43 protein-coding genes (1 of these 43 running past the window's edge) are annotated in these 57,671 nt (G+C 55.9%); 35 read left to right on the top strand and 8 right to left on the bottom strand.

Features of this window, described 5'->3' with window-relative positions:
- The 6 genes from BN3795_RS01650 to BN3795_RS01625 form a co-directional block, all read left to right on the top strand.
- Positions 1–152, top strand: partial view of a copper amine oxidase N-terminal domain-containing protein gene (locus BN3795_RS01650; protein ID WP_232729825.1) — the final stretch only. 2,977 nt of this gene lie to the left of the window's left edge; the window shows 152 of its 3,129 coding nt (coding positions 2,978–3,129); its start codon lies off the left edge, out of view; it ends in the stop codon at positions 150–152.
- Between the two features lie 161 nt (positions 153–313).
- Positions 314–1,285, top strand: a complete 972-nt coding sequence (locus tag BN3795_RS01645) for a phosphotransferase family protein (RefSeq protein ID WP_068783017.1) — start codon at positions 314–316, stop codon at positions 1,283–1,285.
- 118 nt (positions 1,286–1,403) lie between these two features.
- Positions 1,404–2,402, top strand: coding sequence for a glycosyltransferase (locus BN3795_RS01640; protein WP_068783016.1), 999 nt, complete (start codon positions 1,404–1,406; stop codon positions 2,400–2,402).
- Positions 2,399–3,169 carry a GNAT family N-acetyltransferase gene (locus BN3795_RS01635; protein WP_068783015.1) on the top strand — a complete coding sequence of 257 codons (771 nt, stop codon included), beginning with the start codon at positions 2,399–2,401 and terminating at the stop codon, positions 3,167–3,169. The genes BN3795_RS01640 and BN3795_RS01635 overlap by 4 nt, the downstream gene beginning before the upstream one ends.
- A gap of 156 nt (positions 3,170–3,325) precedes the next feature.
- Complete coding sequence (locus BN3795_RS01630) at positions 3,326–3,799, top strand: RDD family protein (protein WP_068783014.1); 474 nt, start codon at positions 3,326–3,328, stop codon at positions 3,797–3,799.
- A gap of 27 nt (positions 3,800–3,826) precedes the next feature.
- Positions 3,827–4,738, top strand: coding sequence for a polysaccharide deacetylase family protein (locus BN3795_RS01625; RefSeq protein ID WP_068783013.1), 912 nt, complete (start codon positions 3,827–3,829; stop codon positions 4,736–4,738).
- A gap of 74 nt (positions 4,739–4,812) precedes the next feature.
- On the opposite strand, the gene BN3795_RS01620 is transcribed toward BN3795_RS01625, so the two are convergent.
- Together BN3795_RS01620 and BN3795_RS01615 are read right to left on the bottom strand one after the other, a co-directional pair.
- Entirely contained in the window at positions 4,813–6,540 is a 1,728-nt protein-coding gene (locus BN3795_RS01620) for a putative bifunctional diguanylate cyclase/phosphodiesterase (RefSeq protein WP_068783012.1), read from the bottom strand.
- A gap of 273 nt (positions 6,541–6,813) precedes the next feature.
- Positions 6,814–7,806: a LuxR C-terminal-related transcriptional regulator gene (locus tag BN3795_RS01615; protein WP_068783011.1), complete on the bottom strand. Its 993-nt coding sequence runs from the start codon at positions 7,804–7,806 to the stop codon at positions 6,814–6,816.
- 356 nt (positions 7,807–8,162) lie between these two features.
- On the opposite strand from BN3795_RS01615, the gene BN3795_RS01610 reads away from it, so the two are divergent.
- Positions 8,163–9,314: an HD-GYP domain-containing protein gene (locus BN3795_RS01610; protein WP_068783010.1), complete on the top strand. Its 1,152-nt coding sequence runs from the start codon at positions 8,163–8,165 to the stop codon at positions 9,312–9,314.
- A gap of 109 nt (positions 9,315–9,423) precedes the next feature.
- Here the strand turns inward: BN3795_RS01610 and BN3795_RS25410 are convergent, their stop codons facing one another.
- Positions 9,424–9,582 carry a hypothetical protein gene (locus BN3795_RS25410; protein WP_198524617.1) on the bottom strand — a complete coding sequence of 53 codons (159 nt, stop codon included), beginning with the start codon at positions 9,580–9,582 and terminating at the stop codon, positions 9,424–9,426.
- Positions 9,583–9,828: 246 nt separating this feature from the next.
- Here BN3795_RS25410 and BN3795_RS01605 point away from each other — a divergent pair, with 246 nt between their 5' ends.
- Positions 9,829–10,635 carry a formate/nitrite transporter family protein gene (locus BN3795_RS01605; RefSeq protein ID WP_068783009.1) on the top strand — a complete coding sequence of 269 codons (807 nt, stop codon included), beginning with the start codon at positions 9,829–9,831 and terminating at the stop codon, positions 10,633–10,635.
- Between the two features lie 174 nt (positions 10,636–10,809).
- Positions 10,810–13,233 (top strand): sensor domain-containing protein, encoded by a 2,424-nt coding sequence (locus BN3795_RS01600; protein WP_110944939.1) that lies wholly within the window; start codon positions 10,810–10,812, stop codon positions 13,231–13,233.
- 87 nt (positions 13,234–13,320) lie between these two features.
- Here BN3795_RS01600 and BN3795_RS01595 read toward each other — a convergent pair whose 3' ends face one another.
- Positions 13,321–14,520 (bottom strand): ROK family protein, encoded by a 1,200-nt coding sequence (locus tag BN3795_RS01595; RefSeq protein ID WP_068783007.1) that lies wholly within the window; start codon positions 14,518–14,520, stop codon positions 13,321–13,323.
- 235 nt (positions 14,521–14,755) lie between these two features.
- On the opposite strand from BN3795_RS01595, the gene xylA reads away from it, so the two are divergent.
- The 20 genes from xylA (at position 14,756) to BN3795_RS01495 (ending at position 46,901) form a co-directional block, all read left to right on the top strand.
- On the top strand, positions 14,756–16,072 hold the full coding sequence (gene xylA / locus BN3795_RS01590; RefSeq protein WP_068783006.1) for a xylose isomerase: 1,317 nt from the start codon (positions 14,756–14,758) through the stop codon (positions 16,070–16,072).
- Positions 16,073–16,174: 102 nt separating this feature from the next.
- On the top strand, positions 16,175–17,671 hold the full coding sequence (xylB, locus tag BN3795_RS01585; RefSeq protein WP_068783005.1) for a xylulokinase: 1,497 nt from the start codon (positions 16,175–16,177) through the stop codon (positions 17,669–17,671).
- Between the two features lie 178 nt (positions 17,672–17,849).
- Positions 17,850–19,481 (top strand): response regulator, encoded by a 1,632-nt coding sequence (locus tag BN3795_RS01580; RefSeq protein WP_068783004.1) that lies wholly within the window; start codon positions 17,850–17,852, stop codon positions 19,479–19,481.
- 5 nt (positions 19,482–19,486) lie between these two features.
- On the top strand, positions 19,487–20,113 hold the full coding sequence (locus tag BN3795_RS01575) for an SGNH/GDSL hydrolase family protein (protein ID WP_068783003.1): 627 nt from the start codon (positions 19,487–19,489) through the stop codon (positions 20,111–20,113).
- A 27-nt stretch (positions 20,114–20,140) separates the two neighbouring features.
- The gene (locus tag BN3795_RS01570; protein WP_068783002.1) at positions 20,141–21,970 is read left to right on the top strand and encodes a cache domain-containing sensor histidine kinase; all 1,830 of its coding nucleotides are present in this window, start codon (positions 20,141–20,143) and stop codon (positions 21,968–21,970) included.
- A gap of 171 nt (positions 21,971–22,141) precedes the next feature.
- Complete coding sequence (locus BN3795_RS01565; RefSeq protein ID WP_068783001.1) at positions 22,142–23,056, top strand: ABC transporter permease; 915 nt, start codon at positions 22,142–22,144, stop codon at positions 23,054–23,056.
- A gap of 20 nt (positions 23,057–23,076) precedes the next feature.
- The gene (locus BN3795_RS01560; RefSeq protein WP_068783000.1) at positions 23,077–23,961 is read left to right on the top strand and encodes a carbohydrate ABC transporter permease; all 885 of its coding nucleotides are present in this window, start codon (positions 23,077–23,079) and stop codon (positions 23,959–23,961) included.
- Between the two features lie 103 nt (positions 23,962–24,064).
- A complete protein-coding gene (locus tag BN3795_RS01555; RefSeq protein WP_068782999.1) occupies positions 24,065–25,573 on the top strand; it encodes an extracellular solute-binding protein in 1,509 nt (502 codons plus the stop codon).
- A gap of 69 nt (positions 25,574–25,642) precedes the next feature.
- The gene (locus tag BN3795_RS01550; protein WP_068783083.1) at positions 25,643–26,686 is read left to right on the top strand and encodes a glycoside hydrolase family 130 protein; all 1,044 of its coding nucleotides are present in this window, start codon (positions 25,643–25,645) and stop codon (positions 26,684–26,686) included.
- Positions 26,683–28,167: an FAD-dependent oxidoreductase gene (locus BN3795_RS01545; protein WP_068782998.1), complete on the top strand. Its 1,485-nt coding sequence runs from the start codon at positions 26,683–26,685 to the stop codon at positions 28,165–28,167. Before BN3795_RS01550 ends, BN3795_RS01545 begins: the two co-directional genes overlap by 4 nt.
- 931 nt (positions 28,168–29,098) lie before the next feature.
- Positions 29,099–30,922 carry a sensor histidine kinase gene (locus tag BN3795_RS01540; RefSeq protein ID WP_068782997.1) on the top strand — a complete coding sequence of 608 codons (1,824 nt, stop codon included), beginning with the start codon at positions 29,099–29,101 and terminating at the stop codon, positions 30,920–30,922.
- A complete protein-coding gene (locus BN3795_RS01535) occupies positions 30,915–32,447 on the top strand; it encodes a response regulator transcription factor (RefSeq protein ID WP_068782996.1) in 1,533 nt (510 codons plus the stop codon). The genes BN3795_RS01540 and BN3795_RS01535 overlap by 8 nt, the downstream gene beginning before the upstream one ends.
- A gap of 199 nt (positions 32,448–32,646) precedes the next feature.
- A complete protein-coding gene (locus BN3795_RS01530; RefSeq protein ID WP_068782995.1) occupies positions 32,647–34,131 on the top strand; it encodes an ABC transporter substrate-binding protein in 1,485 nt (494 codons plus the stop codon).
- An 83-nt stretch (positions 34,132–34,214) separates the two neighbouring features.
- Complete coding sequence (locus BN3795_RS01525) at positions 34,215–35,144, top strand: ABC transporter permease (RefSeq protein ID WP_068782994.1); 930 nt, start codon at positions 34,215–34,217, stop codon at positions 35,142–35,144.
- 24 nt (positions 35,145–35,168) lie between these two features.
- A complete protein-coding gene (locus tag BN3795_RS01520; RefSeq protein WP_068782993.1) occupies positions 35,169–36,086 on the top strand; it encodes a carbohydrate ABC transporter permease in 918 nt (305 codons plus the stop codon).
- Positions 36,087–36,275: 189 nt separating this feature from the next.
- Positions 36,276–38,513 carry a glycoside hydrolase family 3 N-terminal domain-containing protein gene (locus BN3795_RS01515; protein ID WP_232729829.1) on the top strand — a complete coding sequence of 746 codons (2,238 nt, stop codon included), beginning with the start codon at positions 36,276–36,278 and terminating at the stop codon, positions 38,511–38,513.
- A 5-nt stretch (positions 38,514–38,518) separates the two neighbouring features.
- Positions 38,519–41,656, top strand: coding sequence for an alpha-mannosidase (locus tag BN3795_RS01510; RefSeq protein ID WP_068782991.1), 3,138 nt, complete (start codon positions 38,519–38,521; stop codon positions 41,654–41,656).
- Between the two features lie 52 nt (positions 41,657–41,708).
- A complete protein-coding gene (locus tag BN3795_RS01505; RefSeq protein ID WP_068782990.1) occupies positions 41,709–43,028 on the top strand; it encodes a glycoside hydrolase family 125 protein in 1,320 nt (439 codons plus the stop codon).
- An 89-nt stretch (positions 43,029–43,117) separates the two neighbouring features.
- Entirely contained in the window at positions 43,118–44,116 is a 999-nt protein-coding gene (locus BN3795_RS01500) for a glycoside hydrolase family 130 protein (protein ID WP_068782989.1), read from the top strand.
- 49 nt (positions 44,117–44,165) lie between these two features.
- On the top strand, positions 44,166–46,901 hold the full coding sequence (locus BN3795_RS01495; RefSeq protein ID WP_068782988.1) for an alpha-mannosidase: 2,736 nt from the start codon (positions 44,166–44,168) through the stop codon (positions 46,899–46,901).
- Between the two features lie 513 nt (positions 46,902–47,414).
- Here the strand turns inward: BN3795_RS01495 and BN3795_RS01490 are convergent.
- The 3 genes from BN3795_RS01490 to BN3795_RS01480 form a co-directional block, all read right to left on the bottom strand.
- Positions 47,415–48,272 carry a sugar phosphate isomerase/epimerase family protein gene (locus tag BN3795_RS01490; RefSeq protein WP_068782987.1) on the bottom strand — a complete coding sequence of 286 codons (858 nt, stop codon included), beginning with the start codon at positions 48,270–48,272 and terminating at the stop codon, positions 47,415–47,417.
- A gap of 422 nt (positions 48,273–48,694) precedes the next feature.
- On the bottom strand, positions 48,695–49,573 hold the full coding sequence (locus BN3795_RS01485; RefSeq protein ID WP_068782986.1) for a sugar phosphate isomerase/epimerase family protein: 879 nt from the start codon (positions 49,571–49,573) through the stop codon (positions 48,695–48,697).
- A gap of 28 nt (positions 49,574–49,601) precedes the next feature.
- Positions 49,602–50,660, bottom strand: coding sequence for a Gfo/Idh/MocA family protein (locus BN3795_RS01480; protein ID WP_068782985.1), 1,059 nt, complete (start codon positions 50,658–50,660; stop codon positions 49,602–49,604).
- Between the two features lie 142 nt (positions 50,661–50,802).
- Here BN3795_RS01480 and BN3795_RS01475 point away from each other — a divergent pair, with 142 nt between their 5' ends.
- Positions 50,803–51,663, top strand: coding sequence for a helix-turn-helix domain-containing protein (locus BN3795_RS01475; protein ID WP_068782984.1), 861 nt, complete (start codon positions 50,803–50,805; stop codon positions 51,661–51,663).
- Positions 51,664–51,706: 43 nt separating this feature from the next.
- Complete coding sequence (locus BN3795_RS01470; protein ID WP_068782983.1) at positions 51,707–53,632, top strand: beta-N-acetylhexosaminidase; 1,926 nt, start codon at positions 51,707–51,709, stop codon at positions 53,630–53,632.
- A 4-nt stretch (positions 53,633–53,636) separates the two neighbouring features.
- Here BN3795_RS01470 and BN3795_RS01465 read toward each other — a convergent pair whose 3' ends face one another.
- Complete coding sequence (locus tag BN3795_RS01465) at positions 53,637–54,593, bottom strand: helix-turn-helix transcriptional regulator (protein WP_068782982.1); 957 nt, start codon at positions 54,591–54,593, stop codon at positions 53,637–53,639.
- Positions 54,594–54,796: 203 nt separating this feature from the next.
- Here BN3795_RS01465 and BN3795_RS01460 point away from each other — a divergent pair, with 203 nt between their 5' ends.
- From BN3795_RS01460 to BN3795_RS01445, 4 genes are all read left to right on the top strand, one after another.
- Positions 54,797–55,219, top strand: coding sequence for a VOC family protein (locus tag BN3795_RS01460; RefSeq protein ID WP_068782981.1), 423 nt, complete (start codon positions 54,797–54,799; stop codon positions 55,217–55,219).
- Between the two features lie 94 nt (positions 55,220–55,313).
- Positions 55,314–55,652 (top strand): thioredoxin family protein, encoded by a 339-nt coding sequence (locus BN3795_RS01455; protein ID WP_068782980.1) that lies wholly within the window; start codon positions 55,314–55,316, stop codon positions 55,650–55,652.
- A gap of 72 nt (positions 55,653–55,724) precedes the next feature.
- Positions 55,725–56,702 carry an AAA family ATPase gene (locus BN3795_RS01450; protein WP_068782979.1) on the top strand — a complete coding sequence of 326 codons (978 nt, stop codon included), beginning with the start codon at positions 55,725–55,727 and terminating at the stop codon, positions 56,700–56,702.
- A 3-nt stretch (positions 56,703–56,705) separates the two neighbouring features.
- Positions 56,706–57,671 (top strand): DUF58 domain-containing protein (locus BN3795_RS01445; protein ID WP_232729824.1); only part of this gene is annotated, 966 nt, incomplete at its 3' end.

The raw sequence follows: 57,671 nt of genomic DNA, 5'->3' as shown, positions 1-57,671 counted from the left end.
CTTCTCAGGGCTACAGAGTTTATATTCTGTCGGAACCGGATATGGTGAATGCCAAGGGATATGCGCTTTCCAACCCCGTTCTGGTCACTGTAGTTCCACCTGCAGCGCCAACGGGTACGGACGCACCTCCAGCCACAGTACCTACGCCGTAACCCGGATTTCATCAACCCAATACTGTCCCAAAGAGCGGTGCGCCTTATGGCGCCGCTCTTTTTTTCGCCCGTTGCCGGCTGCATCTCAGACGGCAGATTGACAATCTTTTCAAAATTTATGTACGATTAAGGTCAAACAAGGGAGCGGGAAGGAAGCTAAGATGCGGAGTTTGGGCGAAGCGGTAACTGCGGACGGTACGCTGGACGAGAACCGAATATGGCGACGAGAACCGATGTACCAAGGCATGAATGGGCGATGGGTGGAGCGGTTTTATACCGATCCCGGGCACAGCTATATCTTTAAGCCGCTGACGAACGGCGAATCGGTGGACCGAGAAGCATGGGTGAACGGAAACGTGCTGGCACAGCTTCCTGAGATCGCGGTACCGCAACTGCTGGCGGCCTCGCCGGAAGGGCGAGGAACCGAAGGCTGGACGATCTTCGAGGATCTGGGGCCGCTGCGCCACACCTACCGGCTGGAGTACGCCGAGGCGGCGGCCCGCCAGTTGGCCCGCTTGCATGCCGCTCCGGCGGAACGATGGCCCGGCTTGACGGCGCAAGGCCCCAAGCCGGGCATCGAGACCATCGCCGCGGATTTACTGCGGCGGCGGGACGAGGCGCGGGTGCTTCTGGCCGCGCACGGATTGCCGGTACAATGGCTCGACTCTGACAAGATGGCAGCGATACAGAAGGGGGGCGGCTTCAGCGACAAGCGCCGGGTGTTGTCACATGGCGACCTGCATCTGGGCAACTACGCCGTGACGAAGGCAGGCCGCGTGGTTCTGCTTGATTGGGAGCACGCGCATCGGAATCTCCCTTATTGGGATTTGTACCATCTGATCGATATGTCGCATCCGCGTTTTCCGAAGGCGATGCCGTCGGAAGATCGGATGAAGCTGTTAGACACTTATCTGGAGGAGGCGGACAAGCAAGGCACGACCTGGGTAAGGGAGGGACTGGCCCGGGAGTACGCCTGGTTTGCGGCGGTCTTTTCCTTATGGATGCTGCTGCTGATCGAGGGGGATTTGCGGCGAGGCGGCGGCGTTTGGACGATAGAGGGGTTGCTGCGGCAGCAGGAGGAGACGGCGGATGGCTTGGCCGGATGCTTAGAATTGTTGGAGGCTTATCTCTAGCAACGAACCGGAGTGACCTTATCCGCTCCTTTCCCGGCTCTGGCCCCCGTTAGCGGCGGACGTAACAAGAACGACGAAGCAGGACATTCACTACAATATCAACTAGAGGCGGGATCCAATGAAGAAAGTCGGTTTAGTCATGCGAAAAATCCAGTTTGCGGAGGCCCAAGGCCCGCGCGTGTTTGCGGAGCGGCTGCGAGACATCGGCCGAGAGCTTGGCGTAGAGATCGTATTTATCGCTCCGGAGCGCCATGTCAGCGGACATGACTGGCTTCCCGGCTACGAGCACGAGAAGGGAGATCTGGTCAATTACGACATCGTGCTGGATCAAATCCATGCACAGAAGATCGAGCATGTGATTTATACGGTATCCGGGTTTACTTTTCTAAAAATGTTCCTCCCCAAGAGCGTATTGTTCCCGCATAGCTTCCCTGATCCGGCCTTGACCGGGTATGAAATGATGAAGCCGTTCTACGGGATCGTGGACAAGGCGATCGTACAGACGGAGTTCTTGCGGCGGCAATTGAACGACGTGTTTGGTGTGACGGATGTAGACGTGATCCCGATCGGATTTAACGAAACGTTGGCGGAGCGGCATTATGACCCCGCCTCGATCGTCGATAATCGGGTGTTGTGGATCGGACGCGACGAGGAGAACCGGCGGCCGGATCTGGTGCTGGAGTATGCCAGACAGAATCCCGACAAGGATGTCGTGATGGTGTTCGGCGGGGAGCGTTACAAGGAAAGTATGAAAAAATACGACATCCCGCTTAATGTCACCTTACAGTTCGCATTAAGCCAGGACGAGGTGTTTGTATTGATGAACTCAGCGAAGGTATATTGGAGCTGCTCCAAGTTCGACACCTTTGCCATGCCGCTGACCGAGGCGCTGGCCATGGGCAAAATCGTCGTCAAGCCGGAGCATCCCTGCTACGGGCATATCAGCTCCCGCCATGCCTTTGCCGGCAATGAGAAGAACTGGTTCGAGCTCGTCAACATGGCGGCGGCCTCGCCGCAGAAGTATTCCGCGGACAATCGGGAATACGCTTTTGCGAATTTCTCGGCGACGGTGATGAAGCGGGGATATGAGCGCTTCTTCGGGGAGTGGTTGAAATGAGCGGGCAGCGGGTTCGGTCGGAAGGGGCCGGGAAGATCGAGCAATTGGCCGCGAGCGGTTGGCCTCCAAGCGAGGTGAAATCGCTGGGGGCGTGGAAGCTGCGGGTTAACAGCGGCGTCACGACCCGAGCGAACAGTGTGCTGGCGGCGGGGCCGTTTCCGGAGGGCGATTGGCTGGACGAAATCGAGCATTTCTACCGGGAACGCGGACTGCCGCCGTGCTTTCACATTAGTGAATCTTCGCCGCCAGAACTGGACGGGCGATTAGCGGCTTCGGGTTACGAAGTCTCGATGAATTGTCTGCTCCTGGCGGCCGACATCCGAGAGGTGCTTCAGGCATCCGCTGATTACGGAATCGGCGAAGCCAAAGTACGCTTGGCCGCCCAGCCGGAGGGGCATTGGATGGAGGAATTCCTGCGGATGGAAGGATTTCCGGAGGAACGGCGGGCCGGGTATTTGGCGATCTTCATGGCGATGCCGGCCCCTAAGGCGTTTGCCGTTATCGATGAGGCGGGAGAGCCAATGGGGGTGGCCACCGTGGTCATCGAGGAGGGCTGGGCCGGAATCAGCAACGTCGTGGTTGACCCGCGTCACCGCCGGAAGGGCGTCGCCGGCCGTCTGCTGCATGCCCTGGCGTTATGGGCCGCCGAGAACGGGGCGGAAGGCATGTATCTGCAAGTGCTGGCAGCGAATGCGCCCGCGCTGGAGCTTTACGACAAACTGGGTTTTGCGGCCATCTCGAGCTACCATTACAGGGTTCGCAAATAGCAGGAATTGCTGGGGCGGTCAGACAAGGGTCGCCTTTTTTTGCGTAGGAAGGAATAATCTGGGGAGAAGGCGAAAATTACATACGAGGGAACTAGAGTCCGGGTTTCTTACATAAACATGGAGTAGATCCATCGGTTGAGGAAGGATTTGGAATGCATGGCACAAACGCTGTTGTATCAGTACGGGCCTTACAATGAGGAGCCGCCTGCGCCGGAATGGGAAGAACGGAGGGGAATGATCTATCGCGATCCCAACCCGGTGTATGTCGGATTCTGGAGAAGGGTGCTCGCTTATCTCATGGATGCCTTGATTTTGACGGTGGTGGATTGGATCCTTCCTCTCCCCGAATTCACCCAAAGGCTGCTCGATTTGCTGTACTTCGTGATCCTGCCGGCCACTTCCTGGCAAGGGACGATCGGGAAGCTGGCGGTAGGGGCAAAGATCGTGGACGGGGAAGGGGAGCGGATCTCCATTTTGCGGTCGCTGGGGCGGTATTTTGCCCAAGTTCTATCCGGTTTGCTCTTATTTATTGGATTTATCATGATTGCTTTCAGCGCAGAGAAGCGCGGGCTACATGACTGGATTTGCAATACGTTTGTCCTGAATCGGGAATCGGAGCTGTATCCTTAATATGTGCGGAAACGGAGGAGAATCCAGATGACATTGGCAGAGCGATTAGGGTATGGGCGGGACGCCAAATTGTTAATCGTCAATGCGGACGATTTTGGGATGTGCCATGCGGAGAACGCCGCGATTATCCAGTTGCTGCAAGAAGGGGCGATCTCCTCGGCCACCGTGATGGTCCCTTGCGCCTGGGCCAAGGAGGCTGCGGCCTGGAGCGTCGCGAATCCCGAATATGACGTAGGGGTGCATTTGACGTTCACCAGCGAATGGAGCGGTTATAAATGGGGGCCGGTTACGCGCGACGGAGATGTGCGGACGCTGGTTACGGAGGAAGGTTACTTCCCCGGAGACGTGACTCGCTTCGAATTGCAGGCCAGCCGTCCGCAGGTGCGTCTGGAGATGATCAACCAGGTAGAGACCGCCTTGGCATTAGGTCTGGCGCCTACGCATCTTGACAACCACATGGGCAGCTTGTACGGCTTGGTCACTGGCAACCATTTCCTCGACGTGGCGTTTGAGATCTGTGCGGACTACGGCTTGCCGTTCCGCTTGCCGCGTTCGCTGCCGCAGGTAGGCAAGCTGCCGCCAGAAGCCGCCGCTCTGGCCCGGCAGGTCACCGAACTGGCCGACCGGATGGGCGTCATTCTCCTCGATGAGCTTATCGGGCTGCCTTTCGGGAAACAGCCGGGCGAAACCTATGAAAGCTACAAACGAGAAATGATTTCCGTCCTGAAGGCGCTGCGGCCCGGCGTCTCCGAGATCATCCTTCATCCCGCTCTGGCGACAGAGGAGTTGAAGGCCATTCATCACGAGTGGGAAAAAAGACAATGGGATGATCAGCTCTTCCGCGATCCGGAGATCAAGGCGGTGATGGAGGAGGAAGGCATCGAGATGATCCGCTGGAAGGATCTTCAGGGCCTGCAGCAGTTGCGGCAGAGACCCTGAAGGAATGGACTCTCGAATTAAGGAGGCGGGGCGGAGACTGGAAGTCAGCGGTTATGACGCCAGCCGCGAGATAATTAACTGGACTTCAGTAATCCCTCTACCGCTTCCGCGTTTAACGGGCGACTGTAATAATAACCTTGAATCTGGTCACAGCCGTTTTGCTGCAGGAATTCGAACTGAGCTTGGGTCTCAACGCCTTCGGCGAGGACGGTCATGCCCAGGGATTTCCCCAACTGGATGATGGATCGCAGCAAGGAGTTATCGCGCTCGGAGCGCGGCGTCTCCTGCACGAAGGTGCGGTCGATTTTCAGCACCTGAACCGGGAGGGATTTCAAGTAATGAATCGAGGAGTAACCCGTCCCAAAATCGTCCACGGACAGTAAGATGCCCCGTTGCTGCAAAGCGGTTAACGTATCCTTGATCATCATATGGTCGTTGAGCAGCGATTCGGTCACCTCAAGCTCCAGATAGCGGGGGGCAAGACCGGTTTCGGTCAGCACTTGTTCGACCATGCGCAGGAAGTGGGGATGCCTGAATTGCACCGCCGAGACGTTCACGGACATCGGGAGCTTCGGAAATCCGGCTTCCTGCCAGTGCTTGTTCGCTTTACAGGCTTCTCGCAGGACCCATTTGCCCAATTCGACGATAAACCCGTTATTCTCGGCGACCGGGATGAAGGATCCCGGCGGAATGTATCCCTGCACGGGATCGTTCCAGCGGAGCAACGCTTCAAAGCCGCTTAATTCCTCGGTGGCAGCATCGATCTTGGGCTGAAAGTGCAGCTCGAATTGCCCGGCTGCCAGCGCCCGTGCCATCTTCTTCTCCAGCGTCAACTGGGTCATCAAGCGATCCATTAAGTAATAATCATAATAATGCGGGCCCTCCAGCGCTTCCTTCTTCGCTTCCTTCATGGCCATTTCGGCATGCTGCAGCAATTGGTTCACATCGGACCCGTCGTCCGGGAACAAGCTGATTCCGATTCCGAAGCTAACTTGGAACATTTCGCCGGAAAGGAGATAAGGCTCTTTTAACGCATCATTCAAATCAAGTGCAAGGGTATGTATATATAAGGGGTCAGACATGTTCGATACCAGTATGAAAAATTCGTCCGCAAAGTTGCGGCATATCGGCGTTCCCTCGGGAAAGGAGCGGAGCAGCCTTTCGGCGACCTGCCGCAGCAGCTCATTGCCGTCGCTCTCGCCGTAGCTTTCGTTGATGTGCCGAAATCGGTTCAGATTGATGCACATCACCGCCGCCGTGGTGTTCCCGGCCTGGGCTGAGCGCAGCTCGGCGCACATCAGTTCCTTAAAGTAGTTGTAATTCAGAAGACGGGTCACCGGATCGAAACGGGACAGTTGGCGAAGCCGTTCGTTAGAAGCCTGTTGCTGTTCCACTTCCTGCGTCACGTCGAACTGAAGCCCGATGAAATAGAGAGGTTGTCCCTTCGAATCCAGAATGGGGCTGATGACGAACTGGTTCCAGTAGGTGCTGCCGTCCTTCTTGTAGTTCTTGATCGTGACGGTGGCGGATCCACCCTCTTTAATTGCTTTCCGAATGACATCGAGATGTTCCTTGTTGGTCTCCTCTCCTTGCAGAAAACGAAGATTCCGCTTCAGAACCTCCTCGCGTCTGTATCCGGTTAACTGCTCAAATCCTTGATTAACATAGACCAACGGGTTATCCGCAAGATTCGGATCCGTAATGGCCAAGCCGACGCCCATTCGGTCAATGGCGCGAAGCAGGGCTGATGCGGTGAGCATGGATTCCGGTCGGAATAGGGAGCTTGCCTGGTCGTCTTCCACAATAAAGCCTCCTCGAAATGAACCGCTGAAGATGTAGTTAACCGACGATGTCCGTCATACGGGAGCGTCCGATCAAAGCCGAAGCTTATAATCCCATCATACATGCGGCATGATACGCTGGCAATCGCTTTTTCCGAAAAGGGCGACAATAGTCGCGAGCCTTTCTACCTAGTGGTGGAGCCGCCTGTTTTCTTGATGTGTCGCGTAGGAGAGAAAGGAAGGGGACTAGGCAAATGGGATAAACGATTCTCCCGAAGAGGACGAAGCCATCACTTAATCCATCAACAGCTTGAGCAGCTGTGTCCGGTTGCTGGCGCCGACTTTTTGAAAAATAGAACGCATATGTTTCTTAATGGTAACTTCGCTCAGAAAGAGGCGGGAGGCGATGTCCCGGTTGGTAAGTCCCTCGGCAGCGAGAGTCGCCACCTCCTTCTCGCGACGGGTCAAGTCCGTTCGGGCGTAGATTGCTGCCTCCGCATTCGACTTCGTCGTCTTCTCGGTGGATAAACCAAAGACAGCCGCCTCGCGGCGTCGGAGGTTCCTCCCGTCGTTACGCAGACTGGAAGGGACGGGTTGTCCGTCGCTATGCCTGCCCTGCAATGACGAGAGCTTTAAAGGCAAGCCATCCGTCTGCTTCCAAATGCGATACACCTGCTCCGTCTCAGCGATTCCGATCCCTCGAAGGTAAGCTACAACGCTGTTGAAATCGAGGTTCGTGAGCGGCATTCGGTAGATGGTGCGCTTCCAGAGCGGGCATCCCGTCCACTTGCTGGACAGCGGGTTGCGGCCGGAAATAACGCAGAGGCAGCGATCCTTGATTTGCAGAATAAAAAAGTCCCGAAGCCAATCCTCCATCGGCTCCAGCAATTCATAGGTATCGATAAATAAAATCGCAGGTCCAAGTAGGGCGCGTTTATTGATCGTCTCGATGGCGGCTCTGATGATGAAGTCGGGATCGGATGAGGAGGGGAGGGTGTTCAATAAACCAAGCTGGGACAGGATTTGCCGGCAGAAATCTTCGGGTGAGGTTTTCATTCTCGCTGCATCAAGCGCAATGACGGCGGCGCCTTGCCTGGTTGCTTGTTTTTGAAATTCCTCGGCCAGCGAGCTTTTCCCTACCCCGGCGGATCCGTAGATGTTGATGATTCGTTCCATGCTTGAATAGTGCTTAAGATATAACAAGAAAACTTCCAGCTCCCACTCCCGGCCTATTATCCAGGACTTCAGATCTAAGGATTGACGCTCGTGCGATGGTAAACTCCTCATTTTTTTATCCCCCCTCACAAATTCAAATTTCAGCTATTCCTATTTAGGATATCGTTGAACTGAAAGATAGAAAAGTAACTTTTTGTATAGAAATGTCGAAAAAACCCTATACAAAGTATACTTTGGGGTAATGTCCCAATTCCTGTTGTCATGATAAATTTGTTTTTGTCGAACAGGAAATTTCTGTGGTCTGGACTATATTTCTTGAATTATTATAGGGAGATAGGAAACTGAAAAGTAGGAAGATAGACTTAGAATCGGGATTAGGCCAAAAGGCATGGTGAATAAAAAGGTGGACATACCAGCGCAGGCGTTCTTCCTTGCCAGCTGATTTCAAATAAGGATGTGGTGATGTCATGAGACAGGTTCATGTCAGAATGCTCGAACCAGGCGACGTTTTGGCCGAGCCTATAATTAATCAACACGGAATGACGATGCTTGGGGCGGGGACTGCCCTAACGGAGAACCATATTATCCGGCTAAAGAAGCTGGGGGTTCAAACGGCCATAATCGTCCCAAAGGAGCCGGCAGGTTCCTTCCGCGAAGACGATTTGAAAGGGTTCAGCCCGATCATGAAGTTTCAGGATCGCAAGGAGAAAGCCGAGGCGCGGCAGGATATCCGGCAAATGCTGGTGCGTCTCGCGGATTCCGACCTTGGCTTTGGGCGCCCGTCCACCCCGCAGCTGGATGAACAGTTTCGCCGGATGTTCCGCAACATCCTCTATGAAATCACCAGTCATGAGCAGGTACTGGACGGCTTGATCCGTCTTCAGCAAAGCGATCCCTACCTGCTGGAGCATTCCTTTCATGTGACGGCGTATTCGGCGATTCTTGGGATTGCGGGCCAATACTCCGGAGCGGAAATGATTGACCTGTGTGTTGGCGCATTGTTGTTCGATATCGGAATGACGGAACTGCCCTCCCACACGCTTAGGCGGAACGGCAGCTTGACCGGAGCCGACCGTGAAGCGCTGCGTCGCCATCCGGAGGCGGGCTTTCAAATCATCTGTGATATGGAGGGCGTGTCGAGGCGTTCCGCCCTGTGTGCGCTGCAGCACCATGAACGATATAACGGGACAGGGTATCCTTCCCGGCTAAAGCATCATGAAATCGATGAATACGCCCAAATTGTCGCTATCGCCGACACCTATCACGCCTTGATCTCGCGCCGGAACTACCGTCTGGCCTATACGCCCGGCGAAGCGATTGAATATTTGCTGGCAGCCGGAGATCGCTATTTCAGCCTCGGACTGATTCAAAAGTACCTGCGTAATATCAGCATTTATCCTCTGTCCTCCGTTGTTAAGCTAAGCAGCGGTCAGTTAGGCATCGTATCCTCCTTGGATTCCAACCTCGTACACCGGCCTATGGTCAAGATCATTCGCGAAGCGGACGGTTCGAACGTAAGATCGCCGTACGAAGTGGACCTCATGCGCAAAACAGACCTGGTGATTACCGAAATTTTGGAGAACAACGGGGAAGGGATGCAGCTGTCCGCAAGGATCTAAACGAAAATTTGTTCGGACAACGGCTCGTGGATGTAAGGAGCAGGATGCAAAAAGCGCGAGCTTGGGAGGTTATCCCTGGGCTCGCGCTCATTTTATCTAAAAAAAACCTCTATGATCTGACGTCGGTTAGTTCAGACTGCATCATTTCCAACTTGCGGATAATCTCCTTCTGCCACTGGCGGTCACCCAAGTGGGCGGCAAGATTGAGCAAATCCAAATAGTCATCGATGTTCAGCCTTGTCTTTCTGCGGGCGGACAGCAATCTCATGGGCGTTCGTCTCCTCTTCGGCATTTTTTCGGTAGATCAACCGAGCTTATCCCAAAAACAATAATGATAATCATTATCAAATGATCTTTTTTTTATTATGCACAATTCCGCGCCCCTTGTAAATAGCAGCAAGACCGTTTAATCTAAAATTTAAATGAATGGGGCAATGCCGGGATGGCGAGCGCTAACACCGGTTAATCTAACGAAATAATATTAAAAAAAAGACATGGAGATACGGGGGGCGTTATGGAGACAGAATCACTGTTAAAAGTCGAAGAGCTGGCAATCAAGAAGTATAAAATATTTAAGCAGAGCCATCTCCGATATATTGCCAGGGCGATGCTGGCGAGCATGTTTATCGGTTTTGGGGTGATCGTTGCGTTCAAGAGCGGGAACTATTTCTATATGGAGCAGTCGCCGCTGACTTATCCGATGGCCGCGATTACCTTTGGGGCCGCTATCATACTTATCGCCTACGGCGGCGGAGATTTGTTCACCGGAAATACGTTTTATTATACATACGCGGCTCTAAGGAAACGGCTGAAATGGCAGGATGTCACGAAGTTATGGGTGTTCAGTTATTTTGGCAACATCCTGGGTGCAGGGGCCTTTGCCTTATTGATTTACCTGACCGGCTTATTTGCCGATGCCTCGGTGAATAGTTTCCTGCTGAGCGTCGTCGAGCATAAAATGGCTACCCCTGTTACGGAGTTATTCTTCCGCGCGATTCTTTGCAACTGGCTGGTATGTCTGGCCTTCTTCATTCCAATGGCACTGCAGGGAGACGGGGCTAAGATGTTCGCGATGATGCTGTTCGTCTTCTGCTTCTTTATTTCGGGTTACGAACACAGCATCGCCAATATGTGCACCTTTGCCATCGCTTTGGTGCTGGATCATCCCGGTACGATTTCGTTCGGCGGGGTGATTCACAACCTCATCCCGGTGACGCTTGGCAATTTGGTTGGCGGGGTGCTGTTGATGGGTTTCATGTATTATTTCGCCAATAAACCGTATTTGGATGCGGAGGATGCTTCCGAGCAGCTGCATAAATAAGCTTAATTTCAAGTCAGGCACCTCCGCGTTCGAGGTGTCTATTTTTCTTGTTCAGGCGGGGAATTTAGCCTATGGGTTCCTGTACAACTGTGATAAGATGAAACAAAATATGCTAATTCTCGCGACTCGATGGGGTAACCCCACTCCTATCCTAACGTAAAGGGTGTATCGCTTATGAAGCGGATCCGAAGGTTGATAGCAGGTATGCTCGTGTTTTCGATGATGGCGGGGTTAGGCGCGACAAAGGTTGAAGCGGAACGGAGGGCGGTTCAACCTCTGGTCTATTCTGCCTCGGATTGGAAGGAGGCTTACCCGGCTTTGGCTGACGGCTCAGCGGATACAGTCGGGTTGATGGCCGTTCTTATTCTGGCAGGCGGACTGCTGCTCGGAGGCGTGGCGCTGGTCTATTGGCTCATCCGAGCTTATATCATCCGTCTGCGCCGGACGATTCATGGAGAACGAGGATTTGCCAAGGAAGTGCTGGATCACACCAACCTGTTTATCTGGGCGGTACAGAGCGACCGGATCACGGTGCGTTTCAACCGATACGCGGAGTCGGTTACGGGCATCAGGGAAGGGGAAGCCGTCGGGCGGCCTTATACGGACCACCCCCTGTTGCAGCATGCATGTCGGGAACTCATTCCGCTGCTGGACCAGGCGCTGTCCCATCGCTTTGTGGACAACCGCGAGCTGAATCTGTTCTGCGCGTCCCAGGGGAAAGCCAAGGCTTTCTTGTTCCGTACGGCGGTGATTCCCGGATTGCAGGGAGACCCGGATGTGTTCCTTATGACCGGTGTGGATATTGAGGAACGCAAGCAATTTGAGAACAAGCTGCATCAAAGCTATCAGGAACTGGAAGCCGCCAATCTGGAGCTCACCGCGACGCAAGAGGAATTAAGGGAGAACTACGATATGCTGCTGGAGAACCAGGAGAGGTTAAGACGCAGCGAGGAACGCTATCGCCTGGTCGCCGAAGCGTCGAACGGCGGGATCTGGGAGTTGGATCTGGAGCGGAATCGGCGATACTACTCGCCGAGGTGGTTCGAACTGCTGGGTTACCGTTCGGAGGACCCGATTACCAGTGAAATGCTCCGACAGGTGATTCATCCGGAAGACGAGCCGAAGATCCGGCAGAAAATCAACGCCTTGCAGGCAGGGGACAAAGAGGTGTTCGAGTGCGAATACCGGCTGCGTTGTAAAGACGGAGAGTACCGATGGTTCCTGGGCCGGGGGAAAGCCCTGTTTAATGAGCAAGGGCGAGCCTATCGAATGGTGGGCTCAAATATAGAGGTACATCAATTGAAGATGTATCAGGAGCGGATGCGGCATCTCGCTTATTACGATGCGTTGATCGACTTGCCGAACCGGCTGTATTTGCTTGAGGAAATGGAGGTGCTCGTCTCCAGGGAAGATGCCAAAGCGGCCTTATTTTTCGTAGATACCGACAACTTTAAATTCATCAACGATACGCTGGGCCATAAATTCGGCGACCGTCTGCTGATGCAGGCAAGCTCCCGGTTAACTTCTCTGATCGGAGAGGCGGGAATGTTATTTCGGTTAGGCGGTGACGAATTCGTCGTCCTGATCCGGGATGTGGAGGAGGAACAGGCGACAGCCCTGGCCGACAAGCTGCTGAAGGGGTTCAGGGAACCGTTCCGAATCGATGACAGCGATCTGTTCGTGTCGATCAGCATCGGCATTTCGTTCTACCCGAAAGACGGGCGCACCCCGGAGGAAATTCTCAAGAACGCGGATGTGGCGATGTACGCGGCGAAGCAAGCGGGGAAAGGCAGATACGTTGTCTTCGAGCCCCTTTTTTTGAAAGCGTTTAATGATCGGGTGCAGCTGGAGAAAAACTTGCGGCAAGCGCTGGAACGAGGTGAGTTCACCCTCCATTATCAACCTCAAATCAAGGTGCGCGACGGCCGAATTTGCGGCTTCGAGGCGCTGATTCGTTGGAACAGCCCGGAGCTCGGATTCGTATCGCCTTTATCATTCATTAGAATTGCCGAGGACAGCCGGCTGATCGTACCGATTGGCGAATGGGTGTTGGGAGAGTCCTGCGCCTTTGCCAAGCGGCTGGAAGTTGAGGGCTTCGGTATCTACAAAATCGCTGTTAACATCTCCGTCGTTCAACTGCTGGAGGAGGACTTCGTCGGCAGGGTTCTGCGTATCCTGCAGCAGACGGGCTTGTCGCCCGATTGCCTGGAGCTGGAGATCACCGAGTCGATGATTATGGAATCGGTGGACTCACTGGTGCCTAAGCTGGTCGAACTGAAAGCCCATGGCATTCAAATCGCACTAGATGATTTCGGAACCGGCTATTCATCGCTGGGATCGTTGAAGCAGATGCCGATTACGACGCTGAAGGTGGACAAGTCGTTTATTGAGCATTTGCCGGACCAGGACGACAGCCGCTCTCTTGCCAAAGCGATTGTACTGATCGGACGCAAAATGGGGCTGCAGGTTGTCGCCGAGGGAGTGGAGACCGAACAGCAGATGCAGCATGTTCGCCGCGCCAAATGTGATATTATTCAGGGATATTACGTCAGCAGGCCGCTTCCGGAATCCGGGATCCGTGAGCTGCTGCGAAGCTAGCCCTGAAATCAGAAGGGAATCAACCTAAACCAATCACCCGCAGGATGGTGTATTGGATACACGATGCTGCGGGTGATTGGTGTAAAATTATAGCCCGGCGGAGGTGCTGCCTTCCTGTACAGGAGCCGGGTCGGGTTCGCTGAGGAACGCAGTGATTGGCATTGAGGCTGCGCCCAGTGCTGTAGACCGGATCCCCAGATTCGCGAAGGCGACCCCGCTTTTCTTCCGGTGATAGGATAAACTGCGGTTCTCGATCGTACGCAGCATTGCCTCCTGAAGCAGGTCGCCGGCAAGCGACAGCCGGTTGCCGATCACGATCAGCTCCGGATTCAGGATGTTGACCAGGTTGGCCAACCCCACACCAAGCTGAGCGCCGATCTCGTTCAGGAGCTCAGTCGCTCGAGGTTCGCCGCCGCGGGCCATGCGGATAAGCTCTTCCAGATCCGGAGCCGAGTTGCCCCACAGCTTGGCGGCCCGGTCAAGCAGCGCCTTCTCCGAGGCGAGCGTCTCCCAGCAGCCGCGGTTGCCGCAGCGGCAGAGCGGGCCATTCTCGGCAACGGTCATATGTCCGACCTCGCCGGAGAAATTCGACGTGCCGCGGTACAACTCGCCGCCGACGATGATGCCGGAGCCGATCCCGATCCCGATACTGAGGTAGATCAGATTCCGGGCTTCGCGGCCGGCGCCGTATAGCTTCTCGCCAATCGCACCGGCATTGGCCTCGTTATCAATATGAAGATTGGCCCCGAACTCGGAGGCCAGCGATTCATACAGATCGACCTGGTTCCAGTCCAGGTTCGGAGCGGAGATCACCCGGCTCTGGTCGTCGACGAGCCCGGGGACGCCAATCCCGATCCCGACGATTCCGTACGGGGATTCGGGCACTTTTTTGCGAAACTGGCGGATCGTCTTACGGATCTGTTCTAGCACGTGGTCCGGGGTGAAGTCGGTGAGCGGGACTAATTTTTCCTGAAGCACATGCCCCTCCAGGTCGACGAGCACAGCCAGTAAATCTTTGACGCGTATATCGATGCCGACGGCATATCCGGCGCTGCGATTGAAGAGGAGCAGGGTTGGCTTACGTCCGCCGCTGGATTCACCGGGGCCGATCTCGGTAACCAAATGACTGTCGATCAGCTCGGAGACGAGGGACGATACGGTTGCCTTGTTCAAGCCAATGGCAGCGGAGATATCCGCGCGGGATAAGGGCTGACGCTGACGGATCGTATCCAGGACGATGGTTTTATTCATTTTTTTGATGAGCTGCTGGTCGCCTGTGATTTTCATATAAACTCCCTCGGTATGCCCATGCCTTCCGGCATGGCGAATTTAGGTCTATACGCATCATAACATAAATGTCCCGGGTGAAATCAATAACTTTGTTAGTTCGCTAGACAAACTAAGTTGAACGTGATACGATCTAGGTGTAAGCATGCTGCCCTGATTCAGGGGGCATGCTACTCATAATCGACAGGATGTAAAGGCTTACTTAAATTTAATCTCTGGCTGGGAGGAATTAGTGGTGAGTTATTTCAAGAACATTAGCAAAATTCAGTATGAAGGTGCAGGCTCCAACAATCCGCTGGCATTTAAACATTATAACGAGAATGAAGTCGTCCTTGGCAAACCAATGAAAGAACACCTGCGTTTTGCGGTTGCTTACTGGCACACGCTGACGATGAACGGCAGCGATCCGTTTGGTCAAGGCAACATGATTCGCCCTTGGGAAACGGTAAGCGGTCTGGATCTGGCCAAAGCTCGCGTTGAGGTGAATTTCGAATTCCTGGAGAAGCTCGGCGCTCCGTATTTCTGCTTCCATGACGTTGACGTTGCTCCGGAAGGCGCTACGCTGAAAGAATCGAACGAGAATCTTGACGTGATTGTGGCTAAAATCAAAGAAGGCATGAAGCAAACCGGCGTTAAGCTGCTCTGGAACACGGCGAATATGTTCTCCAATCCGCGTTACGTGCATGGCGCAGCAACTACTTCCAATGCCGATGTATTTGCCTATGCTGCAGCCCAAGTGAAGAAAGGTCTGGAAACGGCGCTTGAGCTGGGCGCTGAAAACTATGTGTTCTGGGGCGGCCGCGAAGGTTACGAGTCTCTGTTGAATACCGATATGGCGCTGGAGCTCGACAACCTGGCGAGATTCTTCCAAATGGCCATCGACTATGCGAAGGAAATCGGCTTCAAAGGCCAATTCCTGATCGAGCCGAAACCGAAAGAACCAACCAAACACCAATATGATTTCGATGCAGCGACAACCATTGCGTTCCTGCAAAGATACGGTTTGCAAGACCACTTCAAGCTTAACCTGGAAGCGAACCATGCGACGCTGGCTGGCCATACGTTTGAACATGAGCTGCGCGTAGCCCGCATCAACAACATGCTTGGTTCGATCGACGCCAACCAAGGCGACATGCTGCTCGGCTGGGATACCGACGAATTCCCAACAGACTTGTATGCCGTAACGCTGGCGATGTATGAAATCCTGCAAAACGGCGGTCTGGGCTCCGGCGGCGTTAACTTCGACGCCAAAGTAAGACGCAGCTCCTTCGAGCCGGAAGACTTGTTCTATGCTCATATCGCGGGTATGGATACGTTCGCAAAAGGCTTGAAAGTAGCCGGCAAGATGATCGAAGACAAATTCATCGAGAACCTGCTGGACGAACGTTATGCCAGCTTCAAATCCGGCATCGGCGCCGACATCGTATCCGGCAAAGCCAACTTCAAAACGCTGGAAGCCTATGCTTTGGAGCATAGCCATATCGTGAACAAATCAAACCACCTCGAGCTGGTAAAAGCCCGTTTGAACGAATACATCTTCGGTACGAAATAAGAAGAGACGAGTTTTTGAACCGCCATTCCAAAAGGGGACGCCTGCCGTCCCTTTTTGTGGTATAAGGCCCCTTAGGGGATCATGCGAAGGGAGAGTATCACAATGAAGTATGTGATTGGCATCGATCTGGGGACCAGCTCGGTTAAGACGCTGCTCGTGAACCAGAACGGGGAGATCGCCGGGGAAGCGTCGGCTTCCTATCCGCTCATTCAGGAGCGTCCTGGATTCAGCGAGCAAAATCCTGAGGAATGGGTGAAGGGAACGCTGGCCTGCCTGAAGCAGCTGCTGAAGGAGAGCGGCGTAGCGGCTGCAGACGTAGAGGGCGTGTCCTTCTCGGGCCAAATGCACGGCCTGGTGCTGCTGGATGAGCAGAACAACGTACTGCGCAACGCGATCTTGTGGAACGATACCCGGACCACCCCGCAATGTCGCGACATTGAAGCGAAGCTGGGCGGCAAGCTGCTCGACATTACGCGCAACGCGGCGCTGGAAGGCTTTACGCTGCCGAAAATCCTTTGGGTGCAGGAGCATGAGCCGGAGCTGTTCGCCAAAGCTGCACGGTTCGTCCTGCCGAAGGATTATCTGCGTTACCGCATGACCGGTCAAGTGCAGATGGAAATCTCCGATGCGGCGGGAACACTGCTGCTCAACGTGCCGGAGGGCCGCTGGAGCGAGGAGATCGCCGAAGCGTTTGGACTTCCGGCCGGTTTCTGCCCGCCGCTTGTGGGCAGCACCGAGAGCACCGGCAAGCTGCTGCCGGAATTTGCCGCCGAGTCCGGTCTGTCGGCCGGCACGAAGGTGTTCGGCGGCGGCGCCGATAACGCCTGCGGCGCCGTGGGCGCGGGCATCGTTCGCAAGGGCGACGCGCTGTGCAGCGTCGGGACGTCCGGCGTTGTCTTGACGTATGAAGAAGACAAAAGCAAGGATTTCGCGGGCAAGGTGCATTTCTTTAACCATGCCCATCCGGGGGCTTTCTACGCCATGGGCGTCACGCTGGCCGCAGGCTATTCCTTGAGTTGGTTCAAGGAATCGCTGGCGCCGGAGCTGAGCTTTGACGAGTTGCTGAAGCCGGTGGGCGACATTGCGCCGGGGTCGGAAGGGCTGCTGTTCACCCCGTATCTGGTCGGGGAACGCACGCCGCATGCGGACAGCGTGATCCGCGGCAGCTTCATCGGCTTGTCCGGCACGCATCGCCGGGAGCATCTCGCTCGCGCGGTGATGGAAGGCATCACCTTCTCGCTGCAGGAGTCGTTTGACCTGTTCCGCGCGGCCGGCATCGAGGTCGAGCGCGTCATCTCCATCGGCGGCGGCGCGAAGAATCCGGTCTGGCTGCAGATGCAGGCCGACATCTTCGGCAAGCCGGTCGTGGCGCTGAAGAACGAGCAAGGGCCGGCGATGGGGGCGGCGATGATGGCCGCCGTCGGCAGCGGCTGGTTCGGCAGCCTGAAAGAATGCGCCGACGCCTTTATCGGCTACGCCAAAACGTATGAGCCGATCCCGGCCAACGTGGAGAAATACGCTCGCCTCTTCCAGCTGTACCAGCAAGTCTACGCGGCAACCCGCTCGCTGAACGAAGGGCTGCAGGAGTTCCGCGGGTAAGCCTAAGCCGACTTTCGAACTGAATGTGATAGCGCCTGTTCCGTTAAAGGAGCAGGCGCTTTATTTTTATTAGGGCAAATTCCAATTACTGAATATCCGACTATAATTGAGGACGATTGTATCAGCCCCCTCCGTTTATAATGGAGAAAAGACCATGCTTTCCGGGAGGGTTCCATTCATGTACAAATTGATCATTGTGGACGATGAATATTCAACCCGTAACGGGCTTAAAGTGTGCATCAACTGGCTTGAATACGGGATTGAAGTGGTCGGCGAGGCCGAGAACGGGATCAAGGGATTGGCGCTGGCCCAAAGCTGCCGGCCTGATATCGTACTAACGGATGTCAAGATGTCCGGGATGGACGGCATTGAAATGGTCAGACAGCTGAGGGAAGTCATGCCCGAAATCAAGATCGTCTATATCAGCGGCTACGACGACATCGCTTACCTCAAGTCGGCAATAAAGATGGACGCAGTGGATTACATCTTGAAACCAGTCGATCTGGATGAACTGACGGCCGTTGTCGAGAAAATCATGGACAGGTCCAAGCGCGAAGAGAAAGCCAATGACCTGCTGCAGCGGATGAGCACCAAGCTGCAACAGAGCATCCCGCTGTTGAAAGAGAAGTTCCTGATCCAGCTGATCCGAGACGGGAATCCGGACCGCGCCCAGATCGAGAGGCGAATCGACTTCCTGGAGCTGCGTCTGTCGTACGATGCTTCTTATTGCGCGCTCATCATTCGTATCGACAACGCCATTACCGTGTTTGAAGCGATGTCGGAGCAGAACACGCAACTGATCTCGTTTGCGATCCAGAACATTTGCCAGGAGCTGGTCGATCAGCGGACGTCGGGTTATGCGTTCGAAAATCGCCGCGGCGAATACGTGCTTATCATCGCTTTACCGGAGACGTTGGAAGAAGATATCCTTCTTCCGTTCGTCGAGGAATTGACGAGCAGCCTGCACGGGTTCCTAAAACGGCTGGCGGAGATCAACCTGACGATCGGCATCGGCGGCACCGCCGCGCACTTGGGCCAACTGACCGATAGTTACCAGACGGCTGCGGAAGCGATCGAACGCAAGTTATTCCTCGGTCGGAACCAGGCCGTCATGTATGACGCAATGGCGGCCCGCAAAGACGTGGATTACCGGCGCATCAACGAGTTGCTGGCGGCGATCGCATCCGTGCTCAAGACGGGCGACGCGGAACAGGTCGAGCAGTTGCTGGAGGCGATATTTCGAGAACTGATCCTCAGCCGCGGGATCGGCTATAAGGATTGTCAGCGGATTTGCTTGCAGGTGTTGCTCGTCGCCTCGCAATTTCTATCTGAATTCGGCCTTCGCACCGGCCTCCAGAACGGTGAAGAATCCGAAGTGTGGGAGCAACTGCTTAAGTTGGAGACGCTGGACGAGATGAGCCGTCATTTAAAGCATTATTTGTTTTCAATCTGCCGCCAGGTGGAGACCAAGTCGTTCAAGAAGGCCCGTGACGACGTCATCGGGAGGATCATCCGAATCATCGGCGAGCGTTATGCGGAGAACTTGACGATTTCGGATATCGCACAGCGGGTTTATCTGGCCAAGACGTATATCTGTCTGCTCTTCAAGCAGGAGACGGGGGAGACCATCAATGAATATATCACGAGAGTTCGGATGGAGAAGGCGAAGGAAATGCTCAAGGAGACGGACAAGAAGCTGGCGGACATCAGTCAGGCTATCGGCTATGTAGAACCGAGCTATTTCACGAAGCAATTTCGCAAATACACGGGCATGACGCCAAGTGATTACAGGGACATTCATCGGAGGTAATGATCATGAGAGAACGTTGGCGGGGCAAAAGCTGGGCTACGCTCGGCGACAGTATTACTGCTGCAAACGGCTATCAGCCGCTGGTTTCGCAAGCGCTTGCATTCGAGCGAGTCGGCAATTATGGCAAGAGCGGCTGTCCGATGACGGCGGGCAGCGACAGGGACGAAGGGGCGACGGTTTATATGGGCGAGCGCCTGGAAAGGACCTACGACTGCGTCACTATCTTCGCAGGCACGAACGACTACCGTCTGAGTATGCCTCTCGGCGACCTTCGCCCGGTCGGTCAGGCGCCCTTTGATATCCGTACCTTTTGCGGCGCCTATCAGACGCTTGTCGAAGGTGTGCTGGCGCGCAATCCTTTCTGTCGTCTGAACCTTTGGACCCCGCTGCAGCGGGACAAGGATGGCTTTGACAGCGAGCGGCGCAACGGCCAAGATGCCTTGCTGGCGGATTACGCCGATGCCATTATCCTGCTAGGGAAAGCGTACGCTTTGCCCGTGCTGGATTTACACACCCAAAGCGGTTTCAATAAGCTGACGCTGGACGTGCTGACTAGCGATCGGCTGCACCCAAACGAGGCGGGTCACCGGCGGATCGCCGAACTGGCCATCCCATTCCTGGCGGCGCTTTGATATCGGAAGAGAGGAGGTGCACCAGCGATGGGCGTGGTTCGCAAATTCCGTCTGCTATGGGCGGAGTGCAGAAGGACAATTATCCTCTATTTGCTTATTGTATTACTGCCGGCCGGCGTGCTGTTGCATTACTACTTCCAACGATCCGAGGACATTTTTGAGCGGCAAGTTACGATGTCGATTCTGAACTCGATCCGGCAGGTTAAGATCAACTTAGATTACCGCTTGTCCAAAGTCGACGAGATTTCCGACGCGCTGATCTTGAACACGGATCTGTACGCCTTGTTGGTTAGCGATCCGCTGGCAGGCACGCATTACAGCCAGGTTCAGGAAGAGGCCAAGCTGGGCAATCTGGTTCGCAGTCTGCAGGGCAGTGACATTCGCAAGATCAAGCTGTACGTCAATCCCGACAAAATGTACGCGCGCGAGCACGTCAACTTTTTTAGCCTCGACGAAGCCAAGGAGGAGCCATGGTACGGGCAGGTGATGAGGAGCAATGGCGGCGTGTACTGGATTCCCACGCGAACGGTCTCCTACCTTGGATCGCCGAGCTCGGTTCGGGTTGTCTCTTCCGCCCGCATCATCCGGGATCCAGGCAATTACGCTCGAATTGTCGGCCTTCTGGAACTGGACGTACCGGAGGCCAACCTGTCGGCTATTCTCGCGCAGGCGGAGTATCCGAAGTCGAATCGCACGATGTATATCGTCGATGGCAACGGCCTCATTATATCCCAAACGCAGGAGGATCAGATCGGAACGCGGCTGCTGCAGCTGGATATGTTCAATGCGGTGCGGGATCAGGCCTCGGGTATTCGGCGCATGACGATTGACGACGAGGCCTATTATATGATTTTCGACACGTTGGATGAGAACGGATGGAAAGTCGTCTCGCTGTTGCCCGTTCGCCTGATCAACCGGACGAATGCGGACTTTAACGTCGGCTTTTCCATTGTTCTGAGTTTGTCTCTGATGCTGCTGGTCATCTTGGGCGCGTTCCTCGTATTTGCCAATGTCAACCGCAGCATGATTGCGAGACTGCGGCAAATCACCGAACAGTTGAAGGAGCGGGGCGCGGTGGTGATCGAGGAGGGACTTCCCCGGAGCCGCGGCGTGGTCATTCAGTTGGAGAAAAGCGTGACCCGTATGCTGAGCACGCTGCAGCAGTTGCTGGAGGACAACTATCAGACAAAGGAAAAGGAGAAGGAAGCGCGGATGCGGGTGCTGCAGGCGCAAATCAACCCCCACTTCCTCTATAATGCGCTCGATACGATCAACTGGATGGCGCTGACGAAAGGGGCAAAGGACATCAGCCGGATGCTGCAAATGCTCGCGCAGTATTTCCGGCTAAGCCTGAGTAAGGGCAAGGATATCGTCACGCTGGAGGAGGAAATGAACCTCGCGAAGGCATATCTCGAGATCCAGAAGCAGCGGTTCCACAGTTTCGAATACGAGCTGATGTATCCTGATTCGCTAGCCGGACGGTTACTGCCGAAGCTGATCGTGCAGCCGATCATCGAGAACGCGATTATACATGGTATACAGAACGAGGGAGGCCATCATGGCTGCATCCGGCTGGAAGTTTTCGAGCAGGGAGGCGGCTTCGTGATCCGCATCGCCGACAACGGCGCGGGCATGAGCGAGGATAAGGTGCGTGAACTGTTCGCAAGTTTCTCGTCGCTTCCGTCCTCGACGTCCAACTATGGATTGTCCAGCTATGGATTGTACAATGTCTGGGAACGGCTGCGTCTGTATAGCGGAGGTGCAGGTTGCTTGAACGTGACGTCCAAGCCTGGCGAAGGAACGACGGTCAGCCTGACGTTTCCGGACGGGCCCCCGCCGCCGCATAGAGTGCAGTGATTTGAACCGTTCTCTCCGAGAACTCACTCGGGGAATACGGTTTTTTTTGTTGTATGCCGCAGATGATACCTGAAGATTCGACCAGCGCAGCAGAATGCTGTACCTCACGCGCCGCAATTTCATTCGGCTACAATGAAAGCGTTACCTGCATTGGAAAGGAGGAGGAGAAGGATGAAAGGCCGAGCGGATTGGCTTTCCCAAATTCGTCGCAATTATGATTTGTATCTGCTGTTAATACCGGGCCTCGTCTTTTTGGTGATTTTCAAATACACACCGATCTACGGTCTAGTCATCGCCTTCCAGAATTTCAACATCTTCAAGGGGATCGGGGGCAGCGAGTGGGTTGGACTTCAGCAATTTGCGCGCTTGTTTCATTCTGCGGATTTTGGCCTTATTATGGCAAATACACTGCTCATCAGCTTGTACAAAATCGTCTTCCTGTTCCCGATCCCGATCATCATCGCGGTGCTACTGAACGAAGTCGGCAGAATGTGGTTCAAGCGGTCGATTCAGACGATTATCTATCTGCCGCATTTCCTGTCCTGGGTCGTAATCGCGGGGCTGTTCGTCAACATCCTGTCACCGTCCACCGGGATCGTCAATAGTATCATCGGCTGGTTCGGCGGGGAGCCCGTGAACTTCTTCATGGACAACCATTACTTTCGCAGTCTTCTCGTCGCTACGGCAGGGTGGAAGGAAACGGGGTGGAACGCCATCATCTTCATCGCGGCCATTGCCGGCCTCGATCCCGAGCTGTACGAGGCGGCCAAGCTCGACGGCGCCAGCCGCGTGCGTCAGATGTTCCACATCACGCTGCCCGGCATCTCCACGACGATCGTCCTTATGCTCATCCTTCGCATCGGCGGCGTGCTGGAAGCGGGAACCGAGCAAATCCTGCTGATGTATAACCCAACTGTATACGACACGGGGGACGTCATCGGTACTTACATTTACCGAATGGGGTTGACTTCCATGGAATACAGCTTCTCCACCGCGGTCGGGTTGTTCGAGTCGGTGATCGGCTTCATCCTGGTCGTCGGCGGCAATCAGCTGTCTAAGCGGATTACAGGCAAGAGCATCTGGTGACAAAAGGAGGTGTAAAAAAGATGGCCCCATCGCGCAAACGGCCTTTTTCCGAAGTCGTCTACGTCTCGATCGTCTACGTCATCTTGGGCGTTATCGGCATTCTCTGCCTCTTCCCATTCGTCAATGTGCTGGCCAAATCGCTTAGCGCTAACTGGGCGATTGTCTCCGGGAAGGTCGGGCTCTGGCCGGTCGACTTCAACCTGAAGAACATCGGATTCGTCATCTATGACAATATGTTCCAGCGAGGGTTTCTGATCTCGGTCTGCCTGACCGTCGTCGGTACGTTGGCTGCAGTCGTCTTGACGGCGGTTTCCGCTTATCCTTTATCAAAGAAGCATTTGCCGGGCATCAAGTTTGTACTGCTGCTATACATCTTCACGATGTTGTTCAATGGGGGACTCGTCCCTAATTACCTGCTTATTAAAAACTTAGGATTGATGAACAATCTGATGTCGCTTGTGCTGCCGGCGCTGATCAATGTCTTTAATCTGTTGCTGATGAAAAATTACTACGAAAGTCTGCCGGAGAGCCTGGAAGAGTCGGCCAAACTGGACGGCGCCAGCAACCTTCGCATTGTACTGCGCATCATCATCCCGCTCTCGGCGCCCGTGTTTGCCACAATCAGCTTGTTCTATGCCGTCTCCTTCTGGGGCGACTGGTTCCATCCCATGCTATATTTGAATGATCCGGCCTTGAAGCCGCTGCAGCTTTACATGCGGGATGTCGTGCTCCAAGCATCGAATGAGAACCTGCTGAACCAAGACAACGACTTGCTGCTGAATGTGTCGCCCGAAGGCATTCGCAACGCAACAATTATCGTATCAACGATCCCAATTCTGCTTGTTTATCCGTTCTTGCAAAAGCACTTCATCAAAGGGATTCTCATCGGCTCTGTCAAAGGGTAATCGGCCTTAACGGCTCAAAGACGGAATAATCTCTTGGCGGGCTGACCTCATTCCCGGAACGGCAAGGGTTATTTATAATTACTTACAATATGGAGGGGTTCAAATGTCGAGGAAAAAAGGGTTCGCTGCGGCTGTCATGCTGCTGCTGGTTTTCTCCGTTCTCCTGGCCGGATGCGGAGGCGGAGGCGGGGGAGGAGGCAATAACGAAGGCGGGAACGCTGCGGCAGAGGATAAACCGACGTTGAAACTGCTGCGTACTTACATGGCCGACGATTACAACTCGTATCCGGTCAATCAATTCCTGGAGGAGGCGACCGGCTACAAGCTGCAGAACGATATGCTGCCCCAGGAGAATCCGGACGACAAGCTGAACCTAATCATGGCTTCCAACTCGGATTATGATCTGGTGGATGCCATGAACAAGCAGGTATACTTCAACTTCGCCCAGAATGGCGCACTGACGGACTTGACGCCGCTTATCGACCAATACGGGCCAAACATCAAGAAGGCAATCTCACCGAAGAGCTTCGCGGGCGTAACGGTCGACGGGAAAATTTACGGAATTCCGACGCTGAACGTCTCCTACGTTCGCGCTGGCTTATTGATCCGCACCGACTGGCTTGAGAAGGTCGGCAAGCAGATGCCGACGACGCTGGACGAATTCGTCGATGTTTTGAAAGCGTTTAAGGACCAGGATCCGGGCGGAAACGGCGCGAACAACATTCCGATGACGATTGATGCCATCGGAATGCTGGACAACCTGACGGGCGCTTATGGGATCTTCGGATCATGGACCGATGTGGACGGGAAGCTGGTGAACGTTGTCGATCACCCTGGGCTCAAGGACTATATAACTTTCATCCGGGATCTATACGATCAAGGATTGATAGACAAGGAATTCGCCACAAACAAATCGGCTACTGCCGCGGAGAAGTTCACCAGCGGCCGGGCTGGCATCTATCTGACTATCTGGTCGTCGATTCCCAGTTTTGACGAAGCGCTTCAAAAGAACGTGCCGGGCGCAACCTACCAATTCATTCCTCCTCTAAAGGGGCCTAACGGACAAAGCGGATTTACCGAGATCGGCGGCTTTAATAAGATTACGTTCGTCCCCAAGTCGGCCAAACACCCGGAGGATGCGATTAAGCTGGTCAATGCCATGCTGGATCCGAATACGTTCAAGGAAATGTTTATTGGCAAAGAGGGCGAGACGTATACGATGGAGAACGGCAATTACATGCCGATCGATCCCGCGTTCTTCGAGGATCGCGCGCAATCCAACGGCTTCGTCATCGGGATGGATGAAGCGAACTTTGTCCAATACTGGCAGGCACGCCTGCAGAAGAGCAAGCCGATGTTCGACAACTACAAGATCATTAACTCGGTTCCCCGGGATCAGATTCATATGGACCCGCTCGCCTTCGTGTCGTACTTGCCGAAATACTCGGCGAACAGCGTCAAGCTGGATACACTCGTCAACGACGGCCTGATTAAAATGATCGTGGACGGTGTGTCCGACAATGCGATCGCCGATCTGCAGAAGGCATGGAGGGACGCAGGCGGTCAGGATGTACAGAAGGAAGTGAACGACTGGTACGCTAGTCAACAATAAGAAAGATCCGGGGCTTCGCCTTGACGGCGAGGCCTCGCCTTTCAAGAGAGAGGGAGCTGACCGATGTTTATGGAATCTTCAATGGACCCGCTGCGTTCGGCGCCGGTCGTCCGGCGCTATGCCGGTAATCCGGTGCTAGCGCCCCATCAGGTACCCTATGGTCCCGCCATGGTGTTCAATGCCGGAGTGGCCAAATATGAAGGCCGCTATGTGATGGTGTTCCGCAACGATTACGGCGATGCTTCGATCGAGCAGGTTGCACCCGGTCATACGACCAATCTGGGCCTGGCGTTCAGCCGAGACGGCATTCATTGGGACGTACAGCCGAAGCCTTGCTGGCAATGGCATGACGAAGAAACCGTTCGCGTGTACGACCCCAGGTTGACTGTCATCGACGGCAAGGTTTACGTTTGCTTTGCCGTGGATACCCGCCACGGCTTGCGCGGAGGCATCGCGTCGACGGAAGACTTCGAGACGTTTGACGTACTTTCTTTGAGTGTGCCTGACAATCGCAACATGGTGCTGTTCCCCGAAAAGGTGAACGGCCGCTACGTCCGATTGGAGCGGCCGATGCCCGTCTACTCGCGTGGCGGGCGCGACCGGTTCGACATCTGGCTGTCGTCGTCCCCGGACTTGATCTACTGGGGACAATCTTCCCTGGTACTTGGCGTTGAGGATGTCGGCTTCGCCAATGACAAGATCGGGCCGGGAGCCCCGCCCATCCGCACGCAACATGGCTGGCTGACGACGTTCCATGCGGTCGACATCGATCCGCAGCGGGGCAAGAACGGCTGGGAGGCAGCCTGGACCAAGCGGTACAGCGCCGGCCTCATGCTGCTCGACGCGGACGATCCGAGCCGGGTTGTCGGGAGGTACGACGGGCCGCTGCTGGCGCCCGAAGCGCCTTACGAGACGGCGGGCGGCTTTCGCAATGATGTGATTTTCCCGGGCGGCATGATCTTGGAAGACAATGGCGAAGTCAAGATTTATTATGGCGCGGCCGACACCGTGGAATGCTTGGCTACCGCACATGTAGACGATTTGGTCCGGCTTTGTCTGGAAGGCAGCAAGCAAGCCGAAGCCGGGAGCGAAAGGAGGCCGATAGAGCGATGATTTATGACCTGGTGATATACGGCGGCACTGCGGCAGGCCTGGCCGCCGCAGTTCAAGCTCGCCGCATGGGAATGAACCCGATTGTCCTGGAGCCGTCCCGCAGGTTGGGAGGCTTAAGCAGCGGCGGGCTGGGGGATACGGACTTCGGCGACAAGTCGGTGATCGGCGGCCTGTCACTGGAGTTCTACAAGCGCGTCGGCCGGAAGTATGGTTCGGACGAAGCGGTCTGGATGTTTGAGCCGAAGACGGCGCTGTCCGTCTTCGAGGATTGGGTGGCGGAATACGGCATTGAGGTTCGGTACGGTGAAAGGCTCGATCCGGCGGATCCCGTCGTGAAGCGCGGCAATCGGATCGAATCGATCCGGTCGGAGTCCGGGCATACGTATGCCGGCAGAATGTTCATGGATGCTGGATATGAGGGCGACCTGATGAAAGCGGCGGACGTCTCGTATGCATTAGGCAGAGAGCCGAACAGTCGGTACGGGGAAACGTACAACGGCATTCAGACTGCGGTTGCCGTCAAGAACCAGTTGCCCCGGGGCATCGATCCGTATGTGGTGCCGGGTGACCCGGCGAGCGGGTTGCTGCCCGGCGTCAATCCCGGACCCGGGGGGCTCGACGGCGAAGGTGACGACAAGGTTCAGGCGTACTGCTACAGGATGTGCCTGACGGACGCGCCGGACAACCGAGTCTTCGTGGAACAGCCGGCAGGCTACGACGAACGGGACTACGAGCTGCTGTTCCGCGCCATCGAACGGGGCGAGGACGTATTCTTCAAACTGCGAATGGTGCCAAACCGGAAGACGGACTCCAATAATCACAGGGGATTCTCGACGGACTTCATCGGCTGGAACTATGCCTATCCGGAAGCCTCTTATGCGGATCGGGAGGCAATTGCCGCCGCTCACGAGCGCTATCAGCGCGGCTTGATTTGGACGCTGCAGCATCACCCTCGCGTGCCGGAAGCCATTCGTGAATTTTATAAGCCGTGGGGGTTGCCGCTCGACGAGTTCACGGAGAACGGTTGCTGGACCCCGCAGTTGTACGTCCGGGAAGCCAGGCGGATGGTGAGCGGTCTGGTTATGAACGAAAATCATATTTTCCTGCGTTCTCCCATCGCCGATCCCGTCGGTCTCGGCTCCTACACGATGGATTCTCACAATGTGCAGCGGCATGTCGGTCCGGAAGGAGACGTTCGGAACGAGGGGGATGTGCAGATCAAGCTGAATTCACCTTACCCGATCAGCTACCGATCGATCGTACCGGAGGAAGAGCAATGCGCAAACTTGCTTGTCCCCGTCTGCCTGTCGGCCTCGCATATTGCGTACGGCTCCATTCGGATGGAGCCGGTGTTTATGGTGCTGGCCCAATCCGCGGCGACCGCTGCGGTGCTGGCGCTCGAGGCCGACATCGCGGTGCAGGCGATGCCGTATGACAAGCTGCGTGAGCGATTGCTGCTGGACCATCAGGTAATCGGCTAAACGTTTACAGTCTTTGTAAAACCCCGTATTGTATCGGGATGACGCAAGCAGCATTCATAAACTTGGCTGCCCGGAAGCGTTGACCTATCTGCTGACAGAAGAGCGGGACGCAGTCGTCGAGTTCACATTGGTCGGCTGATGCGATCCCGAATACGCTCCAAAAGGGTGTTCCAAAGTTTACTTTTGGGACACCCTTTTTTTCATTCGGGAATGTTGACCTTTATGCAACATTTCAGGATCAAAGGAGCAGGCACGAGCGCAAATGTTGCATATTGTGCAGCATTTTTGAGCATTCTCGGCCATAATAGCCTGAAATGCTGCCGAAAGTGCAACATTCTAGCCAATTTGGAGCGATTTAGCTCGAAAAAGTTGCACTTTTTGCATCATTTCGGCACATGCAGAGCATTCGAGCATAAGAAAGTTGCACTTGTTATACCTTGATGCAACATTTCAGGATCAAAGGAGCAGGCACGAGCGCAAATGTTGCATATTGTGCAGCATTTTTGAGCATTCTCGGCCGTAATAGCCTGAAATGCTGCCGAAAGTGCAACATTCTAGCCAATTTGGAGCAATTTAGCTCGAAAAAGTTGCACTTTTTGCATCATTTCGGCACATGTAGAGCATTCGAGCATAAGAAAGTTGCACTTTTTACAACATTCTCATCTGCCAGCTGCCGCTAACGCGAGACGCCAACCCAGGCTGCTGCGCCAAGGTGCGGGAAGGGCTCGGCTCCGATTGCCGGCCGCTGCTAGTGCAGACCCAGTCACCCGGAGCCAGTCGCCGCTAACGCGAGACGGTCAACCCAGGCTGCTGCGCCAAGGTGCGGAAGGAGTTCCGCTCCTGATTTTTGCCAGCCGCCATCCAGCAAGAACTGCAAATCCATCTAGCCCGAAAGGCATGGTATAATTGACCTTGCACGAGGAGGGAGGACATGTTCATTCGGAACATTTACCGGAATTACTTCAAGAACAATTTGTTCATGCGGATCATCTTGCTTTTCTCGGTGATCACGATCGTGACGATCATTACGTTTTCGTATTTAATGTTCATGTTTATGTCCGAGTCCGCAGTGCAGGGACAGCTGGATATCCAGAAGCGGGCGATTGAAAGCGTGAGCAGTTATATCGGCGGCAAATACGACTCCGTGCAAACCATGGTACGGGATATTTATCGCGATGAGGAGCTGTCCTCGAACACGTCTTTTTTTCTGGAACATCCCTATCAAGATTACGTGAACTACCGCCTGGACCGGTTTTATATGGAAAATAGTTCGTCCACGGACACCGTGCTGTATTTCCGTAACGTGGTTGACGACGACCCGGACATTCGCAGCTTGATGTTATATAGCGCTGATTTGCAACAGCTGTATGCTTTTGGCAGCGATAAGCAGTTTAAGATTATATCCACCAATCAGGCCCGATCCTTCGTACCTGACGTGATGTATCAGCAGGAAGGGATGAATGTGGGAACGGCGAATATCTGGGTACGCAAAACAGTAGGTTTGCCCGACATCCCGATGTATTCGGTTCGCATCCCGATCAACAATAAGATGTCGCTCCGTAACATTGGGCAATTGGACGTCTATTTCGATACCGCGAAGATCTGGGGCAGTCTGGCGATGTACGAGGAGGAACTGAAGGGTTCGATCCTGGTCTTGTCCGCAGATGGCAGCGTGTTATTCGATTCCTCCGGAATCTATTATGGCCGGACATACCCGTATACAGAACAAATCAACTCCATGTACGATACCGGGGTGCTCGGCGACGGGCTGATCGCCACCAAGCTGACGCAAAGCCAGGCGGGGTTTACGGTGCTCAGTACGGTGCCCAAAGAGGAACTGGCCAAAACCTACCATGGACTGCGCAACACGATCCTTACGATCAGTTTGATCTGCATCTTGTTCGCCATTCTGATCCCGGCGTTGTTCATCAGCAATTTCGCCAAACGAACGAACGGGATTATCCGGTTTACCCGGAGGGTCAAGAACGGCGACCTCGCCGCGCGGATCGCTGATGTGCGGGAGGACGAGCTGGGGCAAATCTCCAAGAGCTTCAACGATATGCTGGACGAGCTGAATTTGTATATCGACCGGGTGTACAAAGCGGAGATCAAGCAGCAGCAAACCGAACTTGTTGCGCTGCAGGCGCGGATCAACCCGCATTTCCTGTACAATACGCTGGAGGCTATCCGCATGCGGGCCATTTCCCAAGGGGCCAAAGATGTGGGCGAGATGATCTACAGCCTGTCCGTTCTATTCAAAAGCATGGTGCAGCAAAAGAAAAACTACACGCTGAAGGACGAGCTGGAAGCCTGCCGATTGTATCTGGAACTGTTCCGCATTCGTTACAGGGACCGCTTCACTTATGAGATCCAGGCGGATCCGGCGATTTATGGCAAAGCGCTAGTCAGATTGTCCCTGCAGCCGATCGTGGAGAATTACATCGTTCACGGGATTCAAACGGACCATAATGACAACCGGATCACCATCGAGGTGCGAGAAGACGGGGATAGGCTGGTGGCCGTGGTAAATGATAACGGAAAAGGCATCGAACCGGACCGGCTGGCGGAAATCCGCCGGGAGCTGGAGCGGGAGGAAGAAACCGGGCAAATGTTCGGGCTGCGCAGCGTTCATACGCGGCTGCGTCTCCTGTACGGCCCGGCTTACGGGATTGAGATTGACAGCGCGCCCGGTGTGGGGACGACCATCACGGTTTGCTATCCCAACCGGGAAGGAATGGAGGGCGAGGATGTATAAAGTGTTTATCGTCGATGACGAGCCGTTTATCATCGAAGGTTTATACGATATCGTGGACTGGCCGCAGTTTGGCCTGGAGATCGTCGGGCATGCGGAGAACGGACGGCAGGCGCTGGACGCCCTCGGCTCCAAGCCCGTGGATGTCCTGATCACGGACATCTCTATGCCGGTCATGAACGGGTTAACGCTGATCTCCGAGGCTAGGAAGCTTCACCAGGAACTGAAAGTGATTATTTTAAGCGGATTCAACGAGTTCGATTACCTCAAAGAAGGCATGAAGTTAGGCATCGAAAACTACTTGCTGAAGCCGATCAACCTGGAAGAATTGGAATCGACGCTGCGCAATACCGTACAGAAGCTGGACAGCGTGCAGTCCGAAAGGCTGTATGACGCCTATGATATCCAGATTCTGAAGGATAACACGCTCTACCGCTGGCTGAATGGACAGATTGCCGCCGCCGAGTTCGAGGAGCGGACCGAGCTGTTGGGTTTGCATTTGCAGGGACCCTATATCGCAGTTGCGTTGCTGCGAACCGAAGGCAATGCTGCTGAAGTATTCGAACGCGCCGAACGTTATCTTCAGGAGTGGCGGGGAGTCACCTTATTCCGCGACGTTGACGGGGACATCGGGATTGTGGGTTCGCTCCCCGAAGGGGCGGAGGAGAAGAGGACGTTTGCCGAGCTGATGGAGAACCTGTCTTTGGAGCTGTCCATTATGGATCGGACGATCCAAATCGGCGTCGGCAACGCGGGCCGGCTTCCCGAAGCGGCTTCCCTCAGTTATAAGGAAGCCAAGCGCGCCCTGGAATATTACCTGATTTATCCGGAACGGCGTACGATCGAATACAAGCTGCTGGAAGGCGACCGCCTCGGCAGCGATATGCTGGAGAGCGGGTATCCACTTACATGGGACGAGTATGTCAAGCTGATTTTAGCCAAAGATCAGGAAGGTTTGGTCGAGTGCATCCGGCGTGACTTCGAGCAGATGAAGCAGCGGGAGGGCATTCGTCCCGAGGATATGCAGAACGCCGCATTGGAGCTGGTGATTCGCTTTAAAATGGAGCTGCAGCACATTAAATATACGGAAGAGACGGATTTATTCAAGAAGGCGCTTGAACGTGTACAGCGCTGCGACTCTTTTCAGGGACTGCTCGAGATCCTGGAGGATCTGGCTGAGGAGACGGTCCGCTCCCTGTTGCAGGACGCTAAAAACCCGGTCGTTCATCAAGTGTTAACTTACATCGAGTCGCATTATGCCGATGAGCTGTCCCTCAAAACGCTGGGGGGACAATATCACATCCACCCGGTTTATCTGGGTCAGTTATTTCATAAAGAGACGGGCATGTCCTTTGCCGAATACATGAACAAATACCGAATCGAGAAGGCGAAGCAGCAACTGAAGAATACCAATCTGAAAGTGCATGAAATCGCGCGAAGTGTGGGATATTGGGAAATCGGCTATTTCTACAAGCAGTTCCGGAAATACGTGGGCATTTCGCCCACTGACTTTAAGGCGCTGCATTAGATAACAAGGGGATGGGGACCCTGGATCAAGGAGATGGATTCCTGCCGATAACGGGCAGATTTTCCTTGTTTCCGGGGCTCTGTCCTTTTCTTTAATTTGTACCTCGATTTTTTAAATTTATCTTCTTTTTGTAACGGCTTTCATCCGGTAAGGTTAAGGTAGTTAAACAAACAATAGAGTTTCAAAAGGGAGGATCTGCATGAGTAAAAACAAGAGAAGTTTTTCTTTCGTACTTGCCACGCTTATGGCCTTGGTGCTTGTACTAAGCGCGTGCGGCGGCAGCAAGAACGCTGACAACAGCAGTTCTGCAGGTGGCAATTCGGAAAAACCGGTCAACCTGATTTGGTACACGATCGGGACGCCGCAAAAAGACGTTGACCGCGTGATGGAAGAAGTCAGCAAATACACCAAAGAGAAAATCAACGCAACCATTACTATGAAAATGATCGACTGGGGCGACTATTCGCAAAAAATGCAAGTTAACGTCGCTTCCGGCGAGCCGATGGACATCATCTTCACCTCGGCCGGTGGTTTCGACTACGTGCAAAACGCCAGAAAAGGCGCATTCATGGAGCTGGACGAACTGCTTGAGAAATACGGACAAGATCTGAAGAACACCATCGATCCGGCCTTCCTGGAAGGTTCCAAGGTGGATGGCCATAACTACGGCATCCCTGCCAACAAAGAATTGCCTCAACAAGAAGTATGGCGCTTCAACAAAACGTTGGCTGACAAATATAACTTGGACATCACCAACGTTCGTTCCTTGGATAGCATCGAGCCGTTGCTGAAAACGATCAAGGAAAACGAACCGGGCATAACGCCGTTCGCAATGAATAAAGAATACGTTCCTTACGTGCCTTATGACTACATCATCCAGAACCTGCCGATGGCCGTGAAATTGGACACGAGCGATTATAAAATCGTAAACGTCCTGGAAACGCCAGAAATGAAAGCCGCTTTGGATCTGATGCACAAATACTATCAAGCGGGTTATATCGCTCCTGAAGCCGCGACGACCGGTTCCACCAACGACCTGATGACTTCCGGTCAATGGTTCATGGACCGTGCGCAAACCCAGCCGCTGGCGGATAACCTGTGGTCTGCAAGCTATGGCTATCCGGTTGTTTCCACGCCGGCAAGTGACGCGATCATCACGAACACTTCCGTACAAGGTTCGATTATGGCGATCTCCGCAAACTCCGAGAATCCGGAGAAAGCGATGGAATTCCTGAACCTGCTGAACACCGATCCGGTGCTGCGCAACATGGTTGACTCTGGGATCGAAGGCGTTCACTACAAAAAGCTTGACGATACTCACTATGAAAACTTGGCAGAATCGAAAAACTACGACATGCCGTCGTACTCTTTGGGCAACAACATGCTCCTTTATCTGAATGCTAACGATCCGGATGACAAATGGGAGCAATTCAAGAAGTTTAACGCAGAAGGCATCAACTCGCCGATCCTGAGCTTCAACTTCGACAGCACGAAAGTGGCTACCGAAATGGCAGCTGTACAAAACGTGAAAGAACAATTCTGGTCCTCGTTGATGACGGGTACGGTTGATCCGGCAGATTACTTGCCGAAAGCCATCGAGAAGTTCAAAGAGGCCGGCCTGGATAAGGTCATTGCTGAAGCCCAAGCTCAGCTCGACGCCTGGAGAGCTGCGAACAACAAGTAACAATTAAAGAAACAGTAGAGGATCGGGCGGGTGAAAGTGGCGCCCGATCCTTTTTCATTATTTTTCGACAGGAGGGGAACATCATGGCTGCATTTTTCAAGAACCTGCTTAAGAACAAAGTCATGTTATTTATGGTGTTGCCGGGAGCCATCTGGTTTTTCTTTTTCTCATACCTTCCGTTGGTCGGTACGGTTACGGCATTTAAGCAATACCGCTTCAATCGTGACGGCTTCTGGGCAAGTATTGCGAAGAGCGAGTGGGTAGGCTGGGACAACTTCAAGTTCTTGTTCAGCACCAACGATGCATTTACCATTACCCGCAACACGTTGTTATACAATCTGGCTTTTATTTTCATCGGACTCGTCCTTTCCGTTGCGATGGCGATCCTGCTGTCCGAATTGGTCGGCAAGACGATGGCCAAAGTCTATCAAACCGGGATGTTCCTGCCGTATTTCCTATCCTGGGTTATCGTAGGTTACTTCGCGTTCAGCTTCCTGAGCATGGACCGCGGGATGCTCAACCAGATTCTCGACTGGTTTGGACTGGAACGGATAAATTGGTATTCGGAGCCGAAGTATTGGCCGTATATCCTGGTTTTCGTCAATCTATGGAAAACGATCGGCTACAACAGCGTTGTCTATCTGGCTTCGATCATGGGGATCGACAAATCGCTGTATGAAGCGGCAATGATCGACGGGGCCACCAAATGGCAGCAAATCAAGAACATTACGGTTCCCCTGCTCTCCCCCATCATTATTATCATGACGCTGCTTGCGGTAGGGCGGATCTTCTATGCGGACTTCGGCTTGTTCTACCAAGTGCCGAGAGATTCGGGTACGCTCTATCAAGTTACGAACGTCATCGACACTTACGTATACCGCGGTCTGAAAACAACCGGGGAAATCGGCATGAGTACGGCGGCCGGCCTTTATCAATCGGTGGTGGGCTTCATTCTCGTCATGGTTTCCAACTACGTGGTGCGCAAAATTGATAAGGACAGCGCCCTATTTTAAAACAGCTGAAAGGAGTGTCAGAGTATGGCGGAGCTGGCTAGAAAAACGAAGGATTTTCACAACGTCTCCCGCGGCTGGAACGCCGTGTTGCACCTGATCGCAGGCATCTTCTCTTTCTTGTGCGTGTTCCCTTTTATCTTCGTCGTCATTATTTCCTTTACGGATGAAAAAACGCTGGCAACAGACGGTTACCGGCTGATTCCTGCCAAATGGAGTCTGGAAGCTTACCGCTTCGTGTTTGAGAGCGGCGATTCGCTGCTTCGTTCCTACGGGGTAACGATTCTGGTTACGCTGGTGGGTACGGTGATCAGCTTGATCATGATCTCGTTGTACGCTTACGCCATTTCGCGGAAGAGCTTCCGTTACCGGAGATTCTTCTCCGTCTTTGCGATCGTGACGATGCTCTTTAACGGCGGGATGATTCCGACCTATATGGTGGTCTCTCAATTGATGGGATTAAAAGACTCGTTGTGGGCGCTGATTTTGCCGCTCGCGATGAATGCATTTTATATCATGATCTTACGTACGTTCTATAGTACAAGCGTTCCGGAAGCGGTCATTGAATCGGCGCGGATTGACGGTGCCGGCGATTTCTATATCTTCCTGCGCATCGTCTTGCCGCTGTCGCTGCCGGGCCTCGCGACCATCGGCTTGTTCAGCACCTTGGGATACTGGAACGACTGGTTCAACGCGCTGCTGTATATCGATAATCCGAATTTGGTGCCGCTGCAGTCGATGCTGATGCGGATCGAATCGAGTATCGCGTTCATTCAGCAGAACTCGCAGAACAGCTCGCTGAGCTTGCAAGCTTTGTCTTCGATTCCGCAGGATACCTCGCGGATGGCGATGGTTGTGCTTGCGACGTTGCCAATTATTTTTGCATATCCGTTCTTTCAACGGTATTTTGTACAAGGACTTACGGTAGGCGCTGTCAAAGAATAATATAGAAGAAATTCTTCTCGGTGCTGAAAAGTCAATTTTTGAACGTCTATTTAAACTTTATCAAAACCTGAGTTACTCCCTTTTGAACTCTTATGGAAAAGTAATTAATTAAGGAGCGAGGTGGAGACGTTGTTATACAAAGACAGTTCGAAACCCGTCCCGGAACGAGTGGAGCATTTGCTCGGACTGATGACATTGGAAGAAAAGGCCGGCCAGCTGGTCCAGCCTTTCGGCTGGCAGACCTATGAGCATAAAGACGGGGAGATCCGGCTGACCGAAGCGTTTAAAGCGCAGGTGCAGAGCGGAGGGATCGGCTCGCTGTACGGCGTATTGCGCGCCGACCCGTGGACGGGCGTTACGCTCGAAACCGGGTTGTCGCCGCGCGAAGGCGCGGAGGCGGTCAACGCGATCCAGCGTTACGCGATCGAGAACTCCCGGCTCGGGATCCCGATCCTGATCGGGGAAGAATGCTCACACGGCCATATGGCGATCGGCGCAACGGTCTTTCCGGTGCCGCTGTCGCTCGGCAGCACCTGGAACGTGGAGCTGTACCGCGAGATGTGCCGAGCGGTGGCCCGGGAGACGCGCGCGCAAGGCGGCGCGGTCACCTATTCCCCGGTCCTCGACGTCGTGCGTGATCCCCGCTGGGGCCGGACCGAAGAGTGTTTTGGCGAAGACGCCTATTTGATCGGCGAAATGGCCGTCGCTTCGGTCGAAGGCTTGCAAGGGGATCGTCTGGACGGAGAGGACAGCGTGGCGGCCACGCTGAAGCACTTCGTCGGTTACGGCAGCTCCGAGGGCGGCCGCAATGCCGGCCCGGTTCATATGGGCCGGCGCGAGCTGCTGGAGGTCGACCTGCTGCCGTTCCGCAAGGCGGTGGAAGCCGGTGCGGCTTCGATCATGCCGGCCTACAACGAGATCGACGGCGTTCCTTGTACGACCAACGAGGAACTGTTGGACGGCATCCTTCGCGGCGAGTGGGGGTTTGACGGCATGGTCATCACCGACTGCGGCGCGATCGACATGCTTGCCTCCGGCCACGATGTGGCGGAGGACGGACGGGACGCGACGATTCAAGCGATCCGTGCGGGCATCGACATGGAGATGTCCGGCGTGATGTTCGGTAAGCATCTGGTGGAGGCGGTACGGTCGGGACAGCTGGAGGAGGAAGTGCTCGATCGCGCGGTGCGCCGCGTATTGACGCTGAAATTCCGCCTCGGGCTGTTCGAGCGGCCGTACGCCGACCCGGCGCGGGCCGAGCGGGTGATCGGCAGCACGAAACATGTGGAGCTGGCCCGGCAATTGGCCAGCGAAGGCATCGTGCTGCTGAAGAACGAAGGCGGCGTGCTGCCGCTGTCGGCGGACGCCGGCACTATCGCCGTCATCGGACCCAACGCCGATGTAGGCTACAACCAGTTGGGCGATTACACGTCGCCGCAGCCGCGCTCCAAGGTGACGACCGTGCTGGGCGGAATCCGCACCAAGCTGGCCGCAGCGCCGGAGCGGGTGCTGTACGCGCCGGGCTGCCGAATTAACGGCGACTCCCGGGAGGGATTCGACGCGGCCTTGTCCTGCGCGAAGCAGGCGGACACGGTGGTCATGGTTGTCGGCGGCTCCAGCGCGCGGGACTTCGGCGAAGGCACGATCGACCTTCGAACCGGCGCTTCCAAAGTAACCGGCAATGCGGAGAGCGACATGGATTGCGGCGAAGGCATTGACCGGATGAATCTCAGCTTGTCCGGTGTACAGCTGGAGCTGATTCAAGAAGTTCATAAGCTCGGTAAACCGCTGGTCGTGGTCTATATCAACGGACGGCCGATCGCCGAGCCGTGGATCGACGAGCACGCCGATGCGATTCTGGAAGCCTGGTATCCGGGCCAAGAAGGCGGGCATGCGATCGCCGATATTTTGTTCGGCGACGTGAATCCGTCCGGACGCCTGACGGTCTCCGTTCCGAAGCATGTCGGACAGCTTCCGGTTTACTATCACGGCAAACGTTCGCGGGGCAAACGCTATCTGGAAGACGATTCGCAGCCGCGGTATCCGTTTGGATACGGGCTGAGCTACACCGAGTTCACCTATGGCAACTTCAGCGTGGAGTCCGATACGATCGATGCGGACGGGACAACGAAGGTGACGGTGGAAGTCACGAATGTGGGTGACCGGGCCGGCGCGGAAGTGGTACAACTCTACATCACCGACGTCGCAAGCACCGTAACCCGGCCGGCGAAGGAGTTGAAGGGCTTCCGCAAGGTTTTTTTACAGCCGGGCGAGATGCAGACGGTGGAGTTCGAGGTCGGTCCGGAGCACCTGCAGTATATCGGACGGAACTATGAGCCGGTGGTGGAGCCGGGAGAATTCCGGGTTCATGTCGGCAAGAACGTAAAGGATACGCTAAGCGCCAATCTCTTTGTGCGGGAGGGTTAATCGATATGGAACGCATCAGACGTTTTATCCGGGAGCTGTCAGAGGCTCAGTGGCTTGATCAGGTCGAACTGCGCGGGTGGGAGATTACATCTTCCGTGTACCAGGTTCCCGGGAGTTACACGAAGGAAGCAGAATATTCGGAGGGGCAAGCTTTCGAGCGGTTTCCGAGCACGCAGGGAACAACGTATTTCTTCCGCACCCGGCTGGAGATCCCGGAAGGATGGCGCGGCGGACAAGCGGGTCTCATCTTTGCTTCCGGCGGCGAAGGACTGTTAAGAATCAACGGCAAATCGGCCCAGGGCCTGGACCGGAACCATACGTTCGTAACGCTGCCGCAGGAGCAGGGACAAGGCCCGATCTCGCTGGAGATCGAGCTGTATGATCCGATCCCCGAGCCGGTGGATCCGCTGAACCAACAAGCGGTCATCCAGCCGCCGATTACGCGGATCGACAGCCGTCTGGTGCTGGTGAACCGGCCGGTGCAAAGTCTGATGTATACGGCGACGGTTGTCCGCGATTCCGCGGTGCTGCTGCCGGAGCAGGATTTTCGCCGTACCCGGCTGATCGAGGCGCTGTATGCCGCCATGGATGGATTCGTGGCGCTGGACGCGGAAGCAATTCGCGATGGCAGCGCGATTGCCGGGTTGGAGCAGCAGCTCTCTGAGCGGGTGAAGGCGATTGGCGGCAACGCCGAAGGCCTGATCCATATGGTCGGCCAGTCGCATATCGACATCGCCTGGCTGTGGCCGGCGCGGGAGACGGTGCGCAAGACGAGCCGGACGTTCTCTACGGTTGACGCGCTGATGCGCGAGTATCCGGAATACCGCTACACGCAAAGCCAGCCGTTGCTGTTCGCCTATTTGAAGGACAATGATCCCGAGCTGTATGAGCGAGTGAAGGCACGGATCAAGGAGGGACGCTGGGAACTGGTCGGCGGCATGTGGGTAGAACCGGATTTGAACCTGCCTAGCGGCGAATCCTTGATGCGGCAGATGCTGTACGGACAGCGGTTCTATCAAGAAGAGTTCGGCTTCACCTCCGAGATCGAATGGCTGCCGGATACGTTTGGTTACTGTGCGTCGCTGCCGCAGATCCTGAAGCATGGCGGGATTCGTTATTTCATGACAACCAAGCTGGGGTGGAACGACACCAACGTATTCCCGTATGATCTGTTCCATTGGGTCGGCATCGACGGTACGCCGATGCTGTCGTACCTGAATCATGGCGTAAACGAAAATACACTGCCGAAGGACGTGCATGAACACTGGCAGTCCTTCCGGGAGAAGGCCGTCCATCCGGAGCAAATGCTGCTCTACGGACATGGCGACGGCGGCGGCGGGGTTACTCGCGAAATGCTGGAGTACTTGAACCGCGCCGAGCTGATGGTAGGTCAGCCGGCGAGCGAATATAGCACGGCGACGGAATTCTTCGCCGGAATCGAAGCGGCGCAGCCGAAGCTGCCGGCTTGGCACGGCGATCTGTATTTGGAGCTGCACCGGGGGACGTATACGACCCACGGGCGCAACAAGCGCAGCAACCGGAAAGCGGAGATTCTGTACCGCGAGGCCGAGCTGTGGAACGCGCTGGCCGCTCCGGTCATACCGCAGGATCAGCAGCGCGAGGCGCAGAGCACGCTGCAGGCAGGCTGGAAGCTGATCCTGCTGAATCAGTTCCACGACATTATTCCGGGTTCGGCAATTACCGAAGCGTACGAGACGTCGACGAAGGAATATATCGAGATTTTTGACAAGGGCAACGCTGGTTTGAATCTTGGCCTAACGGCTCTGGCTGAGCAGGTCAAGACTTCCGGCGAAGGGACGCCCTACGTCATCTTCAACAGCCTGGGCTGGACGCGCGATATGGTCGCAGCGCTCCCCGATCAAGCTTATCGAAGCGGTGCAGCCGCTTATGATGAGCACGGAACACGGCTTGAACTGGACGTCCGGACAGGTCTTGACGGAGAATCGGCGGCTTGGGTCCGCGTGCCGGAAGTTCCGGCGCTGGGTTACAAGACGATTTGGCTGCGATCCGAGGCGGAAGCAGTTGCCGGAACAACAGCGGCAGCGGGAGCGCGAGCGAATTCCCAAGCTGGAAGCAAAGGGTTCCAAGGCGAGTGGGAAACGGAGTTCTACCGCCTGAAATTTAACGACCGCGGCGAAATCGTCAGCCTGTGGGATAAGGAAGCCGGTCGGGAAATCGTGAAGACGGGCGAAAGCGCGAACCGTTTCCACTTCTACCACGACCGTCCCACATTGTGGGATGCGTGGGACATCGACCCGCGTTATGAACAGCAGCCGGCCGGTGAGGCCGTATTGCTGGAGAGCGGTCTGGTTGCAAGCGGCGCAGTTCAAGACGTGCTGCGGTTCCGCTGGAGTCTTGGTCAATCGGAAATCACGCAGGATCTGATCCTGTATCATCATGACAAGCGGATCGATTTTCAAACGAAGGTGAATTGGAACGAAGCCCACAAGCTGCTGAAAGTCGGGTTCCCCATCGACGTCGTCACGGATAAGGCAACTTACGAAATTCCGTTTGGTGCCTTGGAACGTCCGACGCATCGCAATACGAGCTGGGAGCAGGCGCAATTCGAAGTGTGCGGGCATCGGTTCGCCGATGTATCCGAACGCGGCTACGGCGTCAGCCTCCTGAACGATTGCAAATACGGCTACGACATCCAGGGCAGCACCATTCGCTTGTCGCTGCTGCGGGCGCCGAAATGGCCGGACGTCACCGCCGATCTGGGAGAACACGAATTTACGTATTCGCTGTATCCGCATCAAGGCGACTGGCAGACCGCTCACACCGTGCGCGCCGCTGCCGCGCTGAACCACGCACCGGTGGTGCTGGCAGCCGCAGCGCATGAAGGAACGCGGCCTTCCACGGGGACGCTGCTTGGCTTTACGGGCGAGCACGTTGTGCTCGACACGGTGAAACCGGCCGAGGACGGCGACGGCGTGATCCTGCGCCTGTACGAATCGGCGGGCGGCCGCGAGCGCGTGACGTTGAATTGGAGCGAGCCAGTTTCGGGCGCATTCCGGTCCGACGCGCTGGAGCGGGAGCTGGAACCGATCGCGATGGCGGACGGCGGGCGGATCGAGCTTGATTTTGCCCCGTATGAGATCAAGACGCTGAAGCTGAAATAACGAGCCAAGCACGAATTCATTTCCCATAAAAAAGGAGCGAGAAGACAAGTTCATGGAACAATTTAGACTCCCGAAAATACCGATGCCGCAGCTGGAATTGCCGCAGGCCGTCAAGGACGTGCTGGCCGAAGCCGAGACAAAACTGGCGCATCGCCCGAAATTGCTGCAACTGTTCAAGAATTGTTTTCCGAATACGCTGGAGACTACGACCAAGCTGATGGACGATGGAACGACCTTCGTCATCACCGGTGACATTCCGGCTTCCTGGCTGCGAGATTCCGTGGAGCAGGTGATCCACTATGTACCGTTCGCCAAGAACGATCCCGATTTGCAGCGGATCATCAGCGGACTGATCAAGCGCCACATCAACTATGTGCATATCGATCCTTACGCCAACGCGTTTAACGAATCGGCTAACGATTGGCACTGGAACACGACCGACGTGACCGAAATGTCCCCTTGGGTATGGGAGCGTAAATTCGAAATCGACTCCTTGTGTTTCGTGGTCCGCTTGGCTTATACGTATTGGAAGGAAACCGAACGGACGGATATTTTTGACGCCGGCTTCAAGGCTGCGATGCGGAAAATCTACGAGCTGTTCAAAACCGAGCAGCATCACTTCGAGCAATCGCCTTACCGGTTTACCCGCAACAATGGAATCCCCACCGATTCCTTGCGGAACAACGGGTTGGGCATGCCGGTGAACTATACGGGGATGATCTGGTCGGGCTTCCGTTCCAGCGACGATGCCTGTGACTTCCACTACAACATTCCGGGCAATATGTTTGCGGTCGTGGCGCTGCGTCAAATGCAGGAATTCGCCGAATGGGTCTTCCGCGACATGGAATTCCTGGCCGAGCTGAAGGAGCTGGAGTTCGAGGTTGACCACGGCATTAAGCTGTACGGCATCTACCGCCATCCGGAGTTCGGTCCGATTTACGCTTACGAAACCGACGGCTTCGGCAACTACTGCCTGATGGACGATGCCGGTACGCCGGGCCTCATGTCCATTCCGTATCTGGGCTACGTTGGCGCGGACGATCCGATTTATCAAAATACGCGGCGTTTTGCCCTAAGCAAGGAAAATCCGTTCTACTTCGAAGGCAAAGCCGCCAAAGGCATCGGCAGCCCGCATACGCCGGAGAACTACATCTGGCATATGGCCTTGTCGATGCAGGGCATCACGGCGCAAACGAAGGAAGAGAAGCTGGAAATGATTGCCATGCTGGAAGCCACCGATGCAGGCACCGGCTATATGCATGAAGGCTTCCACGCCGACGATCCGAACACGTTTACGCGCAAATGGTTCGCTTGGTCGAACAGCTTGTTCTCGCAGCTGGTGTACCGCGCGATGCAAGAAGGCATTCTGTAAACTCTGCTCTGCAATCTGCAAGGGTGCCCTGGTATCCCGTTTGGAATGCTAAGGCACTCCCCAATTTTAAATTCGAAGGAGACTCGACCATGAGCAAAATTATCGGCGAAGCCTTGAAAAATATCCCTTGGCAAGACAAACCTGCCGGTTTGAACGCACCGGTTTGGCGTTATTCCCAGAACCCGATCATCGAGCGCCACGCGATCCCGAACTCCAACAGCGTATTTAACTCCGCGGTCGTGCCTTTTGAAGGCGGATTTGCCGGCGTATTCCGCTGCGATTCCCGTTCGGTCAGCATGGATATCTTCGCGGGCTTCAGCGACGACGGCGTGAATTGGAAAATCAACCACGAGCCGATTCAATTCGAAGGCGACGAGGAGATCACCAAGCGTGAATACCGTTACGACCCGCGCGTCTGCAAAATCGGCGACCGTTACTACATTACCTGGTGTAACGGCTACCACGGCCCAACGATCGGGATTGCTTACACGACGGACTTCAAAACGTTCCATCAGCTGGAAAACGCCTTTTTGCCGTATAACCGCAACGGCGTCCTGTTCCCGCGCAAAATCGGCGAACGTTACGCGATGCTCAGCCGCCCGAGCGATACGGGGCACACACCGTTCGGCGATATTTTCTACAGCGAAAGCCCGGACCTGACGTTCTGGGGCAAACACCGCTACGTCATGGGCACGATTAACGGCGACGCTTCCGCATGGCAATCGAAAAAAATCGGCCCGGGACCGGTTCCGATCGAAACCGACCAAGGTTGGCTGCTGATCTACCATGGCGTCATCAATACCTGCAACGGCTTCGTGTACCGCATGGGCTGCGCCCTGCTGGACATCGACAAGCCTTGGATCGTCAAAGCGCGTTCGCGCAACTACATCCTCGGCCCGGAAGAACTGTACGAATTGGTTGGCGACGTGCCGAACGTGACCTTCCCTTGCGCAGCGCTGACGGACGCCGAAACCGGCCGGATCGCCATCTACTATGGCTGCGCCGATACGGTCACCGGCCTGGCGTTCACCACCGTGGACGAGCTGCTAAAGTACATGGAAGAATACCCGCTGGAGACGGAAGCGTAAGCCGTCTTTGAGGATGACAAACCGCGGAGAAAGTGGGGGGCTTAGACAAATGAGCAAGCAGAGAACGGCCCATATCATATCCCATACGCACTGGGACCGGGAATGGTATTTGCCATACGAGAAGCATCACGTTCGCCTGGTTGAGCTGGTGGACGCGCTGCTGGACAAACTGGACGGCGATTCGGCGTTCCGCAGCTTTTACCTCGACGGTCAAACGATCATTCTGGAGGACTACCTGCAGGTGCGGCCGGAGAACAAGGATCGCCTGGAAAAATACATCCGCGAAGGCCGTATCCTGATCGGGCCTTGGTACATTCTGCAGGATGCGTTCCTGACGAGCGGGGAAGCGAATGTCCGCAACATGCAAATCGGTCATCAGGACGCGAAGAAATACGGCGCTCCGGCGAAAATCGGCTATTTCCCCGATACCTTCGGCCTGGTCGGGCAAATCCCGCAGCTGATGCAGCAATCCGGCATCGGGAACGCCTTTTTTGGCCGCGGCGTCAAGCCGACCGGCTTCAACAATACCGTATCCGACGGCGGGTACGAGTCCTCCTTCTCGGAGCTCATCTGGGAAGGTCCGGACGGCTCCAAAGTGCTGGGTATCCTGTTCGCCAACTGGTATTCCAACGGCAATGAAGTGCCGGTGGACGAAGCGGAAGCAAAAGCGTTCTGGGATCGCAAGCTGGCCGATGCGGAGAAATACGCAGCTACCGGCGAGCTGTTGTTCATGAACGGCTGCGACCACCAGCCGTTGCAGTTGGACTTGCCGGAAGCGATTCGTACAGCCGAGAAGCTGTACCCGGACACGAAGTTCGTTCATTCGAACTTCCCGGACTATTTGAACGAGCTGGAGACTGCACTGGAAGGCCGCGAGCTGTCCACGGTGAAGGGCGAGCTGCGCAGCCAACGCACCGATGGCTGGGGGACGCTGGTGAACACGGCCTCCGCGCGCGTGTATCTGAAGCAGATGAACCAGGAAGGCCAGGCCTTGCTGGAAAAAGTCGCCGAGCCGCTCGCCTCGATGGCGAACCTGCTCGGGAAGGATTACCCGCATCACCTGTTTACCTATGCGTGGAAAACCTTGATGCAGAACCATCCGCATGACAGCATTTGCGGATGCAGCGTAGACGAGGTTCACCGTGAGATGGTCACCCGCTTCGCGAAGAGCCGCCACGTTGCCGAGGCGCTCATCGACGACAGCAAGCGAGTGATCGCAGATGCGGTGAACACCTCCGTCTTCGCCGGGTATGGCGAAGACCCGTTGCCGCTGGTCGTGTTCAACACGACCGGCTGGAGCCGCACGGGCACGGTGTCCATCGAGCTGGACGCCGCCCGCTTGTATTTGCGCGACGGCCTTGGCCTCGAGGAGACCGGCCGCCGTATGAAGGCGGTGGACCTGTCGGGCCGCGAGCTCGTCGACGAGCAGGGGAACACGGTGCCTTGCACGGTGGAGGACCTCGGGCTGCTGTTCGGCTACGACTTGCCGGACGACAAGTTCCGCCAGCCGTACATGTGCCGCCGCGTGAAGCTGACGTTCCAGGCGGCGGATGTGGCCGCGCTGGGTCTGCGCACTTACGCGTGGGTACGCCGGACCTCGGCAGCGGCTGCTTCTAAGCCGACTTCGTTGTTCACCGGCCGCCGGGTCATGGAGAATGCGAACCTGAAGGTGGAAATTGCGGAAGACGGCTCCTTTGTGATGACCGACAAAGCGACCGGTCAAGTGTACCGTGATCTGGGCGTGTATGAGAATACCGGCGATATCGGCAACGAATATATGTACAAACAGCCGGAGGGCGAGAAAGCGTTGACCACGAAAGGGTTGGCGGCGCAAATCCGTGTGCTGGAGGACGCTCCATACCGCGCTTCGGTGGAGATATGTCATGATTGGGAGATTCCGGCGTCCGCCGACGAGAAGCTGGACGAGGAAATGCGTGAGCTGGTGTATTATCCGCACCGCAAAGCGCAGCGCAGCAGTAGGCTGACAACGCTGAAGCTTCGCACGGTGATTTCGCTGGAAGCCGCCGGCAAGGGCGTTCATATGGAAACGACGATCGATAACACGGCGAAGGATCATCGTATCCGCGCGTTGTTCCCAACCGATCTGAACGCATCGATGCATCAGGTGGACTCGATGTTTGAAATCGCGGAACGCAGCATCGAACCGGCACCGGAATGGGAAAATCCAAGCAACACCCAACACCAGCAAGCGTTCGTGGACGTCAGCGGCGAGGGGGCTGGCTTGACCGTGGCCAACCTCGGCTTGAACGAATACGAAGTGCTGCGCGACGGAAGGAACACGATCGCGGTTACGCTGCTTCGCTCTGTGGGCGAGCTCGGCGACTGGGGCCTGTTCCCGACGCCGGAGGCGCAATGCCTGGGCGTACACACTGCCCGGATGGAACTGATTCCGCATCACGGCGACGGCATCACATCCGGCGCATTTACGGAGGCCTACCAGTTCCAGATTCCGTGGACGGTCAGCCAAACGGAAATGCATGAGGGACCGCTGTCCCCGGCGTACGCGCTATTCCAATGGGAAGGCCAGGAGCTGGCGTTCTCCTCGCTCAAAATGAATGAAGCGACCGGCGATCTGCTGATGCGTTGGTACAACATGAGCAAGCAGCCTTCGGAGCTGACGCTCAGCTTGAACATTCCGTATGCGCATTTCTATAAAACAACGATTCTCGAGGAAAACGCGCCGCCACTAGCCAAGAACGCGGCAGGTTGCCTGTCGCTGCCGGCCGGCCCCTGCGAGATCGTGACGATCGGGATTCGCCGTTAAATCGGGGAACCCCTGCTGAACCCGAACCGGGAAAAAAGGATTGAAGGTTATCCTGCCATTACTTGTAATGGGCGGGATAACCTTTTTGTTTGGTCTTTGAGAGCTCTTTGCACGATCATCCCTTTTGCTCAGGAACCTGACTTCACCTGTCTCAAGGGGATAATCGTCGTGTAAAAACTCCCGGACAGTTAGTCTATTGGAGCCCCCTTTGCGTGATTATCCCGTTTGCTCAGGATGAGGAGAGGAGGGGGAAGGAAGAAGAGGGGGGGGCTAGGGCTAGGAGGAGGGGGGATTAGAGCTCAGAGGTAGAGCTCTGAGGTAGAGCTCTGAGGTAGAAATCTGCATTGCATGCTGCTGACTCCACCTGAATCAAGGGGATAATCGTGCAAAGCTCCCGGACAGCAAGGGATGTCCCAGCCGACAACCGATACAACCGATACAACTGATACATAAATGAGGTATACCGAAATATACCTCATTAGAGAATTAGAGATGGATTTGATTTGAGTTGAGTTAGATCTCGTTCCAGATGCGGCGCACGTTGTCGAAGGCGATGCGGGTGCCTTGGCGGCAGTCCTCCATGCCTTCGTATTCGATGGAGAGGTAACCGTCGTAGCCGGACGCCTTCACAATGCGCAGGATCTCCCACAGGTCGAGATCGCCCTGGCCGGCGATGGCGCCGCGCAGATACTGGCCGCCTGCGCTGCGGAACCAGCCGGCGCCGGGGTCGCGGCCTTCGGGCCGGATATAGAAATCTTTGATGTGAACCATCGAGGCGTAGCCGATGTTCTTCTTCACGGCAACGACGGGGTTCTCGTCGACGCAAACGAAGTTGCCGACGTCGAGCGTCGTCTTGTAGTTTGGCCGATTGACGGCATGGATCACCGCCTGCACCCGGTCGCTGGCCTGCACGTAGTAGCCGTGGTTCTCCAGGCTGGTCGTGATCCCGTACTGTGCCGCGTAATCGGCGATCTGCCGGCAGGCGTCCGCGATCTGCGGCAGGTCCTCCTGGAACCGGATGATCGAGGTATCCGGCCGGGAGGCGACATCGTGCCGCATCAGCTTGACGCCGAGCGCATGGGCGTGGTCGACTTCGCGTTTGACGCGGGCGATCTCCGCCTCGTAAGCCTCCTCCGAATCCACGGCGAAATTGGCGCCGATCGCGTAGTTGGATACAGCGATTCCAACCTGGGCCGCGCGCTCGCGGATTTGCTCGATGAGAGCCGGATCGTCGTTAAAGTTAAACCCCAGCGGCACGATTTCAATATGCTCGCCGCCGATGTCGGCAACCCAATCGATGACCTCAAGCAGGGTCATCGATCCGGCTTGCATCGCTTGATAGAGACTATAAGAACTGACTCCCAGTTTCATGTAAGGCCCATCTCCTTTTGTGGTAGTTCCTGGCTAACGGACTCCAGAAACGTTATTTGCCGGTATAAGAGCAATTCGCTTAGTTAACGGACCGAGGAGACCTTATTTCGGATAGGGGGAGTTAAAATACTAAAACTAAAGCCTAATAAGGTCGCTGGAGTCCGTTACGGCGGGAAATCGCCGGGGAATAATCAAATAAGGTCATCGGAGTCCGTTACGTCCGATGGAAGAGATCAATCGATCTCTGGCGGACACCGTTCAATGTGTGATCCGACGCAACTCGTAGGGTGGTTGTGCTCTGGGAGGCGAAGGTAGAGTATTCGCAAAGCCCAATCCGCAATCCGCACAACCGGTCCTCACTTCACTTGGAACCGGCCTGCTTCCATAGTCGGGCGTCCCGCACGGCTCCCTTGAGAGTGGACCTATCCCCGGAACGAACGGATAAAGCCAACCGCCTGGCGGATATCCTCCTCCGGGTTGTCGCCGACTTCACGCTCGATCGTCAGGTAGCCCGTATAGCCGATTTCCTGCAGGGCGTCGAAATAGGCCGGGAAGTCGACGCTGCCCGCGCCGAGCGGCACTTCCTCGAAGCCCGCGCCGGAGGCGGCCATATCGGCGATTTTCTCGTGGCTCATCGCCTCGTAGCCGAGGAAGCCGTACACGTCCCGCGGATCGATCGGGCGGCGACGAATGCCGTCTTTGACATGCGTATGGACGATATAATCCCGAAGCGTCTTAACGCCTTGGACTGGGTCATCCCCCGTGACCATGACCATGTTGGCCGGGTCGAAATTGACGGAGACGCCGTTGGTGCTGAGGGTGTCCAGGAAGCTTTTGAGATGGGCGGCGGGTTCAGGTCCGGTCTCGATGGCAAAATAAGCGTTCAGGCTCTTGGCATACACGCCCAGCTCTTCGCACGCCTGCTGCATGGCCGCATAAATCGGACCGTTCGTATCCTCCGGTACGATGCCGATATGCGTCGTTACCACGTTCGTGCCCAGCTCAACCGCCAGGTCGAGAATTCGCTTCGACTTTTCGATTTTGGCCGGATTGGCTTCGGCGTCCTGGAACCCGTGGCCGGCGAGGTCTCCGCACAGGGCGGAGATCTCCAGCCCCAGGCTGTCGATGTAATCGCGAAGTTCCTTGCGCTTGGAACCTGTCAGCACCGCCGGATCCATCTCGCCGGAAACGGCATAAATCTGTACGCCTTCGGCTCCGGCTGCCTTCGCCTTCTTCAAGCCTTCCTTAACGCCTACGCCAAAGCTGTCGACGATAATTCCGATTTTGTTGTTCAGCTTCATTCCGTTCGCGCCTCCTTGGGCTTCAAATTTAGAAATGAATTTCCCGGCCTTCCGCGGCCGATTCGTAAATCGCGTTCAGGATTTTGATCATTTCCACGCCGTCCTCCACCGGACTGATTGGCGGAACGCCGTCCAGGCAACTGGCGACGAAATGATCGATTTCGTTCTGGAAGCCGCCTTGAAAGTCGAACCCCGGCGAACTGATTTGCGGATCGATGTTCAGGATGGTGTTATGGCGCTCGGTCACGATCGACAACGCCGGTTCAATTTCGGCGCCGCCCTTGTCGCCATAAATGTTGACCAACGCCGAATTTTGCTTGGCATGGAGGGAGAAGCTGACGTCGACCATCAACGAAGCGCCGTTCTCGAAACGGATCAGGGCGTTGGCCATATCTTCGACCGTGTTGAAAGAAGCGTCGTAGTCTGCCGCTTGATAAAAGGTGTAGTTCTCGATATTCGATCGGTTGCCCAGTCTCGCGTAGATGTTGCCGCTCACGGACTTCACCTTCGGCCGGCCCATCAGGTACCAGCAGAGGTCGATGACGTGCACGCCGATGTCGATCAGCGGACCGCCGCCGGAGCGCGCCTTGTCGGCAAACCAGCCGCCGGGATTGCCAAGCCGCCGGATCAGGCTCGCCTTGGCGAAATAGATCTCGCCAAGGTCGCCGGCGTCGATGAATTTCTTAAGTACTGCGATGTTGGAGGCATGCCTGCGCACGTAACCGACCTGCAGCAGGTTGCCGGTCCGTTCGACCGCCTGCTGCATCTGCAGCGCTTCGTCTACGGTGATGCAGAGCGGTTTTTCGCAGAGGACTTGTTTCCCCGCTTCCAGGGCGTCAATGCTGATTGCGGCATGGGAGTTGTTCCAGGTGCAGACGCTGACCGCCTGAACTTCCGGGTTCGCTAACAGGTCACGATAATCCGTGTAAACGTGGGGGATATCGTATTTGCCCGCCATGTTGCGGGCCCGTTCTTCATTAATGTCGCAGATCGCCCACAGCTTGGTTCGCGGGTTGGCGCGGTAAGCCTGAAGATGGGACCCGGAAATCGAACCGCTGCCGATCAGACCGATGTTCAGTTCACTCATTTTTCGTATGTGCACCCTTTCGTTCTCCGCACGAGTTTGCTACAATGAGAGCATTCATTCGCTAGGATATGTTTTATTTATTCAAAGTTATGTTTAGGCACCCCTAATTTAGCACAGGTACTTTCAAGGGAGAATGTTCAGGATGACAAAATATCTGGATTATATGATCAGTCCTGAGCCGATCCGACTGTTCAACCCCGCAGTGGATGCCAGCCGGCGCAAAATCCAATCGTTGGCTGTCGTTAACGCCGGTCATCTGCCCGGGCGCACGATGCAGCGCGCCGATGCGAAATTCCGGTACTGGGCGTTTGTGGTGATCACGGGCGGGAGCGGGTATTACCAGGCCGGCAGCGCAGACCGGCAGGAGGTTGCGGCCGGCTCGTGGTTTTGCTTGTTCCCGGGCGAAACGTTTCATTACGGTCCGCACACGGAAGGGCACTGGGACGAATATTACTTCACAGTGGAGGGAGCCCGGGTTGAGGAGTGGCTCGGGAGCTGGTTGCAGCACCCCGATCAAGTCAAGAAGGCGACGATCGACGACTCCATGATTAACCGGATGGAGCTGATGTTCATGTTGATCGACAGCGGTGTGCCGAGCAATCTGGACCGGGCTTCGCTGATGCTGGAGTCTTTCCTGTACGAGCTGGTGTCGCAGGCGGATCAGGCGGAGGCCGGGAACCGGGGGCGGTTCGTGCTGAAGGTGATCGAGGACATCTCCGCTTCGCTGTACGCGAACCCGGAGCCGGAGGAGCTGGCGGCAAGGCATCATATTTCGGTGTCAACGCTGCGGCGGATTGTGCACGAATATTCGGGTTATCCGCTGAATGAATTCATTCACCGGCTGAAGGCGGCCGAAGCCAAAAACGTCCTGCTCAACACGGAAAAAAGCGTCAAGGAAATCGGCGAGGCGCTGGGGTATCAGGATACGTTTTATTTTTCGCGCGTGTTCAAGCGAATCACCGGCTATTCGCCGCGGAGCTATCGGAGCCGGGGCGGACAATAAAGGTCTGGGCGCAGGGGTTTACACAATAGAGGAGGTTCACGGGATGAAGCTTTATTTTCAAGGAATGGAAGAGGAATTGGTTCATGGCGTAAAAGAGTTGGAGGCTCAGCTCGGATTCCGGACAGACCCGGCGGGACTGGTGGTAGAAGTCGTGCGGTTGCCGCAGGATGCCGGGCAATTGCGGGTGTTGCTTGGCGGCGGAAAAGGCCGGATTGAGTATGTGGAGAAGATTCATTTTTTCCGTGCGCTGGGGTTGTTGGTGGAGCGGGCCAAAACGTCGGAGGCGTTTGATCTCACGGAACGTCCGAGCTTCGATTACAATGGGGCGATGCTGGATGCGTCTCGCAATGCGGTGATGCGGGTGGACGCGATTAAGCAGATGCTGCGGTATATGGCGGTCATGGGGTTGAACGGCCTGATGATGTATACCGAGGATACGTATGAGGTGCCGGAACTGCCCTACTTCGGCTATATGCGGGGGCGGTACACGGCGGAGGAACTGCGGGAGTGCGACGATTACGCCGCGTTGTTTGGGATTGAGATGATCCCGTGCATTCAAACGCTGGGACATTTGTTTCATGCGCTGAAATGGCTCTATGCCGAGCCGCTGCGGGACCATCCCGACATCGTGCTGCCGGGTACGCCGGCCACCTACGAATTCCTGGAGCAAACGATTCGGGCAGCCGCCGCGCCGTTCCGGTCGAAGCGCATCCATATCGGCATGGACGAGGCGTTCCAGGTCGGACTGGGCCGCTATTTGCGGGACAACGGCTTCCGCGACCGGTTCGAGGTGATGAACGAGCATGTCGGGAGGGTTATGGAGATCACCGGGAAGCTGGGGCTGGAACCGATGATCTGGAGCGACATGTATTTCAACCTGCTGTCGAACGACGTGCAGGGCGGGTTATACAACATGGAAGCGGATTTTTCCGCGGAAAATATGGCGAAGATCCCGGACGGCCTCCGGTTCGTCTACTGGAACTACTGGGGGACGGACGAGGACGCGTACAAAGAGGTGTTTGACAAGCACCGGCTGCTCGGGTCGGAGCCGATCTTTGCGGGGGGCGTCCATATGTGGAACCTGATGGCCCCAAACCACGGCAAAACCTGGTCGTCCATGCACCCGGCGCTGCGGGCGGCGAAGCGGAGCGGACTGCGGGAGGTTTTTGCCACCGCCTGGGGCGATAACGGGAACGAGGCGAATCACTTCGTGATTCTGCCGGGGCTGCAGCTGTTTGCGGAGTATGGGTACCATGACGGCGAGGTGACGGATGAGCATCTGCAGAAGCGGCTGGCCGCCTGCACAGGGCTCGATTTGTTCGGGCCGCTGGAGGCGCTGAAGGGGATGGACGAGGTGCCGGAGGTCCACGAAGGGAACTATTACGGGGCAAATCCGTCGAAGTTCCTGCTCTGGCAAGACCCGCTGATCGGCCTGTTCGACAAGCATGTGGATGGCATGGAAGGGACGCTGCCGGACTATTATGTCGGGCTCGCCGAGAAATGGCGGGGTTACCTTGAAGGGGAAGGAAGCGGATGGACGGAGCCGTTTATCGCGATGTTTGCCTTCTACGAAAAGCTTGCCGCCGCGCTGTCCATGAAGTCAACGCTGGGCGTGACGATCAAGCGCTTGTACGACGCCGGAGACCGGGACGGGCTGCGGCGGATCGCCGACGAGACGCTGCCCGAGCTGCGCCGCCGGGTCGAGGAGCTGCGGGTGGCGCACCGGGAACTGTGGCTCGGAACGTACAAGCCGTTCGGCTGGGAAGTGCTCGACATCCGCTATGGCGGAGTGCTGAGCCGCGCTGCATCGGCCCGCGACCGTCTGCTGGATTATGTGAACGGCCGCGTCTCGCAGTTGGAAGAGCTGGAGGCGGAGCGGTTGGAGTTCAACCAGAACAACGTCTTCGGCAAGCTCGACGTGAACGGCTTGTACCACCAGATCGCGACGGCGGGTTCGCTGTCGATGTAATCGCCTACGAATACTTCTCCAGCAGCTCGTTCAACGTCTGCTTGATCGAGCCCAACAGCTCCGGCGGCTCAAGAACGGTGGCGTTCTGGCCGAGCCCGATGAAGAAAGCCGCCAGGTACGGAAGCTCGCTAGCCGGGATCGTGCCTTCCAGCCGGCCGGAACCATCCTCGCGAACCTGCAGTTGCAGGCGATGGATAAGCTGGCTTTCGCAAGCCTCGACGCCCAGCCGGGTGAGCTCGACTGCGCAGTTCAGCAGCGCCGACTTGCGGCTGCGGTGCTCCTCCCAGTTGCCAAGGTGCACATGGCGCAGGTCAAGCGGCTCCGGAGCATCGAGCCCTTGAACTGTCTCGGCTGCGGCGATGCGGTCGCAGCGGAACAGGCGGAAATCGCGGCGCTCGAAGCAGTAGGCGGGGCAATACCATAAGCCGCCGCTGGCGAAGATGCCGACCGGCTGGATGTGGCGGCAGGTAGTGACGCCGCGGCGCGATTCGTAGTGGATGCGAAGGACTTGCTGCCGAATGGCCCCTTCCAGCAGCAGGCCTAGATAAGGAAACGCCGATTGCCGCGACGGGGTGACGAAATCGACCCGGTTTTTCATTTGATCGATGCGGTCTCGCACGTCGCCGGACATATAGTGATAGAACTTGCCCAGCGCCGAGGAGGCTTCCGTCTCGAACGGGAGGAACTCGTAGTGGCGCAAAGCGTGGCTGGCGAAGAAAATCGACACCGCCTCTTCCTCGGTAAAGGCGATGGGAGGAAGCACGCGCTCGTTCAGCACCTGGTAGCCGCCATGCGGCCCCACCTCGGAATACAAGGGAACTCCAAGCTCGCTGAGCTCCTGCAAGTCTCGGAGAATCGTGCGGGAGGAGACGCCGAACTCCTCGGCCAACTCCTTGACGGTAAACTTCCGTTTACGGTTGACGGTCATCATCAGCTCCATGAGCCGTTTCGATTTGGACATGACTTTGAAGCTCCGTTCATGAATTTTTATATTTATGACAATAGTTGTCACTATTATGAGCTACACTGACTACAAAGTCCAGCGAATGGACTTGGACCGGCGCAGCAGCGTGCAGGAAGGCAGCCAAGAAGGACGTATGGCCGCACGTCATTAGATGGCCTGCGCGCCTGCCGCCGGATCGAATTTAAAGGAGCGGATCAAGGATGATTTTATTAGCAAGCCCGTTAATTGCGATGAATGGAGAAGCGGCGGAGGCGATCGCTTTCTATGAACAAGCGCTGGAGGCGAAGGTGGTCTTCAAGCAGACCTTCGGCGAAATGCCGGAGCCCAAGGAGTCGATGAGCGAAGAGATGCAAAAACGCATCAACCACTCGGTACTGAAGCTGGGAGACGCCGAGATGTACGTATCGGACAAGTTGCCAGGCGACCCGCACAGCATCGGCAACCAGGTGACTGTGTGCCTCACGGTGGACACGACGGAGCATGCGCAGCGGCTGTTCGACGCCCTGAAGCAAGGGGGGAAAGTACACCTGCCGCTGCAGCCGATTTTTTTCAGCCCGGCGTACGGCATCATCACCGACAAGTTTGGCGTCACCTTCTACGTGTTCACCAAACGCCCGGCGTAAGCCGGAATCCCTGCGGCCTTTTCGCTTTTTGGCGAAAGGGCCGTTTTCCTATGCTATGATAGGGGGAGGAGTACGAACAAGGAGGTGGAGGCCTATGCCCCTGCGTGAAATCACCGAGCAGGAATGGCTGACGCAAACGGAGAAGAAGGTGGAGACCGCGCATGCGGAGAAGACAAGCGGCAGGGAGGCTTTATTTTTCGTAACCGCGCTCTGCGGGACTTGCCAATTGGCGGAGAAAATGCTGGAGATCGTCCTGGCATCCGGCCCCTGCATTCCGGTATCCAAGTTGAATATCAATTACACCCCGAAGCTGCGGGAGCGGTGGCAGATCGCCAGCGTTCCTTGCCTGATTGTGCTGCAAGACGGTGAGCCGGTCCGGCAGGAATACGCGATGCGGTCGGTGGTGGACTTAAGCGAATGGCTTCGGGCCTGATCGCTTTCGCCAATAGCAAATGGAAAGCGGTAACATGGGACTCATAAATTTGCGATGAAGGTGGTTTTATCTATGGAACTGCGGGAAGCGACAGAGATCATCGGGCGAATCCGCCGCAATATCGGCGAGGTGGTGGTGGGGAAGGAGGAAGTGGTCGATCTGCTGCTCGCCGCCTTGCTCGGGAACGGGCATGTGTTGCTGGAGGACGTGCCGGGTACGGGGAAAACACTGCTGGCCAAAGCGCTGGCCAAGTCGCTTGGCGGCGATTTTAAACGTATCCAGTTCACGCCGGACCTGCTGCCGTCGGACCTCAGCGGCATTAACTTCTATAATCAAAAGACCGGCGAATTCGAATTCCGTTCCGGACCGGTGTTCACCCACGTGCTGCTCGCCGACGAGATTAACCGGGCGACGCCGCGGACGCAGTCCAGCCTGCTGGAGTGCATGGAGGAGCGGCAGGTAACGATCGACGGGGTGACGCATGAGCTCGAGACGCCGTTTTTGGTCATGGCCACGCAAAATCCCGTCGATCAACAGGGGACGTTCCCGCTGCCGGAGGCGCAATTGGACCGCTTCCTGATGCGGATCGCCATGGGATACCCGACGTCCGGCGAGGGCGTGTCCATTCTTCGGCGCTTTAAGGAACGCCAGCCGCTGGCTGAGCTGGGGCCGGCCGCCTCTGCCGCGGAAGTGGCGGAAGCGCAGCGGTTCGCGCAGTCCGTCCGCGTGGAGGAGGACCTGCTCGCCTATATCGTAGCGATGACCGAGGCGACCCGCAAGCATCCGGAGGTGAAGCTGGGGGCGAGCCCGCGGGCGAGCATGAGCCTGCTTCGCGCCTCGCAGGGGTATGCGCTGGTTCGCGGCCGCGATTACGTAACGCCGGACGACATCAAGGCGGTGGCCGCACCGGTGCTGGCGCATCGGCTGCTCCTGCGCCATGGGTTGCGCGGTGCAGAACAGCCGGGCGCGGAGGTGGTCCGCCAGGTGCTCGAGCAGGTGGAGGTGCCGGCGGAGACGGTGCTGTCTGCGAAGGGGAAGCAGGGGGACTAACCGATGTCGATGCAGTTGCCATGGCTCATTGTCAGCACGGTGCTGATCCTCGTGACGCTGGCGATAGTTTACCGTTGGCGGGCGTTGAAGGGAATTCGCTATCAGCGTTATTTCACCGAACGGGCGGTGTATGAAGGCGATACCGTCGAAATGGTCGAGGTCATCGCCAACGCCAAGCTACTGCCGCTGCCGTGGCTGCGGCTGGAGTCGAGCATCGCCGCCGGCCTGACGTTCGGGCTGCAGAGCAATTTGAATATCCACGCCGGGGAGATTTATCAGAACCACAGCAGCTTGTTTTACTTGCGGTCGTACCGGCAAATTACCCGACGCCACCAGGTGGTCTGCTCGCGCAGGGGGCAATACCGGCTGGAATCCGCTACGATGACGACGGGCGACCCGCTCGGGATGAATACCGAGGTCAAACGGTTCCCCCTGGATCTCGAGCTGCTGGTATACCCGCGGATTCTGGAGCTGCAGGAACTGCCGCTGCCGAATCACAGCTGGCTGGGCGAGCTGGCCGTTCGGCGCTGGATCGTAGAGGATCCGTTCCTGACGGCAGGCATCCGCGAATACCGACCCGGCGATCCGCTCGGCAACATCAACTGGAAAGCAACGGCTCGTACCGGGGAGCTGCAGGTCCATAAGCGGGATTATACGGCCGACCACCGGCTGATGATCTGCCTGAACCTGGAGACCAGCGATTCGATGTGGAAGACGGTCGTCGAGCCGGAGCGCATCGAGCTCGGGATCCAATATGCAGCGACCGTCGCCGAACATGCGCTGCGCAGCGGGTTGGCGGCGGGGTTTGCCTGCAACGCCCGGTTGGCGGACGGGCCAAGGGAGCCCATCCGGATGGAGCCGGATGCTTCTTCCGACCAGTTCACCTTACTGCTGGAGACCCTGGCTCGAATGGTGCTGGACAAAACCGCCTCTATGATTCGTTTGCTGGAGCTCGAGCTGGAGGCGGGG

The sequence above is a fragment of the Paenibacillus phocaeensis genome (assembly GCF_900021165.1).
In the GTDB taxonomy this organism is placed as follows: domain Bacteria; phylum Bacillota; class Bacilli; order Paenibacillales; family Paenibacillaceae; genus Fontibacillus; species Fontibacillus phocaensis.
Note: the sequence above shows the minus strand (reverse complement) of the source record. Positions and strands in the feature narration are given on the sequence as shown.

What these genes read in the sequence shown, in the direction of transcription:
- BN3795_RS01500 (WP_068782989.1), top strand. Translation starts at nt 43,118, where the DNA reads ATGAGCAAAATTATCGGCGAAGCCTTGAAAAATATCCCTTGGCAAGAC.
- BN3795_RS01455 (WP_068782980.1), top strand. Translation starts at nt 55,314, where the DNA reads ATGCCCCTGCGTGAAATCACCGAGCAGGAATGGCTGACGCAAACGGAG.
- BN3795_RS01485 (WP_068782986.1), bottom strand. Translation starts at nt 49,573, where the DNA reads ATGAAGCTGAACAACAAAATCGGAATTATCGTCGACAGCTTTGGCGTA.
- BN3795_RS01615 (WP_068783011.1), bottom strand. Translation starts at nt 7,806, where the DNA reads ATGAGGAGTTTACCATCGCACGAGCGTCAATCCTTAGATCTGAAGTCC.
- BN3795_RS01610 (WP_068783010.1), top strand. Translation starts at nt 8,163, where the DNA reads ATGAGACAGGTTCATGTCAGAATGCTCGAACCAGGCGACGTTTTGGCC.
- BN3795_RS25410 (WP_198524617.1), bottom strand. Translation starts at nt 9,582, where the DNA reads ATGAGATTGCTGTCCGCCCGCAGAAAGACAAGGCTGAACATCGATGAC.
- BN3795_RS01580 (WP_068783004.1), top strand. Translation starts at nt 17,850, where the DNA reads ATGTACAAATTGATCATTGTGGACGATGAATATTCAACCCGTAACGGG.
- BN3795_RS01600 (WP_110944939.1), top strand. Translation starts at nt 10,810, where the DNA reads ATGAAGCGGATCCGAAGGTTGATAGCAGGTATGCTCGTGTTTTCGATG.
- BN3795_RS01490 (WP_068782987.1), bottom strand. Translation starts at nt 48,272, where the DNA reads ATGAAACTGGGAGTCAGTTCTTATAGTCTCTATCAAGCGATGCAAGCC.
- BN3795_RS01510 (WP_068782991.1), top strand. Translation starts at nt 38,519, where the DNA reads ATGGAACGCATCAGACGTTTTATCCGGGAGCTGTCAGAGGCTCAGTGG.
- BN3795_RS01535 (WP_068782996.1), top strand. Translation starts at nt 30,915, where the DNA reads ATGTATAAAGTGTTTATCGTCGATGACGAGCCGTTTATCATCGAAGGT.
- BN3795_RS01565 (WP_068783001.1), top strand. Translation starts at nt 22,142, where the DNA reads ATGAAAGGCCGAGCGGATTGGCTTTCCCAAATTCGTCGCAATTATGAT.
- BN3795_RS01470 (WP_068782983.1), top strand. Translation starts at nt 51,707, where the DNA reads ATGAAGCTTTATTTTCAAGGAATGGAAGAGGAATTGGTTCATGGCGTA.
- BN3795_RS01530 (WP_068782995.1), top strand. Translation starts at nt 32,647, where the DNA reads ATGAGTAAAAACAAGAGAAGTTTTTCTTTCGTACTTGCCACGCTTATG.
- BN3795_RS01645 (WP_068783017.1), top strand. Translation starts at nt 314, where the DNA reads ATGCGGAGTTTGGGCGAAGCGGTAACTGCGGACGGTACGCTGGACGAG.
- BN3795_RS01560 (WP_068783000.1), top strand. Translation starts at nt 23,077, where the DNA reads ATGGCCCCATCGCGCAAACGGCCTTTTTCCGAAGTCGTCTACGTCTCG.
- BN3795_RS01475 (WP_068782984.1), top strand. Translation starts at nt 50,803, where the DNA reads ATGACAAAATATCTGGATTATATGATCAGTCCTGAGCCGATCCGACTG.
- BN3795_RS01450 (WP_068782979.1), top strand. Translation starts at nt 55,725, where the DNA reads ATGGAACTGCGGGAAGCGACAGAGATCATCGGGCGAATCCGCCGCAAT.
- BN3795_RS01480 (WP_068782985.1), bottom strand. Translation starts at nt 50,660, where the DNA reads ATGAGTGAACTGAACATCGGTCTGATCGGCAGCGGTTCGATTTCCGGG.
- BN3795_RS01495 (WP_068782988.1), top strand. Translation starts at nt 44,166, where the DNA reads ATGAGCAAGCAGAGAACGGCCCATATCATATCCCATACGCACTGGGAC.
- BN3795_RS01625 (WP_068783013.1), top strand. Translation starts at nt 3,827, where the DNA reads ATGACATTGGCAGAGCGATTAGGGTATGGGCGGGACGCCAAATTGTTA.
- BN3795_RS01635 (WP_068783015.1), top strand. Translation starts at nt 2,399, where the DNA reads ATGAGCGGGCAGCGGGTTCGGTCGGAAGGGGCCGGGAAGATCGAGCAA.
- BN3795_RS01595 (WP_068783007.1), bottom strand. Translation starts at nt 14,520, where the DNA reads ATGAAAATCACAGGCGACCAGCAGCTCATCAAAAAAATGAATAAAACC.
- BN3795_RS01570 (WP_068783002.1), top strand. Translation starts at nt 20,141, where the DNA reads ATGGGCGTGGTTCGCAAATTCCGTCTGCTATGGGCGGAGTGCAGAAGG.
- BN3795_RS01540 (WP_068782997.1), top strand. Translation starts at nt 29,099, where the DNA reads ATGTTCATTCGGAACATTTACCGGAATTACTTCAAGAACAATTTGTTC.
- BN3795_RS01640 (WP_068783016.1), top strand. Translation starts at nt 1,404, where the DNA reads ATGAAGAAAGTCGGTTTAGTCATGCGAAAAATCCAGTTTGCGGAGGCC.
- BN3795_RS01460 (WP_068782981.1), top strand. Translation starts at nt 54,797, where the DNA reads ATGATTTTATTAGCAAGCCCGTTAATTGCGATGAATGGAGAAGCGGCG.
- BN3795_RS01575 (WP_068783003.1), top strand. Translation starts at nt 19,487, where the DNA reads ATGAGAGAACGTTGGCGGGGCAAAAGCTGGGCTACGCTCGGCGACAGT.
- BN3795_RS01505 (WP_068782990.1), top strand. Translation starts at nt 41,709, where the DNA reads ATGGAACAATTTAGACTCCCGAAAATACCGATGCCGCAGCTGGAATTG.
- BN3795_RS01550 (WP_068783083.1), top strand. Translation starts at nt 25,643, where the DNA reads ATGGAATCTTCAATGGACCCGCTGCGTTCGGCGCCGGTCGTCCGGCGC.
- BN3795_RS01555 (WP_068782999.1), top strand. Translation starts at nt 24,065, where the DNA reads ATGTCGAGGAAAAAAGGGTTCGCTGCGGCTGTCATGCTGCTGCTGGTT.
- BN3795_RS01545 (WP_068782998.1), top strand. Translation starts at nt 26,683, where the DNA reads ATGATTTATGACCTGGTGATATACGGCGGCACTGCGGCAGGCCTGGCC.
- xylB (WP_068783005.1), top strand. Translation starts at nt 16,175, where the DNA reads ATGAAGTATGTGATTGGCATCGATCTGGGGACCAGCTCGGTTAAGACG.
- BN3795_RS01525 (WP_068782994.1), top strand. Translation starts at nt 34,215, where the DNA reads ATGGCTGCATTTTTCAAGAACCTGCTTAAGAACAAAGTCATGTTATTT.
- BN3795_RS01515 (WP_232729829.1), top strand. Translation starts at nt 36,276, where the DNA reads ATGACATTGGAAGAAAAGGCCGGCCAGCTGGTCCAGCCTTTCGGCTGG.
- BN3795_RS01465 (WP_068782982.1), bottom strand. Translation starts at nt 54,593, where the DNA reads ATGTCCAAATCGAAACGGCTCATGGAGCTGATGATGACCGTCAACCGT.
- BN3795_RS01605 (WP_068783009.1), top strand. Translation starts at nt 9,829, where the DNA reads ATGGAGACAGAATCACTGTTAAAAGTCGAAGAGCTGGCAATCAAGAAG.
- BN3795_RS01630 (WP_068783014.1), top strand. Translation starts at nt 3,326, where the DNA reads ATGGCACAAACGCTGTTGTATCAGTACGGGCCTTACAATGAGGAGCCG.
- BN3795_RS01520 (WP_068782993.1), top strand. Translation starts at nt 35,169, where the DNA reads ATGGCGGAGCTGGCTAGAAAAACGAAGGATTTTCACAACGTCTCCCGC.